Annotated in this window: 39 protein-coding genes and 1 pseudogene (1 of these 40 running past the window's edge); 15 read left to right on the forward strand and 25 right to left on the reverse strand. The window is 70.3% G+C overall.

What is annotated here, in order from left to right; translation table 11 throughout:
* The 3 genes and pseudogenes from ACZ41I_RS30980 to ACZ41I_RS30990 form a co-directional block, all read right to left on the reverse strand.
* A pseudogene (locus tag ACZ41I_RS30980) lies at nucleotides 1–200 on the reverse strand (poly-gamma-glutamate synthase PgsB); the annotation flags it as partial.
* Nucleotides 201–206: 6 nt separating this feature from the next.
* The gene (locus ACZ41I_RS30985; RefSeq protein WP_468515608.1) at nucleotides 207–2,570 is read right to left on the reverse strand and encodes a HAMP domain-containing protein; all 2,364 of its coding nucleotides are present in this window, start codon (nucleotides 2,568–2,570) and stop codon (nucleotides 207–209) included.
* 263 nt (nucleotides 2,571–2,833) lie between these two features.
* Entirely contained in the window at nucleotides 2,834–4,051 is a 1,218-nt protein-coding gene (locus ACZ41I_RS30990; protein WP_399772136.1) for a CapA family protein, read from the reverse strand.
* 20 nt (nucleotides 4,052–4,071) lie between these two features.
* Between ACZ41I_RS30990 and ACZ41I_RS30995 the strand changes: the two genes are divergently transcribed.
* Together ACZ41I_RS30995 and ACZ41I_RS31000 are read left to right on the forward strand one after the other, a co-directional pair.
* On the forward strand, nucleotides 4,072–5,046 hold the full coding sequence (locus ACZ41I_RS30995; RefSeq protein ID WP_468515609.1) for a hypothetical protein: 975 nt from the start codon (nucleotides 4,072–4,074) through the stop codon (nucleotides 5,044–5,046).
* Between the two features lie 38 nt (nucleotides 5,047–5,084).
* Entirely contained in the window at nucleotides 5,085–5,501 is a 417-nt protein-coding gene (locus ACZ41I_RS31000) for an NTP pyrophosphohydrolase (protein WP_399772141.1), read from the forward strand.
* A 33-nt stretch (nucleotides 5,502–5,534) separates the two neighbouring features.
* Here ACZ41I_RS31000 and ACZ41I_RS31005 read toward each other — a convergent pair whose 3' ends face one another.
* The 10 genes from ACZ41I_RS31005 to ngcE all read right to left on the reverse strand — a co-directional run bounded on the left by ACZ41I_RS31005 (nucleotide 5,535) and on the right by ngcE (nucleotide 19,056).
* Nucleotides 5,535–6,995, reverse strand: coding sequence for a glycosyltransferase family 39 protein (locus ACZ41I_RS31005; protein ID WP_468515610.1), 1,461 nt, complete (start codon nucleotides 6,993–6,995; stop codon nucleotides 5,535–5,537).
* Nucleotides 6,996–7,068: 73 nt separating this feature from the next.
* Nucleotides 7,069–8,577, reverse strand: coding sequence for an amino acid permease (locus tag ACZ41I_RS31010; RefSeq protein ID WP_468515611.1), 1,509 nt, complete (start codon nucleotides 8,575–8,577; stop codon nucleotides 7,069–7,071).
* Nucleotides 8,578–8,732: 155 nt separating this feature from the next.
* Nucleotides 8,733–10,661 (reverse strand): 1-deoxy-D-xylulose-5-phosphate synthase, encoded by a 1,929-nt coding sequence (gene dxs / locus ACZ41I_RS31015; protein WP_468324350.1) that lies wholly within the window; start codon nucleotides 10,659–10,661, stop codon nucleotides 8,733–8,735.
* A 130-nt stretch (nucleotides 10,662–10,791) separates the two neighbouring features.
* Nucleotides 10,792–12,084 carry a sugar ABC transporter permease gene (locus ACZ41I_RS31020; RefSeq protein WP_399772150.1) on the reverse strand — a complete coding sequence of 431 codons (1,293 nt, stop codon included), beginning with the start codon at nucleotides 12,082–12,084 and terminating at the stop codon, nucleotides 10,792–10,794.
* Complete coding sequence (locus ACZ41I_RS31025; RefSeq protein WP_363214676.1) at nucleotides 12,081–12,872, reverse strand: ATP-binding cassette domain-containing protein; 792 nt, start codon at nucleotides 12,870–12,872, stop codon at nucleotides 12,081–12,083. The genes ACZ41I_RS31020 and ACZ41I_RS31025 overlap by 4 nt, the downstream gene beginning before the upstream one ends.
* A gap of 181 nt (nucleotides 12,873–13,053) precedes the next feature.
* Nucleotides 13,054–14,154, reverse strand: a complete 1,101-nt coding sequence (locus ACZ41I_RS31030) for a substrate-binding domain-containing protein (protein WP_399772580.1) — start codon at nucleotides 14,152–14,154, stop codon at nucleotides 13,054–13,056.
* Nucleotides 14,155–14,287: 133 nt separating this feature from the next.
* On the reverse strand, nucleotides 14,288–15,499 hold the full coding sequence (locus ACZ41I_RS31035) for an ROK family transcriptional regulator (RefSeq protein ID WP_363214677.1): 1,212 nt from the start codon (nucleotides 15,497–15,499) through the stop codon (nucleotides 14,288–14,290).
* A 225-nt stretch (nucleotides 15,500–15,724) separates the two neighbouring features.
* Nucleotides 15,725–16,648: a carbohydrate ABC transporter permease gene (locus tag ACZ41I_RS31040; RefSeq protein WP_468515612.1), complete on the reverse strand. Its 924-nt coding sequence runs from the start codon at nucleotides 16,646–16,648 to the stop codon at nucleotides 15,725–15,727.
* A 5-nt stretch (nucleotides 16,649–16,653) separates the two neighbouring features.
* Nucleotides 16,654–17,580 carry a carbohydrate ABC transporter permease gene (locus ACZ41I_RS31045; RefSeq protein WP_468515613.1) on the reverse strand — a complete coding sequence of 309 codons (927 nt, stop codon included), beginning with the start codon at nucleotides 17,578–17,580 and terminating at the stop codon, nucleotides 16,654–16,656.
* A gap of 30 nt (nucleotides 17,581–17,610) precedes the next feature.
* Entirely contained in the window at nucleotides 17,611–19,056 is a 1,446-nt protein-coding gene (gene ngcE / locus ACZ41I_RS31050; RefSeq protein WP_363214680.1) for an N-acetylglucosamine/diacetylchitobiose ABC transporter substrate-binding protein, read from the reverse strand.
* A gap of 368 nt (nucleotides 19,057–19,424) precedes the next feature.
* Here ngcE and ACZ41I_RS31055 point away from each other — a divergent pair, with 368 nt between their 5' ends.
* On the forward strand, nucleotides 19,425–23,228 hold the full coding sequence (locus ACZ41I_RS31055) for a GH92 family glycosyl hydrolase (protein ID WP_468515614.1): 3,804 nt from the start codon (nucleotides 19,425–19,427) through the stop codon (nucleotides 23,226–23,228).
* A gap of 59 nt (nucleotides 23,229–23,287) precedes the next feature.
* On the opposite strand, the gene ACZ41I_RS31060 is transcribed toward ACZ41I_RS31055, so the two are convergent.
* Nucleotides 23,288–26,578 (reverse strand): GH92 family glycosyl hydrolase, encoded by a 3,291-nt coding sequence (locus tag ACZ41I_RS31060; protein WP_468515615.1) that lies wholly within the window; start codon nucleotides 26,576–26,578, stop codon nucleotides 23,288–23,290.
* 457 nt (nucleotides 26,579–27,035) lie between these two features.
* Between ACZ41I_RS31060 and ACZ41I_RS31065 the strand changes: the two genes are divergently transcribed.
* A complete protein-coding gene (locus ACZ41I_RS31065; RefSeq protein ID WP_468515616.1) occupies nucleotides 27,036–29,756 on the forward strand; it encodes a SpoIIE family protein phosphatase in 2,721 nt (906 codons plus the stop codon).
* 203 nt (nucleotides 29,757–29,959) lie between these two features.
* On the opposite strand, the gene ACZ41I_RS31070 is transcribed toward ACZ41I_RS31065, so the two are convergent.
* Nucleotides 29,960–32,755: an aconitate hydratase gene (locus ACZ41I_RS31070; RefSeq protein ID WP_399772166.1), complete on the reverse strand. Its 2,796-nt coding sequence runs from the start codon at nucleotides 32,753–32,755 to the stop codon at nucleotides 29,960–29,962.
* Nucleotides 32,756–33,034: 279 nt separating this feature from the next.
* Here ACZ41I_RS31070 and ACZ41I_RS31075 point away from each other — a divergent pair, with 279 nt between their 5' ends.
* Entirely contained in the window at nucleotides 33,035–33,691 is a 657-nt protein-coding gene (locus tag ACZ41I_RS31075; protein ID WP_399772168.1) for a class I SAM-dependent methyltransferase, read from the forward strand.
* Nucleotides 33,692–33,747: 56 nt separating this feature from the next.
* On the opposite strand, the gene ACZ41I_RS31080 is transcribed toward ACZ41I_RS31075, so the two are convergent.
* Nucleotides 33,748–34,443 carry a hypothetical protein gene (locus ACZ41I_RS31080; protein WP_468324326.1) on the reverse strand — a complete coding sequence of 232 codons (696 nt, stop codon included), beginning with the start codon at nucleotides 34,441–34,443 and terminating at the stop codon, nucleotides 33,748–33,750.
* Nucleotides 34,444–34,649: 206 nt separating this feature from the next.
* Between ACZ41I_RS31080 and ACZ41I_RS31085 the strand changes: the two genes are divergently transcribed.
* The 6 genes from ACZ41I_RS31085 (at nucleotide 34,650) to sbnA (ending at nucleotide 45,570) form a co-directional block, all read left to right on the forward strand.
* Complete coding sequence (locus ACZ41I_RS31085) at nucleotides 34,650–36,179, forward strand: helix-turn-helix domain-containing protein (RefSeq protein ID WP_363214688.1); 1,530 nt, start codon at nucleotides 34,650–34,652, stop codon at nucleotides 36,177–36,179.
* 267 nt (nucleotides 36,180–36,446) lie between these two features.
* Nucleotides 36,447–39,035, forward strand: a complete 2,589-nt coding sequence (locus ACZ41I_RS31090; RefSeq protein WP_468515617.1) for a Pls/PosA family non-ribosomal peptide synthetase — start codon at nucleotides 36,447–36,449, stop codon at nucleotides 39,033–39,035.
* A gap of 13 nt (nucleotides 39,036–39,048) precedes the next feature.
* Nucleotides 39,049–42,312, forward strand: coding sequence for a non-ribosomal peptide synthetase (locus ACZ41I_RS31095; protein ID WP_468515618.1), 3,264 nt, complete (start codon nucleotides 39,049–39,051; stop codon nucleotides 42,310–42,312).
* A 113-nt stretch (nucleotides 42,313–42,425) separates the two neighbouring features.
* Nucleotides 42,426–43,430 (forward strand): TauD/TfdA family dioxygenase, encoded by a 1,005-nt coding sequence (locus ACZ41I_RS31100; RefSeq protein ID WP_399772179.1) that lies wholly within the window; start codon nucleotides 42,426–42,428, stop codon nucleotides 43,428–43,430.
* Nucleotides 43,427–44,497, forward strand: coding sequence for a 2,3-diaminopropionate biosynthesis protein SbnB (gene sbnB, locus ACZ41I_RS31105; RefSeq protein WP_468515619.1), 1,071 nt, complete (start codon nucleotides 43,427–43,429; stop codon nucleotides 44,495–44,497). Before ACZ41I_RS31100 ends, sbnB begins: the two co-directional genes overlap by 4 nt.
* Nucleotides 44,498–44,532: 35 nt before the next feature.
* On the forward strand, nucleotides 44,533–45,570 hold the full coding sequence (sbnA, locus tag ACZ41I_RS31110; RefSeq protein ID WP_363214694.1) for a 2,3-diaminopropionate biosynthesis protein SbnA: 1,038 nt from the start codon (nucleotides 44,533–44,535) through the stop codon (nucleotides 45,568–45,570).
* A 34-nt stretch (nucleotides 45,571–45,604) separates the two neighbouring features.
* Here the strand turns inward: sbnA and ACZ41I_RS31115 are convergent, their stop codons facing one another.
* The 4 genes from ACZ41I_RS31115 to ACZ41I_RS31130 form a co-directional block, all read right to left on the reverse strand.
* Nucleotides 45,605–47,116 (reverse strand): glycoside hydrolase family 3 protein, encoded by a 1,512-nt coding sequence (locus ACZ41I_RS31115; RefSeq protein ID WP_468515620.1) that lies wholly within the window; start codon nucleotides 47,114–47,116, stop codon nucleotides 45,605–45,607.
* 8 nt (nucleotides 47,117–47,124) lie between these two features.
* Entirely contained in the window at nucleotides 47,125–47,955 is an 831-nt protein-coding gene (locus ACZ41I_RS31120) for a carbohydrate ABC transporter permease (protein WP_399772189.1), read from the reverse strand.
* Entirely contained in the window at nucleotides 47,952–48,950 is a 999-nt protein-coding gene (locus tag ACZ41I_RS31125; protein WP_363214697.1) for a carbohydrate ABC transporter permease, read from the reverse strand. Before ACZ41I_RS31125 ends, ACZ41I_RS31120 begins: the two co-directional genes overlap by 4 nt.
* A 99-nt stretch (nucleotides 48,951–49,049) precedes the next feature.
* Nucleotides 49,050–50,330, reverse strand: coding sequence for an extracellular solute-binding protein (locus ACZ41I_RS31130; protein ID WP_468515621.1), 1,281 nt, complete (start codon nucleotides 50,328–50,330; stop codon nucleotides 49,050–49,052).
* A gap of 263 nt (nucleotides 50,331–50,593) precedes the next feature.
* On the opposite strand from ACZ41I_RS31130, the gene ACZ41I_RS31135 reads away from it, so the two are divergent.
* Nucleotides 50,594–51,385, forward strand: coding sequence for a GntR family transcriptional regulator (locus ACZ41I_RS31135; protein WP_363214699.1), 792 nt, complete (start codon nucleotides 50,594–50,596; stop codon nucleotides 51,383–51,385).
* A 67-nt stretch (nucleotides 51,386–51,452) separates the two neighbouring features.
* On the opposite strand, the gene ACZ41I_RS31140 is transcribed toward ACZ41I_RS31135, so the two are convergent.
* Nucleotides 51,453–51,887, reverse strand: coding sequence for a DUF6299 family protein (locus ACZ41I_RS31140; protein ID WP_468515622.1), 435 nt, complete (start codon nucleotides 51,885–51,887; stop codon nucleotides 51,453–51,455).
* Between the two features lie 232 nt (nucleotides 51,888–52,119).
* On the opposite strand from ACZ41I_RS31140, the gene ACZ41I_RS31145 reads away from it, so the two are divergent.
* Nucleotides 52,120–52,320 (forward strand): DUF5999 family protein, encoded by a 201-nt coding sequence (locus ACZ41I_RS31145; protein WP_363214701.1) that lies wholly within the window; start codon nucleotides 52,120–52,122, stop codon nucleotides 52,318–52,320.
* 52 nt (nucleotides 52,321–52,372) lie between these two features.
* Here the strand turns inward: ACZ41I_RS31145 and ACZ41I_RS31150 are convergent, their stop codons facing one another.
* On the reverse strand, nucleotides 52,373–52,771 hold the full coding sequence (locus ACZ41I_RS31150; protein ID WP_363214702.1) for a RidA family protein: 399 nt from the start codon (nucleotides 52,769–52,771) through the stop codon (nucleotides 52,373–52,375).
* Nucleotides 52,768–53,961 carry an acyl-CoA dehydrogenase family protein gene (locus ACZ41I_RS31155; protein WP_468515623.1) on the reverse strand — a complete coding sequence of 398 codons (1,194 nt, stop codon included), beginning with the start codon at nucleotides 53,959–53,961 and terminating at the stop codon, nucleotides 52,768–52,770. Before ACZ41I_RS31155 ends, ACZ41I_RS31150 begins: the two co-directional genes overlap by 4 nt.
* 189 nt (nucleotides 53,962–54,150) lie before the next feature.
* On the opposite strand from ACZ41I_RS31155, the gene ACZ41I_RS31160 reads away from it, so the two are divergent.
* Both ACZ41I_RS31160 and ACZ41I_RS31165 read left to right on the forward strand, forming a co-directional pair.
* Nucleotides 54,151–55,743: an AMP-binding protein gene (locus ACZ41I_RS31160; RefSeq protein WP_468515624.1), complete on the forward strand. Its 1,593-nt coding sequence runs from the start codon at nucleotides 54,151–54,153 to the stop codon at nucleotides 55,741–55,743.
* Nucleotides 55,744–55,758: 15 nt separating this feature from the next.
* The gene (locus ACZ41I_RS31165) at nucleotides 55,759–56,571 is read left to right on the forward strand and encodes a PaaX family transcriptional regulator (protein ID WP_399772206.1); all 813 of its coding nucleotides are present in this window, start codon (nucleotides 55,759–55,761) and stop codon (nucleotides 56,569–56,571) included.
* 13 nt (nucleotides 56,572–56,584) lie between these two features.
* On the opposite strand, the gene ACZ41I_RS31170 is transcribed toward ACZ41I_RS31165, so the two are convergent.
* Entirely contained in the window at nucleotides 56,585–56,983 is a 399-nt protein-coding gene (locus ACZ41I_RS31170) for a hypothetical protein (RefSeq protein WP_468515625.1), read from the reverse strand.
* Between the two features lie 135 nt (nucleotides 56,984–57,118).
* Nucleotides 57,119–57,671: the end of a bifunctional salicylyl-CoA 5-hydroxylase/oxidoreductase gene (locus ACZ41I_RS31175; protein WP_468515626.1), read on the reverse strand. 1,712 nt of this gene lie beyond the right edge of the window; 553 of the gene's 2,265 nt are visible here — the last part of the coding sequence; its start codon lies off the right edge, out of view; the stop codon is at nucleotides 57,119–57,121.

A 57,671-nucleotide genomic window follows, 5' to 3' on the forward strand; every position in this document is an offset into this window, starting at 1 on the left:
GTCTTGGCGACGGTGACCAGGTCGCCGCCGCGCAGCGCGCCCGCACACAGCCGGGTGATGGAGGACTTGCCGCGGATGCCGTTGACCAGCACCCGGGTGGGGATGTTCTCCAGGTTGGCGAAGTGCCGCCGCTGCTCCACGACGCCCGCGGCGAGCAGAATCGCGCAGCAGACCAGCAGCACGGTGTAGAGGAAGAGCACGGGTGATCAGTTCCTTGTGTACTGCTGGGGCGGGTACGGCTGCGGCGGGTACGGCTCGGGCGCGGGGTGCCGGGGCGGGTCCTGGCGCGGGCCGTGCTGCTCGGGCAGGTCCTGGCGCGGCGCGGACTGCTGCCGGGCGGACGGCGGGGGCGGGGTGTGGCGGGGCTGCTGCCGGCGCTGGTCCTGCAGTTGCTGCCGGATGAGCTCCAGGGAGCGGGTGACGGCGCCGACCTCGTCGTGGTGCTGCGGGAAGAGCACGGTCTTGCGGTCGCCCCCGGCCAGCGCCTCGGCCCGGTCGGCCAGGCTGCGCAGCGGACGGGCCACCACGATGTGCAGCCAGCCCAGGCAGGCGACGGCCGCGGCGGCACCGAGCAGGCCGGCGAGGACGGTGCGGTTCTGGGCGTCGTACTGCGGGATGGCGAGCCGGTCGACGGGCTGCCAGCTGACCACGCTCCAGTGCAGCGACTCGGCCGTGCCGCTGCCGGAGAACGGCGCGGCGGCCGCGATCCGCACCCCGTGCTCGCGGTAGAGCACGCCGTTCGGCTGGGGCTTCTTGCCCAGCCGCTGGGCGCTGGCCGCGACGAGGTCCTTCAGGTGGTCGTCGGGCAGCGACTGGAAGGCGAGGAAGCCGGTGTTACCGGCGATGATCTTGTGCTGGTCGTCCACGAGCCGGACCACGCCGAGGCCGGGCCGGGTCAGCAGGGCGTTGAAGAACTCCACCCGGAACTCGCCGATCAGCTGGGCTCCGCCCCGGCCGGGTATCTCGGCGGCGGCGACGACCACGGGCTCCTTGCCGCCGCGGCCCAGCAGCCGGACGGGCTTGCCGGAGACCCGGTCGGACTGGTCCACCTTGGGGGTCTTTCCCTCGCGGGCCTGGATGGCGCCGTGGGAGTCGACGACGTAGAGGGAGCGGTAGCGCCGGTTCTCGTTGTAGGTGTGCTCCAGCACCGTCTCCATGGCCTCGGGTGAGGTCTTGTCGCCGATCAGCGAGGCGACCGACTGCAGGTCGGCGTCGCCCTCGTTGACCGCGCGGCGCACCCGGTCACTGAGCGTGTCGGTGCGTTCGCGCTGGTCGTTGACGAGCTGCCGGGGGACGTCGGCCGTGTTGTCCGCGCGGTTGAACAGCAGCATCAGCGGTGCCGACCAGGCCAGCAGCAGCACCGCACAGACAGCGAGGAAGGCGCGGGTGTCCACCCGGCGCAGCCCGCGCTGGCTCTCGGCCGGGCCGGTGGCCTCGGCGCTCTCGCCGAGCAGCTGGCGGCGCAGCCGTTCCAGGGCGCCTCCGATGCGGTGCGCCTCGCCGTAGCCGGGGACCGTGACCGGCCGGGTCAGATCGCCGCGGGTGAGCCGGCGGGACTCCAGGAACAGCCGGATGAGCGGGCGCTGCACGGTGCCCAGCAGCACCGCCACGGCCAGGGCGCCGACGACGAGCAGCGCGCCGGCCGCCAGCACTCCGAACACCGGGGAGCCGGCCGGGGCGGACTCCTCGGTCACCTTGACCATGGCGACCACGGACAGGCCGAGCCCGCTGGCGGTGGTTCTCTCGCCGGGCTCGGCCGCGGCGAGGGTGGCGTATCCGGCGACGGACCGGTCGCCGAGCAGCTTGCCGCCGAGCAGGCTGCCGCTGACGCCCTGGTAGCCGCCGCTGCCGGGTTCCTTGCTGCTGCGCGGGTCCTGCTGTGCCCGTCGGGCCGCCGCCTGGGCGAAGTCCTTCAGCTGCTTGCGGGAGTCCGTGAGGTCCTTGCGGTCGATGCTGTTGCGGGCCGACTCGGGGTCGGCGATGCCGTCGCTGCTGAGGATCGCGCCGCCGGCGTCCACCACGGCGATGGAGCGGAACTGACCGAGGCTGATGCCGGGGAACTTCAGGTTCCTGGAGGCCACCAGCAGCAGCTGCGGCCTGCCCGGCCAGGTCAGCAGGCCGAAGGAGAGCAGGCGCACCTCGCCGTTCTTCAGCCGGACCATGCGTGGGGCCAGTCCGTCGTCGCCGCTGAGGCTGGAGAGGTCCACGTCGGTCAGCGGCACCGTCTCGCCGCGGGCCGCGACCAGCTTGCCGGTGCGGATCTCGACGACGGCGGTGCCCATCCACTTCTGGTAGGTGCTGCCGAGCTTGTCGAGGACGGCGTCGCCGGAGACCGGCTGCCCGGCGCTGAACAGCGCGGCGGAGCGGGTGACGTCGGTGACGGACTCGTCGATGGAGGCGCGCAGCGCGATGGCGCCGTCCTCGGCGAAGTGCTGCTGGGACGTCAGCACCGCCTTCGGCACTCCGGCGTCGTCGACGCGGCCCAGCACCAGTGCCGTGATCGCGGCGAGCGTCAGCAGGAGTGCCGAAAGGACCGCGATCGGCGGGCGGATGCCTCCGATCAGCGACATGTCGGCTCGGCGGCGGGCTCGGTGCTGCCGCGCCGGGGGCGATGACGCCACAGAACGTCCTCTCAGGAAATACGGTCCGGGCGCGTGGATGGTAAGACCGCGCCCGGAAAGCTCAGACATGTAAGTGGTGGGTTAAGTTGCAGTAAGTCGCACGTGATCTAGGCAACATCACGCAACCCACAACCAAGAACGGACAAGAAAGGACAAATGAGGCTCCCATGCGGTGGCGGTTCAGGCCGTGCGCACATCCCGTCCGGCCCCCGCTAGGGCAGCGGCGTCAGCGGCTTCAGGCCGTCCTTGGCGGCGCCACGGTTGAGCAGGGTGCCCTCGGTGCGCTCGAAGGCCAGCCGCAGCCGCGCCTTCTGGCTGTCCGTCAGGCCGTGGTCGTCGCGGAGCGCGGCCGGCACGTCCAGCAGGCGGTAGTCCCGCGCCTCGTCGTCGGAGTAGTCGGCGGTGCCGCCGTCCCGGACGTTCTCGGCGTCCGGCGGAATCGTCAGCAGCGTCGGCTCGAAGCGCGGCTGGACGTCCCAGTGACCCTTGTCCCGCTCGGTGAACGTGAACCAGGCGATCACGCCCTCCTCGGTCAGCCCCGTCGGCACCTCGTGCCGGGCGATCTGGTTGCCCAGGCCGTAGCTGATCCAGGTGCCGTCGACCTTCTCCATCGGCTCGACGACGTGCGCGTGGTGGCCGATGACCAGGTTGATGCCGGTGTGCCGGGCGATCTGCCGGGCGAAGGAGAGCTGCCCGGCGGACGGTTCCGGATGATGCTCGTGGCCCCAGTGCAGGGACAGGATCACCACCTCGGCACCGGCCTTGCGGGCGCGCCGCTCGGCGGCCTTGATCCGGCCCAGGTCCTGCTCGTTGGCCAGCCACGGCTTGCCCTTCGGCAGCGTGTGCGGCTCGTTGAAGCCGTAGGCGAAGGATATCTGCGCGACCTTGACGCCCTTGACGTCCATGATCAGCGGGGTGTTCGCCTCCTTCGCGGTGCGGGCGGAGCCGGTGTGCTTCAGACCGGCGGCGTCCAGCGCGTCCAGGGTGCGCTTCACGCCCTCGTAGCCGTGGTCGAGGGTGTGGTTGGAGGCGGTGGAGCAGGTGTCGTAACCGATGTCCTTGATCGTCTTCGCCTGCTGCGGCGGCACCTGGAAGTCCGGGAAGCCCTCGAAGGGGCCCTTCGCCGGGCCCATCACCGGCTCGAAGTGGCAGATCGCCAGGTCCGCCTTGCTGATCAGCGGCTTGATGCCGGCCATCATCGGCCCGAAGTCCAGGCCGTCCACCCCCTTGCCGGTGCGCTTGGCGTCCTTGCGTGCCTGGTCGACCAGCTCGGGGTGCATCAGGATGTCCCCGGCGGCGGCGACGGTGAAGGAGCGCCCGCCGCCCTGGGCACCGGCGTCGTCCGAGAGGAGACCGCAGCCGGAGGCGGCCGCGAGGAGGGAGAGCGGGGTCAGCAGGGACAGCAGGGTCCGGCTACGGCGTCTGTTCACCAAGATATCTTGATACAACCATGAGAGCCCATCGCTCACGCGTCATAACGATCGCAACACTTCTGCTCGTCATCGCCGGTCTCGCCGGCGGTCTCACCGCCCTGCTCCGCACCACGGGCGGCGGCGCCGGCCAGTCCGACCGGCCCGCCACCAAGGGCGCCGAGCAGATCGACCTGGCGCGCGAGGTGGCGGACTACACCAGCCGCTTCGGCCCCGACCGGGGCTATCTGCATCCCGGCAAGGCCGACCGCGAGGACATCGCCGCGGCGCTCGGCCTGTTGCTCGACGGCCATCGCGACCAAGCGGAACAGCGTCTTTCGCAAAGGGACTTCACGGTGCGCACGGTCTTCGACCGGCCCTCCGGGCACCGGTACACCGAGGTGGCCGACCGCACCGACTCCGCCGTGACACCGCGCGGCTGGGGCCGGGTCTACCTCGATCTGGACCACCGCCCGAGCTGGTCGGCCCAGGTTCCGCACCCGGGCTTCGATCTGGGCACCGAGCAGCTGGGCGTCCGGGTGCTGCGCGGCTCACCCGGCGGGATCCTGGTCATCGCAGGTGCACATCGCAAAGCGGGAGTCGGTAATTCGGCGGACGTGGCGCACCGCCAGGACACCGTCTTCCACGCCATCTGCGCGGAGCTGGCCCGCCGCGGGATGCCCGGGATCCAGCTGCACGGCTTCGCCGCCTCCGCCGCGCCCGGCTACGACGTGATCGCCTCCACCGGCGCCGGGTCGGCGGGCCGACAGGAGGGCCGCGACCTGGCCGACGCCCTGCGCGGGCACGGCTTCCAGGTGTGCCGGGCCTGGGTGCGGTCCTGTCCGCTGGAGGGCCGCACGAACATGCAGGGCCGGGTGGCAGACGACGACCATGTGCCGTTCCTGCACGTCGAGTTCTCCCCCGAGATACGCGCGGGCGGACGGCCCGCCGAGCGGGCCGCCGCCGCGGTCGCCGAGATCACACGCCGGTGGGCCGGTAAACCCGTGACACACTGAGCCTCCCACGCATGCGACAGAGCAAGGCTGTTAGCGACATGGCAGACATCTCGGGCACGACGAACGAGACGGACGAGGCCGGCGGGCCCCTGCCCCTGCTCATCGTCGACGGTGCGAACGTCGTCGGATCGGTGCCCGACGGCTGGTGGCGCGACCGTCGCGGGGCCGCCGAGCGCCTGCGCGACCGTCTGGTCCCCTTCGCGCGGTCCGGCGTGGCCGGACTGCCCGGCCCGCTGGAGCTGGTCCTGGTGGTCGAGGGCGCGGCCCGGGGCGTGGCCCCGGTGCCCGGGGTGCGCATCGAGGAGGCGTCCGGCAGCGGGGACGACCGCATCGTGGACCTCGCGGCGGCGGCCGGCGACCGCCCGTGCCTGGTCGTCACGGCCGACCGCGAGCTGCGCCGCCGCGTCCGCGAACACGGCGCCGAGGTCACCGGCCCCCGCACACTCCTGAACTGAACCTGCCAGGCGCGGACCCCGGTCCGGCTCTTCTCACTGGCCCGGTACCCGGGCGTACAGCACCGCTCCGTCCACGGTGCCCGTCTTCTCGTAGCGGGCGGCCAGCAGGCGGCGTAGGGGTGGTATCCGGTCGGGGGCGTACGGCTTGCCGCGGGAGTCGTCGACGACCAGGGGCGGGGCGTAGGCGTCCAGTTCCCGACGGAAGACCGGCCAGGCACCCGCCACGGCGTACTTCTCGCCGACCTCGGACCCGTCCCGGCCGCCGCTGTAGTTGGTGAGCAGACCGGCGGTCAGATAGCGGGTGGCGGGAGTGCGGCCGGCCAGCCAGTACGTCTCCGGGTGCATGCCCCAGACCAGGACCCGGTCGGCGGGGGTGGTGCGCTGTTCGAGGGCGGCCGCGAGCCGCTGGGCGTGGGCGAGTTCCGGGCGCGGAGCGAGCAGGCCCCAGGCGAGGAAGAGGGCACAGGCACCGGCCGAGGTGCGGACGGCGGCCACGCCCCGTTCCGCGGGCAGGCCGTGCAGCGCCGCGGTGGCCAACAGGGCGATCGGCGGGGTGAGTTGCAGGTAGTAGTGGCCGAAGAAGTGGAAGCCGGCGGTCACCGCGACCGCCGAGCCGGCCAGCCAGAGCCACAGGTCCACCGCTTCGGTACGGGCGCTGCGCAGGGCCCGTACGACCGGCGGGAGCAGCCCCGCCGAGGCCACGGCGAGGAGCGCGGTGTTGGCCAGGGCGCGCGCCAGGACATGGAGTTCGGAGCCGGTGAAGGAGACGTAGGCGGCGGAGCCGGTCACCGTCCAGAACAGGAACCGGGCCGGGTCCGTCAGCAGGGCCGCGCCCAGCACCGGCAGCGCGCAGCCGGCCGCGAGCCGCAGCACGCCCGCGCGCGGGGCGCCCCGGCGGTCGAGCAGCCAGGCCACCGGCAGCAGCACCGCGCCGCCGGTCTGCTTGGTGAGGAACGCGGCGGCGACGGCGGCCCCGGCCGCGCCCCAGCGCCCGCGGTCGGCGCACCACAGGGCGGCGGCCGTGCCGGGCAGTATGAACACCTCGAAGCCGGCGGCCTGCGCGTCCTCGGGGTTGAGCCCGACCGAGACCAGCAGATACAGCACCCCAGCGGTCCGGCCCGCGCGGTCGCCCCAGCGGCGCCGGGCGAGCGAGGCCAGGGCCGCGGCGGTGAGCAGCTGGGCGAGGACCGCCAGCACCCGCAGCGGAGTCAGGGAGCCGGAGCCGCAGACCGCGAACGCCGCCTCGTACAGCCAGGGCAGCAGCGGCGGCTTGCGGTCCACGACGGTGTCGTACAGCTGCCCGCCCTGGGCCAGCAGCCGCGCCTGTACGGCGAGGTAGCCCTCGTCCGGGTTCCACAGCGGCCGGACGAAGGACGGCAGCCGGGTGACGCAGGCCAGCGTGGCGAGGAGGGGCAGCAGCCGCGTCCAGTACGCCGCCCGGGTGACGGTCCTCGTGCCTGCGGTCCGTGCGCGGGCGAGCGGGGCGGCGAGCATGGGCAGCACGCTATCCGGCCCCGCCGTCCTGGCCGAAGCGGGACATACGGGGCCGGTGGGGCGAAGGAAACGGTTACGGAGTACGGCCCGCGGCCTGCTGGGCATCCTTGTCCCGCAGGGCCAGCCTGCTGTGGGTGCGGCCGTAGAGGAAGTAGACGACGAAGCCGATCACCATCCAGATGGCGAACCGGATCCAGGTCTCGGCGGGCAGGTTGAGCATCAGCCACAGGGTGGCGCACACGGACAGGACGGGGACGAAGGGGACCCACGGGGTGCGGAAGGCGCGCGGCAGGTCGGGGCGGGTCCGGCGCAGGATGATCACGCTGATCGCGACGACGACGAACGCGAAGAGCGTTCCGATGTTCACCAGTTCGGCCAGCTCGCTCAGGCTGGTGAAGCCGGCGACGATCGCGATGACCACGCCGAGCAGGATGGTCGGCCGGTGCGGGGTCTTGAAGCGCGGGTGGACCCGCGAGAAGAAGCGCGGCAGCAGTCCGTCCCTGCTCATCGCGAAGAACACCCGGGTCTGGCCGAGGAGGAGGATCATGCAGACCGTGGTCAGGCCCACCGCCGCGCCGAAGCTGATCACGCCCGCGTACCAGGGGTGTCCGATGGCCTTGAAGGCGTCGGCGAGCGGGGCGTCCACGGACAGCTTGGTGTACTTCTGCATACCGGTGACGACGATGGAGACGGCGACGTAGAGCACGGTGCAGATGAACAGGGAGCCGAGGATGCCGCGCGGCATGTCCCGCTGCGGGTTGCGGGTCTCCTCGGCGGCCGTGGCCACGATGTCGAAGCCGATGAAGGCGAAGAACACGACCGAGGCGGCCGTGAAGATGCCCATCACGCCGAAGTTGGCGGGTGCCCAGCCGAACATCAGCTGGATGAGCGGTGCTTTGAGGTTGCCGCCGGCCGGCACCGGCTGGGCCGGCGGGATGAACGGCGTGTAGTTGGCGCCCTTGATGAAGAAGGCACCGGCGATGATCACGATGAGGACGACGGCCACCTTGATGGCGACGACGAGCGAGGTGATCCGGGCCGACAGCTTCATGCCGAGGACGAGGATGCCGGTGAGCACCAGCACCAGGGCGGCGGCGAGGATGTCGAAGCCGAAACCGGCGGCGTTGTCCCGGCCGGCGAGATAGTCGGGCAGATGCCAGCCGGCGTTGTCCAGCAGCGAGCGGATGTAGCCCGACCAGCCGACCGCCACCACCGCCGTGCCGAGCGCGAACTCCAGAACCAGGTCCCAGCCGATGATCCAGGCGGGCAGCTCGCCCAGGGAGGAGTAGCTGAACGTGTACGCCGAGCCGGCCACGGGGACCGTGGAGGCGAACTCGGCGTAGCAGAGGGCGGCGAGCGCGCAGACCACGCCGGCTGCCACGAAGGCCAGGGACACCGCCGGACCGGCGTTGTTCTTGGCGACCTGTCCGGTGAGGACGAAGATGCCGGTGCCGATGATGACGCCGACGCCGAAGACGGTCAGATCGAGCGCGGAGAGGGACTTCTTGAGCGAATGCTCGGGTTCCTCGGTGTCCTGGATGGACTGCTCGACGTTCTTCGTCCTGAACAGCGTGCTGCTCACGTAGTGCCTCCCACGCTCGGGGGCCGCCTCGCCATGGCCCGACATGATCGAGAGGGTCGGGGTGCGTATGCCCCGGCACAGGCAGGTTCACGCAAACGGGCCGGTTCCGCCACCGCAAGGAATGGCGTCACCGGCCCGTGGGGGCGCGTCGCGGGTCAGTCGCGGGCGGGCTCCACCGAGTCCACCTCGGCGGCCGTACGGTCGAACCGGCCGTCCAGCTTGGCGACCAGTCCGGTGACCTGGCGGGCGATGTCCGGGGCGGTCAGGCCGATCTCGGCGAGGACCTCGCCGCGGGAGGCGTGGTCGAGGAAGCGCGGCGGGATGCCGAAGTCGCGCAGCGGCACGTCCACGCCGGCGTCGCGCAGGGCCTGGGCGACCGCGGAGCCGACACCGCCGACGCGGCTGTTGTCCTCGACGGTGACGACGACCCGGTGCCGCTCGGCCAGCGGGGCCATGGCCTCGTCGACGGGCTTGACCCAGCGCGGGTCGACGACGGTGGTGGAGATGCCCTGCTTGTCCAGCAGGGCGGCGATCTCCAGGCACATCGGCGCGAGCGCGCCCACGGAGACCAGCAGCACGTCCGGCCGGTCGGTGCCGGGCTCGCGCAGGACGTCCATCCCGCCGACGCGGCCCACGGCGGGTACGGCGGGGCCGACGGCGCCCTTGGAGAAGCGGACCACGGTCGGCGCGTCCGTCACCTCGACGGCCTCCCGCAGTTGCGCCCGCACCTGCTCGGCGTCACGCGGCGCGGCGAGCCTCAGGCCCGGTACGACCTGGAGGATCGACATGTCCCACATGCCGTTGTGCGAGGCGCCGTCGGTGCCGGTGACGCCGGCCCGGTCCAGCACGAAGGTGACCCCGCACTTGTGCAGGGCCACGTCCATGAGGACCTGGTCGAAGGCGCGGTTGAGGAAGGTGGCGTACACGGCGAAGACGGGGTGCACCCCGGCGTACGCGAGTCCGGCGGCCGACACGGCGGCGTGCTGCTCGGCGATCCCGACGTCGTACACCCGTTCGGGGAACTGCTTGGCGAACTTGTCCAGGCCGACGGGCTGGAGCATGGCCGCGGTGATGGCGACGATGTCCTCGCGCTCCTCACCCAGCCTGACCATCTCGTCGCCGAAGACGGAGGTCCAGTCGGCGCCGGAGGAGGCGATCGGCAGACCGGTGTCCGGATGGATCTTGCCGACGGCGTGGAAGCGGTCGGCCTCGTCCTGCAGGGCCGGCTGGTAGCCGCGCCCCTTCTCGGTGAGGCAGTGCACGATGACCGGGCCACCGAACCGCTTGGCCCGCGCCAGCGCGGACTCCAGCGCCTCGATGTCGTGCCCGTCGATCGGACCGACGTACTTCAGGCCCAGGTCCTCGAACATGCCCTGCGGGGCGATGAAGTCCTTCAGGCCCTTCTTGGCGCCGTGCAGCGTCTCGTAGAGCGGCCGGCCGACGACCGGGGTCTTCTCCAGCACCTCCTTGGTGCGGGCGAGGAACCGCTCGTACCCGTCGGTCGTGCGCAGGGTGGCCAGGTGGTTGGCGAGGCCGCCGATGGTCGGGGCGTACGACCGCTCGTTGTCGTTGACGACGATGACCAGGGGCCGGTCCTTGGCGTCGGCGATGTTGTTGAGGGCCTCCCAGGCCATGCCGCCCGTGAGGGCACCGTCACCGATCACGGCCACGACATGGCTGTCCCGCTTCTTCAGCTGGTTGGCCTTGGCGATGCCGTCGGCCCAGCCGAGCACCGTGGAGGCGTGGCTGTTCTCGATGACGTCGTGCTCGGACTCGGCCTGCGACGGGTAGCCCGACAGGCCGCCCTTCATCTTCAGCTTCGAGAAGTCCTGCCGGCCGGTGAGCAGCTTGTGCACATAGGACTGGTGGCCGGTGTCCCACAGGACCTTGTCCTTCGGGGACTCGAAGACCCGGTGGAGGGCGATGGTCAGCTCCACCACACCGAGGTTGGGGCCCAGGTGCCCGCCGGTCTTGGAGACCTCCTGGACAAGGAAGGTCCGGATCTCCTCCGCCAGCTGGTCCAGCTCCTCCAGGCTGAGCCGGTCCAGATCGCGCGGTCCCCTGATGCGGGTCAGCAGCGGCACCCGTGCCTCCTTTGCAGTAGAGCTGATCGAGCTTTCGCCGGGCTCGCCCGAGTCTAATGTTCATGCTTTGCACGACACGACAGCGCCCGGCACCTTTCGGGTGCCGGGCGCTGTCGTCCGTCCGGGCGCGCTATGCGCGACCAGCGGTCTTCTGCGTCTTGCGGGTCACCGCGTCGATGACCACTGTGGCGAGCAGAACACCACCGGTGATCATGTACTGCACCGGGGAGGCGATGCCCTGCAGGGCGAGGCCGTACTGGATCGAGACGATGACCAGGACGCCGAGGAGCGCGTTCCACGTGCGGCCCCGGCCGCCGAAGAGGGACGTACCGCCGATCACGGCCGCCGCGATCGCGTTCATCAGCAGGTCACCGCCGCCGGCGCCCTGGTTGGCGGACGCGATCTTGGAGGCGATGAACAGGCCGCCGATGGCCGCGAAGGTACCGGAGATGGCGAACACCGAGATCCGGACCATGTCCACGTTGATACCGGCACGGCGGGAGGCCTCGACGCTGCCGCCGAGCGCGAAGATCTTGCGGCCGTACCCGGTGCGGCGCAGCACGAAGTCCGTGAGGAACAGCACCGCGATGAAGATCACCACGGCCAGCGGCAGGCCCTTGTACTGGTTGTAGACGGCCGCGGCGGCGAAGGCGACGATCCCCAGCAGCACGGTGCGCAGGATGGTTTCGCTCAGCGGGCGGGACGGCACGCCGGCGGCCTCGCGCCGCTTGTTGCCGAAGAAGGAGCTGAGGAAGAACAGCACCGTCACCGCGATGGCGAGCCCGTAGGCGGCGGCCACGTCGGAGAAGTAGTAGCTGGTCAGCTTGGCGACGAGGCCGTTGTCGTTCAGGTTGATCGTGCCGTTGTCGCCCAGGATCTTGAGCATGAGGCCGTTCCAGAACAGCAGACCGGCCAGCGTGACCGCGAAGGCGGGGACGCCGATCTTCGCGAAGAAGAAGCCCTGCACCGCACCCGCGACCGTTCCGGTGAGGACGGACAGCACGAGGGCCAGGATCTCGTTCATGCCGTGGGTGACGTTGAGCACCGCGAAGGTGGCACCCGCGACACCGGAGAGCGAACCGACCGACAGGTCGATCTCGCCGAGCAGCAGGACGAACACGATACCGACGGCGATCATGCCCGTGCCGACCATGGCGACGGAGATGTCGGAGAGGTTGCCGGCGGTGAGGAAGTTGGAGTTCAGGCTCTGGAAGATGATCCAGATGACCGCCAGGCCGATGACGACCGGGAGGGAGCCGAGGTCACCGGCCTTCATCTTCCGCTTGAACTCGGTGATGTAGCCCGCGAAGCCCTGTTCGCGCACCAGCAGGCGGGGGTCGACCGCGACGTCGGAGCCGCGTGCCGCCTCGGGGTTCTCCACCACGTGGTCCTCGGGGGGCGTGGAGGTCTTGTCGATGCTCACTTCTTGATCTCCCCATTGGAGCGCGCCGCACGACGGGTCACGGCGTTGTCCGTGGCGCCGGTGATGGCGGAGATGATCTCTTCCTGCGAGGTCGACTTGACCTCGAAGACGCCGTTGTTGCGACCCAGACGCAGGACGGCCACCTTGTCGGCGACGGCCTTCACATCGGCCATGTTGTGGCTGATGAGGATCACGGCGTGACCACGCTCCCGCAGCCGTTCCACCAGGTCGAGGACCTGCGCGGTCTGCTCGACGCCGAGGGCGGCGGTGGGCTCGTCGAGGATGACCAGCTTGGGCTCGCCGAGCATGGAGCGCGCGATGGCCACGGTCTGGCGCTGGCCGCCGGAGAGCGAGGCGATCGGGATGCGGACGCTCGGGATGCGGATCGACAGCGTGGTGAGCAGCTCGCGGGAGCGGCGCTCCATCTCCACCTCGTCCAGGACACCGCGGCGGCGGATCTCCCGGCCCAGATAGAGGTTGCCGACCACGTCGATGTTGTCGCACAGCGCGAGGTCCTGGTAGACCGTCGCGATGCCGAGGCCCTGGGCGTCGTGCGGCTTGCTGATCTGGACGGCCTTGCCTTCCCATTCGATGACGCCCTCATCGATGGGGTGAACGCCGGCGATCGTCTTGACCAGCGTGGACTTTCCGGCACCGTTGTCGCCGACCAGGGCGACCACCTCACCGGCGTGGACCTCAAGCTCTACGTCGGTGAGCGCCTGAACGGCACCGAACCGCTTGGAGACCCCGCGCAACGCCAGCACGGGCGTAGCGGACACGTGAACCATCTCCTTCGCCGCCTGACCCGGCGGGAGGTTGTGCAGAAGTTTTTGGGGGGTGTTCCGTCCGGCGCCCCGCAACGAGCTTGCGGGGCTGTCTGATGCGCGGGGCGCCGGCGGAGCTGTGGAGGCCTTTCCCGCTGAGGGAATTCAAGAAGGAATTCCCTCGGGTGGGAAGGCGTGCGGCTGATTACTTCAGGCCGAGCTTGTCGCAGGCCGCCTTGTACTGCCCGGTGCAGATGTCGGCGACCGTGTAGACGCCGTCCTTGACGACGGTGTCCTTGATGTTGTCCTTGGTCAGCGCGGTGACCGGCACCAGGACCGAGGGGACCTGCTTGGTGGTCGGGCTGTCGACCTTGTCCTTGGCGACGGAGCCGAGGGACTTGCCCTGGGCGAGGTCCACGGCCATCTCGGCGGCCGCGGCGGCCTCGGGAGCGTACGGCTTGTAGACGCTCATGTACTGCTCACCGGCGACGATGCGCTGGACACCCGCGAGCTCCGCGTCCTGGCCGGTGACCGGGATGTTGGAGATGCCGGCGGCCTTGAGGGCGGTGATGATACCGCCGGCCATGCCGTCGTTGGCGGAGTAGACGCCGATGATGTTCTTCTTGCCCAGAGCGGAGATGGCGCCCTCCATGTTGGAGTTGGCGTTCTCCGGCTTCCACTCCTTGGTGTCGTACTCCTTGCCGACGTTCACCTTGCCGTCGAGCACCTCGTGGGCGCCCTTCTTGAACTGCGCGGCGTTCGGGTCGGTGGAGGAACCGTTCATCATGACGATCTTGCCGGACTTGGCCTTGGAGCCGAGGGCCTTGAGGAGGGCCTCGCCCTGGGTCTTGCCGACCGTCTCGTTGTCGAACGAGGTGTACGCGTCGATCGGACCCTGCGCCAGGCGGTCGTAGGCGACGACCGGGATGCCGGCGTCCTTGGCCTTCTGCACCGAGTTCTTGATGGCCGCAGCGTCCACCGCGTCGACGATCAGCACGTCCACCTTGTTGGTGACCATGGAGTCGACCTGCTGGTTCTGCGTGGTGGCGTCCTGCTTGGCGTTGGCGTAGATGACCTCGCCCTTGCCGTTGGTCAGCTCCTTGACCTTCTTCTCGATCAAGGGCCGGTCGAACTTCTCGTAACGGGCGGTCTGGTTCTCCGGCAGGAGCAGGCCGACCTTGATGGAGTCGCCCTTCTTGGGGCCGGAGGACTTGCCGGAGCCGCCACCGGACTCCTTGGCGCTGCCACAGGCGGCGAGAGAGACGGCCATGGCACCAGCAGCAACGGCGAAGGCCGCACGACGCATACGCGTGTTCACTTCAGAAACCTCCCTGACGAGGCCGCGTCGTTGCGGCCGAGGTGGCTGGAAGTCAACTCGGCCACACGTGCGACGTCAAGAAGTAAATCCTTAACGAGATGGCAACGGTGCCATCCGTTCTCTAAGTGAAGGCGGGGGCGGCGGTGGGCAGCCCACCGGCGACAGACCCGTCCAAGAGCGTCGAATCGCCCATCTCGCTGAGGGCGAGGGCGAGCGCTCCGAGCACCTCGGCGCGACCGCCAAGTGCCCCTGGGAGAACGGACAGTTGACGCGCCGCGCTGGGGATGGCGTAGCGGCCGACGGACTCCCTGATCGGCCCGAGCACGAGCTCGCCGGCCTCGGCGAGATCACCGCCGAGGACCACCCGGCTCGGGTTCAGAAGGTTGCAGAGATTGGCCACTCCACTGCCGATGTGGCGGCCGACGTCGGCGATCACCCGACGACAGCCCGGGTCACCGTCCCTGGCCAGCCGTACGACGCCTTCCATGGTCAGGTCGGGACCGTGACTGGGCTGGAGCAGCGGCAGCACATAGCGTGCGGCCGCGAAGGTCTCCAGGCAGCCGCGGTTTCCGCAACGGCAGACCGGGCCGGATTCGTCGAGTGTAATATGTCCGATTTCTCCGGCTGTTCCGCCCGGGCCGCGGTAGATCTTCCCGTCGATCACCAGACCGGCGCCGACACCGCTCGCGACCTTGATGTACGCAAGGTCGCGGACGCCCTTCCCGCTGCCCCAGACCAGCTCGCCGAGGGCGCCGAGGTTGGCGTCGTTGTCCACGTGCACGGGCACGCCGAGCCGCTCGCGCAGCTCCTCGGCGGGTTTGGTGCCGCCCCAGCCCGGCAGGATGGCGGTGGACCCCAGCGTGCCCGACTCCACGTCGATCGGACCCGGCACGCCGAGCCCCACGCCGGCCACCTTGGACCGGTTCACGCCCGTCGCCGCGATCAGGCGGCTGACCAGCTCCTCCGCCCGGTCGAAGCCCTGCGCGGCGGAGGCGTCGACGTCCAGCGGCTCGGCCTCCTCGGCCAGCACCTGATGGGCGAGGTTGCCGATCGCCACGCGCAGATGGGTGTGCCCGAAATCGACACCGATCACGATCCCCGCGTCCCCGCTCAGACTGACGCTGCGCGCCCTGCGCCCGCCCGCAGAGGTGGGCGTGACCTCGACGGTTCCGCCGTCCTTCAGCTCCCGCACGATGTTGGAGACGGTCGCGGCGGACAGGCCGGTCGTCCGCGCGATCTCCGCCTGCGTGAGGGACCCGGCCAAGCGCACGGCCCGTACGACCCGCTCCAGGTTGGCTCGGTGCAGCGACGACTGCGACCCTGGAGTCTCCACGACGACCTCCTGAGCGCGGGGCCGCTTCGGCGAGGCCCCGCGTATGTCCAACTAGTGAACTCTAAGCTGAGCCGTTCGGGGTTGCTTACGTCAAGAGGTTGAACCGTTTCCGGGTACCCGAAATCGGCACGTACCCCGCCGAAAAGGACGCGCACGCCGCTCCCGGCGAGGGGAACGGCGTGCGTACGGGCGGACGCGGGGCGTCACCCCGCCGGGGTCTGGGCGCTACTTCAGCGCCCCCGCGGTCAGACCCTGGACGACCTGGCGCTGGAAGATGATGTACGCCCCGAGCACCGGCAGCATGGCCATCACCAGGCCGGCGAAGAGACCCGACCAGTCACCCTTGTAGCCCTGGCTGACGGCCAGCTGGACCAGGCCCTGGGTGAGGACCCGTTTGTCGGGGTCGGTGTTGAGGACCGTGGGCAGCATGTACTGGTTCCACTGGCCCAGGAAGTTGAAGATCCCCACGCTGATCAGGCCCGGCTTGGCCATGGGCAGCATGATCTGGAAGAACGTACGCGTGTGCGAAGCGCCGTCCACGAAGGCCGCCTCCGCCACCGAGGTGGGCAGGGTGCGGAAGAAGGCCGTGAGGAAGAAGACCGTGAACGGCAGCGAGTACGCGATGTACACCAGGATCAAGCCGTGGATGGTGTTCAGCAGCCCCATGTTGTTCACGACGTAGAACAGCGGGACCAGCGCGAGCATGATCGGGAAGCTCATGCCGCCGACGAACAGGTAGTAGATGAAGCGGTTGCCCGGGAAGTCGAAGCGGGCGAGCACATAGGCCGCCATGGAGCCGAGCACCAGGGTGCCGACGAGCGAGCCGCCGACCACCAGGACGGTATTGAGGAAGTAGTCGCTCATGTTGGCCTGGGTCCAGGCCCGCGACCAGTTGTCGAAGTGCAGCTTGTCCGGCAGCGACCAGGGCGAGCCGAAGATCGAGCTGTCGTCCTTGAAGGACGTCATCACCGCCCACAGCAGCGGCATGACCACCATGATCGCCCAGATGACCAGCACGCCGTGGGAGAAGACATTGAGGACACCGCCTTCCTTCCGGCGCCGCGCGGGCTTCGGGGCCGGTGCGTCGACCTTGGAGACGGTGGCGCCGGACTCGGCCGGCAGCGGGGCGGGGGTCTCGGTCGTCTTCATCGCTTCTAGAACTCCAGCCGCTCGCGACGGCCCAGCCGCATCACGATCGCCGCGAAGGCGAGCGTGACGACGAGCAGGGCGACGCCGATGGTGGTGGCGTAGGCGGCCTGACCGTCCCGGAACGCCTTCTGGTACACGTACAGGACCATCACCGTGGTCGAGTAGTCGGGCCCGCCCGGTCCGGTCGTCATGATCTGTACGACCGCGAACGACTCGGCGCCGAGCGCGAGGATGCCCATGTAGACCCAGCCGGACTGCACGGTGTCCCACAGCAGCGGCAGGGTGACGCGGAAGAAGGTGGTGAAGCGGCTCGCGCCGTCCAGCAGGGCCGCCTCGTACAGCTCGGCCGGGATGGAGGCCATGCCCGCCGAGAACAGGACCACGAAGAAGCCGACCGTGGACCACACCAGCACCGCCATCACGCACCACAGCGCGAGGCCCGGGTCGCCCAGCCACAGGGGCTGGACGTGATAGAGGCCGAGGCCGCGCAGGAGTGAGTTGATCGCGCCGCTGTCCGGGTTGTACGCGAACTGGAACAGCAGTGCGACGATCGCGATGGAGAGCACCTGCGGGAAGAAGTACACGATCTTGTAGAAGGAGGAGCCCCGGACCCCCGAGATCACGGGGCCGCCCCTTCTGCGGCGTCCGCCCACATTGATCATGAAGGCGAAGAACAGCGCCAGACCGATCGTCACCAGCGGAAGCACCAGGGCGAACAGCAGACTGTGCTGCAGCGACTTCCAGAAGATGTCGTCGTCGAGCATCCTCTTGTAGTTGTCGAAGCCGACCATCTTGAATTCGGGGCTCAGGCCGGTCCAGTCCGTGAACGAGTAATAGATGGACTGGATGAACGGCCACACCACGAAGAGCGCGTACAGTCCCAGGGGCAGAACCAGAAAGCCCACGATGAACCGGTACTTGCCGTGCTGCATCGCCACTCCGGTGCGTTGAGAGGGTGCTGGTTACTGGTGCTTGTAGTGCTTGATGGAGGTGTCCTTGGCCGCCTCGTCGGCGAATCCCTGGATCTTCTTGATGGCCTCGGCCGGGCTGAGCCGGCCGGCCATCATCTCGCCGAGACCGGCGACACCGATCTTCTCCTTCTGCAGCTGCACGTACCAGTCCTGCAGCCGCGGATTCACCACGTTGGATCCGGCCAGCTTCAGCGCCGCCACGCCCGACTTCAGTCCGGGGGTGAGGGTGATGCCGGTGGTGCCGCCGTTGTACGCGGTCAGCGACTTCACCTTGGCGGTGAAGTTCTTCGAGGACGCCTCGGAGAGCATGATGCGCAGCTGCTCCATGCCGCCCTCGGCGTTCGCGGCCTTGTCCGGCACGATGAAGGGCTCGCCACCGGAGGCCCAGATGGTGCCGAACGGCATCTTGTCGGAGCTGTCGATGCCGGAGGGTGCCGAGACCGCGAGGTCGAAGTCGGCCGGGATGACGCTGGCCGACTCGTTCTCCACCCAGGAGCCGTTCGGGATGAACAGCGCCTTGCCCTTGGCCCAGGCCGTCTGCGACTGGATGTGGTCGAGGCCCGGTGTGCCCTGGAGGATGTAACCCTTCTTGAACAGCTCGTAGTACGCCTCGAAGCAGGCCTTGACGGCCGGGTGCTTCCAGGCGTTCGGCTCCAGGTTGTCGATGGCGTCGAGCACCTCGCGCCCGCCGACCTTGCCGATCATCGGGTAGAGCGAGAAGGGGAGGTAGTACGGGTACTTGCCCGCGTACGTCCAGCCCGCCATGCCCTTCTTCTTGGCCTTCTCGCAGACCTTGAGCATCTCGTCCCAGGTCTGCGGGTACTTCTCGTCGAGCGAGTCCAGGGCCTTCTGCGAGTACCAGACGCCGTACACCGTGTAGGCGTAGTAGAGGATCCACACCGGCTTGCCGTCGAACTGGCCCATCTCCACGATGCCGGGGCGCAGTGTGTCGCGGACCTTCTTGTTCGGGTCGTCGTACGACGGCGCGTCCAGCAGCGGGGTGAGGTCGGCCAGCTGGTTCTTGCCGACGAGCACGCCCATGTCCATCTGCTCGGCGCCGGAGTTGTCGATGAGGTCCGGCGGGTTGCCCTGGTTGAAGCGGGGCTGCAGGGTGGACTGGATCTTCTGGGTGGCGGAGAACTTCACCGTGGCCTTGGGGAAGTCCTTCTCATAGATCTTCACCGCGTCCTCGGCGTACTCCTTGCCGAAGCCGCCGTCGAAGAGGACGAATTCCATCTTGGCGGTCTCGTTGACCCCGAGCGGGTTCTTGGCGGTCTTCTTGCCCGCCTTGTCCTTCTTCTGCCCGCCCCCGCCGCTGCTCGCACAGGCCGACAGCAGGCCCATGCCCGGGGCCGCGACCAGGCCGAGCGCCGCGGACCGCTTGATCAGATCACGCCGGCCGACACCTTCGGCACCGTGGTTCGAGGTGGATCCCATGCTCAAGTCCTCGCCTTCTCCAGGACTCAGGCGGTGAACCGGATCCTCCCCGGCACCGCGGTCGGGTAGTGCTGGGTCGTGCGTAGTGCTGGGTCGTGCAGGGTCGTGCGGGAAACGCCGACAGGTATAGTCCACTTTCGGTCGGCTGAGCAAGATCGAATGCAGGGTTCGCGATCGGTCTTTTCCGAGTTGAGACCTCGCGGAAATATGAGCGACCTGTGCGCGACCCGGCGAAAAAGTCGCGACATAAGTCCCTGAATGCCACACCCAACGCCCTTGACATCACGGGCCACTTGACGCCCTACTGGTTCCTGCGCCCGGCAGTTGACAACGTTGTCCAGAGGGGGGCGCAGGAGGGGAATCCGTAGATGCAGCGGAGAACTCGGCACAGATGGGATCCGGCGGTCGTCCTCACGGCCGCCTTTGTCATGGCCGTCGGCGCACAGGGCGCGGCGGTCGCCCTCCCTGCGCAGGGGGCCGCCGCCGGCCAGGAGTTCGCATCCTCGTTCGAGACGGGCGATCCGGCACCGGACTGGTTGAACACCGTGGACACCGGGCCGGACGGCACCCGGCGCGCCTCGGGCGTCGACGGCGGCTACAGCACCGGAATTCCCGGCAATGTCACCGACCATGTCACCGATGTCCGGGCGAGCGGCGAGAACACGGGCGCCGGCGAGGTGAAGGAGAACCTGGTCGACAGCGAGCCCGGCACCAAGTGGCTGACCTTCGAGCCCACCGGCTGGGTCGAGTTCGACCTGGACAAGCCCATCAAGCTGGTGACCTACGCGCTGACCTCGGCCAACGACTACGCCGAGCGCGACCCCAAGGACTGGGCGCTGCTCGGCTCCACCGACGGCAAGGACTGGAAGACCCTCGACACCCGCTCGGGCGAAAGCTTCTCCGAGCGCTTCCAGACCAAGTCCTACGACCTGGCCGAACCCGCCGAGTACCAGCACTTCCGCCTGGAGGTCACCCAGAACGACGGTGCCCCGGACATCCTGCAGCTCGCCGACGTCCAGTTCTCCACCGGCGGCGGGGGCGACCCGGTGCCGCAGGACATGCTGACCCTGGTCGACAAGGGCCCGACCGGCTCGCCGACGGCCAAGGCGCGGGCCGGCTTCACCGGAAGGAGGGCGCTGCGCTACGCCGGGCGGCACACCGCGGAAGGCCGGGCGTACTCGTACAACAAGGTCTTCGACGTGAACGTGAAGGTCGCCGGCGACACCCAGCTGTCGTACCGCATCTTCCCGTCGATGGCCGACGGCGACCGGGACTACGACGCCACGAACGTCTCCCTCGACCTGGCCTTCACGGACGGCACCCATCTGAGCGACCTCGGCGCGCTGGACCAGCACGGGTTCCCGCTGTCCCCGCGCGGGCAGGGCACGTCGAAGGTGCTGTACGTCAACCAGTGGAACAACGTGGTCTCCCGGATCGGCTCCGTGGCGGCCGGCAGGACGGTCGACCGGATCCTGGTCGGGTACGACTCCCCCGCCGGGCCGGCGAAGTTCCGCGGCTGGATCGACGACGTGGCGCTGAAGCCCGTACCGCCCGACAAGCCGAAGGCCCATCTGTCGGACTACGCGCTCACCACGCGCGGCACCAACTCCAGCGGCAGCTTCTCGCGCGGCAACGACTTCCCCGCCACCGCGCTGCCGCATGGCTTCAACTTCTGGACGCCGGTGACCAACGCGTCCTCGCTGAGCTGGCTGTACGAATACGCACGTGCGAACAACGACGACAATCTGCCGACGATCCAGGCGTTCAGCGCGAGCCATGAGCCGAGTCCGTGGATGGGCGACCGGCAGACCTTCCAGGTGATGCCGTCGGCCGCCGCCGGCACCCCCGACACCGGCCGGACGGCACGCGAGCTGCCGTTCCGCCACGAGAACGAGACCGCGCGGCCCTACTACTACGGAGTGCGTTTCGAAAACGGTCTCAGGGCCGAGATGACCCCGACCGACCATGCGGCGGTGCTGCGCTTCACCTACCCCGGCGACGACACGAGCGTGCTGTTCGACAACGTCACCGAGCAGGCGGGTCTCACCCTCGACAAGGAGCACGGGACCGTCACCGGTTACTCCGACGTGAAGTCGGGACTGTCGACCGGCGCCACCCGGCTGTTCGTGTACGGCACGTTCGACAAGCCGGTGACCGACGGCGGATCGAGCGGGGTGAAGGGCTACCTGCGGTTCGACGCCGGCGCCGACCGCACCGTCACGCTGCGCCTGGCGACCTCGCTGATCGGCGTCGACCAGGCGAAGGACAATCTGCGCCAGGAGGTCCCGGACGGCACCTCCTTCGACACGGTCAGGGCGCGGGCGCAGCGCACCTGGGACAAGCTGCTCGGCAAGGTCGAGGTGGAGGGCGCGACCCCGGACCAGCTGACCACGCTGTACTCCAGCATGTACCGGCTGTACCTGTACCCGAACTCCGGCTTCGAGAAGACCGGGGACACCTACCGGTACGCCTCCCCCTTCTCCCCGATGCAGAGCCAGGACACCCCGACCCACACCGGCGCGAAGATCGTCGACGGGAAGGTGTACGTCAACAACGGTTTCTGGGACACCTACCGCACCACATGGCCGGCGTACTCCCTGCTGACCCCCTCCCGGGCGGGCGAGATGGCCGACGGGTTCGTGCAGCAGTACAAGGACGGCGGATGGACGTCGCGTTGGTCCTCCCCCGGCTACGCCGACCTGATGACCGGCACCTCCTCCGACGTGGCGTTCGCGGACGCGTATGTGAAAGGCGTGAAGTTCGACGCGAAGGCGGCCTACGACGCGGCCCTGAAGAACGCGACCGTCGTCCCGCCGATGTCGGGCGTGGGCCGCAAGGGCATGAGCACCTCACCGTTCCTCGGTTACACCAGCACCGCCACCACCGAGGGCCTGTCCTGGGCGATGGAGGGCTATGTCAACGACTTCGGCATCGCGAAGATGGGCGAGGCCCTGTACCGGAAGACCGGCGAGAAGCACTACAAGGAGGAGTCCGCGTACTTCCTCAACCGCGCCCGGGACTATGTGAACCTGTTCGACACCAAGGCGGGCTTCTTCCAGGGCCGCGACACGAAGGGCGACTGGCGGCTGGACTCCTCGAAGTACGACCCGCGCGTGTGGGGCTACGACTACACGGAGACCAACGGCTGGGGCTATGCCTTCACCGCCCCGCAGGACAGCCGCGGCCTGGCCAACCTGTACGGCGGCCGGCAGGGCCTCGCGGAGAAGCTGGACGAGTACTTCACCACCCCGGAGACGGCCTCCCCGAACTTCGTCGGCTCCTACGGCGGGGTGATCCACGAGATGACCGAGGCACGGGACGTGCGGATGGGCATGCTCGGACAGTCCAACCAGGTCGCACACCATGTGCCCTACATGTACGACGCGGCCGGCGAGCCCTGGAAGACACAGGCGGCGGTCCGCGAGATCCTCTCCCGGCTCTACTCCGGCAGCGAGATCGGGCAGGGTTACCACGGCGACGAGGACAACGGCGAGCAGTCCGGCTGGTATCTGTTCTCGGCGCTCGGCTTCTACCCCCTGGTGATGGGCAGCGGCGAGTACTCCATCGGCTCCCCGCTGTTCACGAAGGTCACCGTGCACCTCGAAATCGGCCGTGACCTGGTCGTCAAAGCACCACGGAACAGCCTGAGGAACGTCTACATCCAGGGTGTGACGTTCAACGGCCGCCCCTGGACGTCCACCTCGCTCCCCCACTCGCTGCTGTCCCAGGGCGGGGAGCTGGAGTTCTCCATGGGCGCGAGGCCGTCGACGTGGGGCACGGGCAAGAACGCCGCCCCGGTCTCCGTCACCCAGGACGACCAGGTGCCGGTGCCCCGGGCGGACGTCCTCAAGGGGGACGGAGCGCTCTTCGACAACACGTCGGCGACGGACGCGACGGTCACCTCGGTGGACCTGCCGGTCGACGAAGCCGTGCGGCCCGTCCAGTACACGCTGACCTCGTCGGCCGACCACACCAGGGCGCCGACGGGCTGGACCCTCCAGGGTTCCTCGGACGGCGCCACCTGGCAGACCCTGGACCACCGGTCCGGCGAGAGCTTCACCTGGGACCACCAGACCCGGGCGTTCACCATCGCCGCGCCGGGCACGTACACCAGGTACCGGCTCGTCCTGGACGGCGCCTCGACACTGGCGGAGGTGGAGCTGCTGGCCTGACGGACACGGCGCAGCGGCCGTCCCTCCGGCGAGGGGCGGCCGCTCTCTCCTTCCGTGGCCTAGTGCGTGGCCAGGGTGAACACGTGCAGGTCACCGTTGTGCGGGAGCCGGACGCTCCGGACGGCCTTGCCTTCGGGGGCCGTGAACGGCTTGGTGGCGAAGACGTAGGTGGTCACCGGGTCCTTCCCGGCGCCCGCGACATTGCGGTACGCGGTCTTGGCGACGACCCGGTTGTCGTACTGGACCGTGCCGCCTCCGCCGCCGACGGTCCAGTCGGTGAAGGACAGGTCGACGGTGTCGGTGGTGCCGTCGGTGTAGGTGACGGTCGCCCTGGCCTGCTGGTTGCCGTTGACCGCGCTGCCAATGAAGGACAACTGCGCGGCCGGAGCGGGCAGTTCGACCGTCCGGCCGGCTCCGGTGGCGTTGTCCGGGCGGCCGTCGGGCGAGGCGGGCCAGCTGAAGGTGAGACCCTCGACGGTGCCCTGCCCGCCCGGGGTCAGGCCGGCCGCCGCGAGGGCCTGGCGGGAGTAGCTCCACCCGCCGCCGTCGTAGTCGGCCTCGTCGTGGTCACCCGTGTCGTCGGAGACACCGGTGCTGTCGTAGGCGGCGAGCAGGGTGCCGGGGGCGGCCACGGTGAGCGAGACCGGCTGCTCGTACGAGGTGCCGCCCGAGGTCACCGTGACCTTGACGTCGGCGAAGCCCTGGGCGGTGTCCCTGGCCGCACTGAGGGTGATCTCCCGGGCGCCGTCGGAGACCGTGCCCTCGGCGGGCGTGGCGGTGACGCCGGCCGGGGTGTCCACCCGGAAGCGCACCTCGGGGCCGGTGCCGCCGTTCAGCGACAGCGCCCGGATGCCGATCTTCGTGCTGTCACCGGGTGCGAGCGTGGCGGCGGTGGGGCCGACGCCGATCTGGTACGGCTGCTCGCCCTCGCGGAAGGACGGGGGCGGGCTGTCCGCGCCCCAGGTGCGGTCGGGGGCGGCGGACAGGGTGTAGTCGAGCCGGCCGCCGTCGCGGACGAAGGACGCCGGCAGCCAAGGGCGGTCGCTGGTACGGCCGTTGACCTTGAGGGAGTGGATGTACGGTGCGCCGGCCGCCGCGCCGGTCGCATGGAGGGAGATGTCGTTGCCCCGGGGCCGGCTGATCTCCACGCGCTCGAACAGCGGTGAGGCGAGGACCAGTTCGGCGCGGGAGGGCACCTGCGGGTACATGCCGAGGGCCGAGAAGACGTACCAGGACGACATCGCGCCGAGGTCGTCGTTGCCGGGGATGCCGCCGGGCCCGGTCGACCACAGCTGCCGCATCGCGGCGCGTACGGTCTCCTGCGTCTTGTAGGGGGCGCCCGCGTAGTCGTACAGGTAGGGGACGTTGATCGACGGCTCGTTGTCCAGCTCGGACCTGGTGCCGCCGTGGCCGGTGAAGGCCCAGCCGCCGTTTTCGTCGTGGAAGAAGTCGTCGAGCCGGGCGAGCGCCTTGTCCCGGCCGCCCAGCGCGGCGAACAGGCCTGCCGGATCGTGCGGGACCATCCAGGTGTACTGGGCTGCCGTGCCCTCCACGAAGCCGTTGCCGGTGTCCGGGGTGAAACCGGTGACCCAGCTGCCGTCGGCCCTGCGGTTGGCGATGTAGCCGCCGCTCGGGTCGGCGGCGACATTGAAGTTGTTCTGCCACCACTGGGCGCGGCGGGCGAAGGCGGCGGCTGTGCCCTTCTCCCCCGCGGCGGCCGCGAGTTGGGAGACCGAGAAGTCGGCCGTGGACATCTCCAGGGTCTCGGCGGCGCCGCCCCAGGCGTTGGAGACGCTCGGCATGTAGTGCAGCTTCAGATACTTGTCCAGTGAGGGCCGCTGGCCGGCGGACAGCACCGGCTTGCCCGCCGGGGACAGGTCCTGTTCGGTCGGCACGGTGGCCGCCTCGACCAGCGAGTCCAGCGCGCCGTGCAGATCGAAGTCCGTGCCGCCGAAGGCACGGATGCCGGCCAGTGCGGTCGGCGAGGGGTCGCCGTTCATGACATGGGTACCGCTCGCGCCGTGCAGCCAGCGGTCCCAGGTGCCGCCGTTCTGCCGGGCCAGCTCGTACAGCGACTGGGCGATGTCGGAGCCGGTGCGCGGGTCGAGCAGGGTGAGCAGCTGCAGCTGGTCGCGGTAGACGTCCCAGCCGGAGAAGGTGCCGTACTGGGAATGCTGCCGGCTGCCGGCGCCCTCCTGCCCACCGCTGACCGCATGCACGCGCCCGTCGGCCCCCCGGTACCTGCCGTCGGCGTCGCTGATGACGTTCGGGTGGAGCAGCGCGTGGTACAGCGCGGTGTAGAAGGTGGTGCGGTCGGCGTCCGTGCCGCCGCCGACGCGGACGGCGCCGAGCCGCTCGCGCCAGGTCCGGCGGGCGGCGCTCTCGACCGCTTCGAAGGAGCGGCCCGGCGGGTTCTCGGCGGCGAGGTTGGCCTCGGCGGCCGCCTTGCTGACGTAGGAGATGCCGACCTTGACGTGCACAGGACCGGTGCCGGGCGCGAACTCGACGTAGCCGCCGGCGCCCTTGCCGGCGACGGGCCGCCCGCCGTGCGAGAAGCCGCCGGTGCCGCCGGACGCCTCCAGCGATCCGGGGTTCAGCCTGTCGTCCTGCCAGGTGCCGGCGCTTTTGAAGGCGCGGTCGAAGCGGGCGGTGAAGTAGAGGGTGTAGTAGGCGCGTTGGCCTTCGGGGTCGAGGTAACCGCAGAAGTTTCCGGAGGTGACGGACCCGGAGACGGTGCGGTGCTCCGGGTCGATCGCGACGGACGAATCCTGCGATCCCACTTCGGAGTTGGCGGTGCGCACCAGCAGTGAGGCGGGTGTGCCGGTCGGGAAGGTGAAGCGGGCGGAGCCGGTGCGGGCGGTGGCGGTGAGGTCGGCGGTGACGCCGGAGGCCAGGCCCACCCTGTAGTGACCGGGTTCGGCGGTCTCGTCCGCGTGGGTGAAGTCGGAGGCGTAGACGGCGTCCTCGGTGTCGCTCGCCGGGGATGAGGTGACCTCGCCGGCGTAGGGGAAGAAGGGGATGTCGCCGCTGCCTCCCGCACAGCCGGTGCCGGACATGTGGGTGAGGCTGAAGCCCCGGATGCGGGTGGTGTCGTACTGGTAGCCGCCGGGAGCGGCCGTCCTCGTGGCGTCGCCCCTGGTGTTCTCGGGGCTCCAGGAGAGCATGCCGAAGGGCACGACGGCGCCCGGGAAGACGTCGCCGCCGTTGCTGGTGCCGATCAGCGGATCGACGTACCGGGTGGGGTCCTTGACGAGCTCGGGGTGTGCGGCGGGTTCCGCAAGCGCGGGAGTGGCGGCGGCGCCGGTCGCGAGCAGGGCGGCCAGCAGCAGGGACAGGGGTCTGAAACGCACGCGGCCCTTCCTCCTTCATGGACGGGTCGCGCACCACAGGTCGCACAAGCCGCAGGGACAGTAACGTGCGCCACCGCTACCACGGAAGACCGCGTGCGCGCCGGACGGCGCGCGCCGGGATCACCCGATCGGCCCATCCCAAGTGGGTTGACATCGTTGTCGGTTCAGGCGGTAGAGTCATGTACAGACCATCCGACAACGTTGTCGCGCGCCCAGCCGACACCACAAGCCAGCACCACCCGGGCGGGCACCAACCCCCCTCACCCGCCCGGCTCGCGGACCCGGTGCGCACGGCCACCGGGTCCGCCCGAGTCACCCCCGCCCGGCAGACGTGGCGCGGTACCCCCGGGATTTCTGCGACGTGAGCGCACCTCTGTGACCTGCGAGGCGACGAAATGTGGCGTCCATCTCATGGACCGGCGTAGTCAACGGGTGCGACCGGTGCTAGAAATGCCACATGTCGGACCCTTTCGACCGATTCGGGCGTATGGCATGGCGCTCCAAGGTCCGCCGGAGCCCGCGCAGCGTTGCCGGACAGGTCTTCCTTCTCCAGATCGCGCTGGTGGTACTGCTCGTGGTCTGCGGCGTCCTCGCTCTCGTCATGCAGTCCACGCGCGACACCAGCACGGAGGCCAGGCGCCGTTCCATAGCCGTGGCGCAGACCTTCGCGCACTCTCCCGGGATCCTCCAGGCGCTGCGTGCCCCGGATCCCTCGAAGGTGCTCCAGCCGCTCACGGAGGCGGGACGCAAGTCGGCGGGCGTCGACTTCATCGTGGTGATGAACACCAAGGGCATCCGCTACACCCATCCCCTGCCGAGCAAGATCGGTCACCGGTTCGTGGGCCGGATCGGTCCCTCGCTGGCCGGGAAGGTCTACACGGAGAGCGTCCACGGCCCGCTGGGCCATGAGGTGCAGGCCACCGTTCCCATCGACGACGCCCATGGCAGGGTCACTGCCCTGGTCTCCGCCGGGCTGAAGGTGAAGCGCGTGACCAGCGCGGTGGACCGGCAGCTGCCGATCATCCTGGCCGCCGGGGCCGGCGCGCTCGTGGTCACCACCGGTGGCACGGCGCTGGTGGGCAGGCGGCTGCGGCGGCAGACGCACAGCCTGGCACCGGACGAGATGACCCGTATGTACGAGCACCACGACACGGTGCTGCACTCGGTGCGGGAGGGTGTGCTCATCGTCGATGCCGACCGGCGGATCCTGCTCGCCAACGACGAGGCGCGGCGGCTGCTGGAGCTGCCCGCCGACGTCGAGGGGCGTACGGTGCGGGAGCTGCCGGGGCTCGACCCCGCGATGACGGAGCTGCTGGTCTCCGGGCGGGAGGCCGGCGACGAGGTGCACTTCGCCGGAGGCCGGCTGCTGGCGGTCAACCAGCGGCCCACCGACCGCGCGGGGTGCCCCGAGGGCACCGTGGTGACGCTGCGCGACTCCACGGAGCTGCAGGCGGTGTCGGGCCGGGCGGAGGTCGCCCGGGAGCGCCTGGAGCTGCTGTACGACGCGGGACTGGGCATCGGGACCACCCTTGACGTGGTCCGCACGGCCGACGAGCTGGCGCGGGTCGCCGTCCCCCGCTTCGCCGACTTCGTCACCGTGGACGTGGCCGACGCCGTGCTGCACGGCGAGGAGCCGGGCCGGACGGCGACGGACATGCGACGGGTGGCTGTGAGCGGCATCCGGGACGACCATCCGCTCTACGAGAAGGGCCGGCTGATCGACTTTCTGCCCTCCACCCCGCAGGCGCGCGGCTACGACGCGGGCCGCTCGGAGCTGGTGACCGACCTGTCGGCCGCGCAGGACTGGCAGGCCCAGGATCCGGAGCGCGCCCGGCAGATCGTGGAATTCGGCATCCACTCGCTGGTCACCGCCCCGATCCAGGCCCGCGGTGTCGTGCTGGGCATGGTGAACTTCTGGCGGTCCAAGCGGGAGCCCTTCGACGAGGAGGAGCTGTCGCTGGCGGAGGAGCTGGTGGCCCGCGCTGCGGTGAGCATCGACAACGCCCGCCGGTACAGCCGTGAGCATGCCCTCGCGGTCACCCTGCAGCGCAGTCTGCTGCCTCGCACGCTGCCCGAGCAGAGCGCCTTGGAGGTGGGCTACCGCTATCTGCCCGCCCAGTCGGGTGTGAGCGGTGACTGGTTCGACGTGATCCCGCTGCCGGGCAGCCGGGTGGCGCTGGCGGTGGGCGATGTGGTCGGGCATGGGCTGCACGCGGCCGCCACGATGGGGCGGCTGCGGACCGCGGTGCACAACTTCTCCACGCTCGACCTGCCGCCCGACGAGCTGCTCAGCCATCTGGACGACCTGGTCGGCCGCATCGACCAGCACGAGGCCTGCCCGGAGACGTCCGGGGAGATCGTGGGCGCCACCTGCCTGTATGCGATCTACGACCCGGTGACGCGCCGCTGTGTCATGGCTCGTGCGGGGCATCTGGCGCCGGCGCTGGTCCACCCCGACGGCAGCGTCACTTTCCCGGAGGTGCCGGCCGGGCCGCCGCTGGGGCTGGGCGGCATGCCGTTCCAGACGGCCGAGCTGGATCTTCCCGAGGGCAGCCAGCTGGTGCTGTACACCGACGGCCTCATCGAGGACCGTACACGGGATCTGGACGTGGGCATGGAGCTGCTGCGCCGGGCGCTGGCGGGCCATCCGGACCGGACGCCGGAGGAGAGCTGTCAGGCGGTGCTGGAAGCGCTGCTGCCCGAGCGGCCGGTGGACGACGTGGCTCTGCTGATCGCGCGCACCCGGGCGCTGCCGGCCAGTCAGGTCGCCGACTGGGATGTGCCGCGCGACCCGGCGGCCGTGTCGGGTATGCGCGCCGCGGTCTCCGCGCAGCTCGATGCGTGGGGCCTGTCCGAGCTGGGCTTCGGTATGGAACTGGTGCTGAGCGAGCTGATCACCAACGCCATCCGGTACGGCTCCGATCCGATCCATGTGCGGCTGATCCATGACCGCCGCCTGATCTGCGAGGTGGCCGACGGCAGCAGTACCTCGCCGCACCTGCGGTACGCGGCGACGACCGACGAGGGCGGCCGGGGTCTGTTCCTGGTCTCGCAGCTGGCCGAGCGCTGGGGCACCCGCTACACGGACCAGGGCAAGGTGATCTGGGCGGAGCTGGCCGTGCCGGACGCGGGGACCCTGCCGGACCTGGGCGGGCTTCTCGTCGACGACATCGACTAGGGGGCGTGCGGACGGTCTCGGCATGGGCTCGCCGACGGCGGCTCCTCTGCCGTCCTCGGCCGACCGGATGAGGTGCCCGAGGACGCGGGCCGGCCTTGCGGCGGGGCGGGCCCCCGGGGGGTGCCGGCCCCTGGGACGGGCAACGGCGGAGGGCCGCACCCCCGGCAACCGGGGGTGCGGCCCTCACTGTCCTGCGCTGCCGCTTACTTGCGGATCAGGTTGCGCAGCACGTACTGCATGATGCCGCCGTTGCGGTAGTAGTCGGCCTCACCGGGGGTGTCGATGCGGACGACCGCGTCGAACTCGACACCGGTGTCGGTGGTGACCTTGACCGTGCGCGGCGTGGTGCCGTCGTTCAGCTCGGTGACGCCGGAGATGGAGAAGGTCTCCTCGCCGGTCAGACCGAGGGACTCGGCCGACTGGCCCTCCGGGAACTGGAGCGGGAGCACGCCCATGCCGATGAGGTTCGAGCGGTGGATGCGCTCGTACGACTCGGCGATGACGGCCTTGACGCCGAGGAGCGCGGTGCCCTTGGCGGCCCAGTCGCGGGACGAGCCGGAGCCGTACTCCTTGCCGGCCAGGACGACCAGCGGGATGCCGGCGGCCTGGTAGTTCTGGGAGGCGTCGTAGATGAAGGAGACCGGGCCGCCGTCCTGCGTGAAGTCGCGGGTGTAGCCGCCCTCGGTGCCCGGCGCGATCTGGTTGCGCAGGCGGATGTTGGCGAACGTACCGCGGATCATGACCTCGTGGTTGCCGCGGCGCGAGCCGTAGCTGTTGAAGTCGCGGCGCTCGACGCCGTGCTCCGTGAGGTACTGGCCGGCGGGGGTGTCGGCCTTGATGGCACCGGCCGGGGAGATGTGGTCGGTGGTGACCGAGTCGCCGAGCTTGGCGAGGACGCGGGCGCCGGCGATGTCCTCGACCGGGGCCGGCTCCATGCCCATGCCCTCGAAGTACGGGGGCTTGCGGACGTAGGTGGACTGCGGGTCCCACTCGAAGGTGTTGCCGGTCGGGACCGGGAGGGACTGCCACTGGGCGTCGCCCGCGAAGACGTCCTGGTACGACTTCGAGAACATGTCCTCGCCGATGGCGCTGGCGACGACCTCGTTGACCTCGGCCTCGGAGGGCCAGATGTCCTTCAGGTAGACCGGGTTGCCGTCCTGGTCGGTGCCCAGGGCGTCACGGGTGATGTCCACCTTCATGGAGCCCGCGATGGCGTACGCGACGACCAGCGGCGGGGACGCCAGGTAGTTCATCTTGACGTCGGGGTTGATACGGCCCTCGAAGTTCCGGTTGCCGGAGAGGACCGAGGTGACGGCGAGGTCGTGGTCGTTGACAGCCTTGGAGACCTCCTCCGGCAGCGGGCCGGAGTTGCCGATGCAGGTGGTGCAGCCGTAGCCGACGAGGTTGAAGCCCAGCTTGTCCAGGTACGGGGTGAGGCCGGCCTTCTCGAAGTAGTCGGTGACGACCTTCGAACCCGGGGCGAGGGTGGACTTGACCCACGGCTTGCGGGTCAGGCCCTTCTCGACCGCCTTCTTGGCGACGAGGGCGGCGCCGATCATGACGTACGGGTTGGAGGTGTTGGTGCAGGAGGTGATGGCCGCGACCGTCACCGCACCGTGGTCCAGCTCGTAGGTCGTGCCGTCGGGGGCGGTGACCTGGACCGGGTTGGACGGTACGGCGCCGGTGCCCTGGCCGTGCTGCGGGGCGCCCGCACCGTTCTCCTCGTGACCGTAGGCCGGGGCGTCGGAGGCCGGGAAGGACTCGGCGCTCGCCTCGTCGACCACGGAGTCGGCGGCGGCCGGCGTCTGCGCGACGGGAGCCTCGACGTAGTTGAGGACGTCCTTGGCGAACTGCTGGGCGGCCTCGGCCAGGACGATGCGGTCCTGCGGGCGCTTGGGGCCGGCGATGGAGGGGACGACCGTGGAGAGGTCCAGCTCCAGCTTCTCGGAGAAGTCCGGCTCGGCCTTCGGGTCCAGCCACAGGCCCTGCTGCTTGGCGTAGGCCTCGACGAGCGCGACCTGCTGGTCGGAGCGGCCGGTCAGGCGCAGGTAGTTCAGGGTCTCGTCGTCGATCGGGAAGATCGCGGCGGTGGAGCCGAACTCCGGGGACATGTTGCCGATGGTGGCGCGGTTGGCGAGCGAGGTGGCGGCGACGCCCTCGCCGTAGAACTCCACGAACTTGCCGACGACGCCGTGCTTGCGCAGCATCTCGGTGATGGTGAGCACGAGGTCGGTGGCCGTGGTGCCGGGCTGCAGCTCACCGGTGAGCTTGAAGCCGACGACGCGCGGGATGAGCATGGAGACCGGCTGGCCGAGCATGGCGGCCTCGGCCTCGATGCCGCCGACGCCCCAGCCGAGGACGCCGAGGCCGTTGACCATGGTGGTGTGCGAGTCGGTGCCGACCAGGGTGTCCGGGTAGGCCTTGCCGTCGCGGACCATCACGACACGGGCCAGGTGCTCGATGTTCACCTGGTGGACGATGCCGGTGCCGGGCGGGACGACCTTGAACTCGTCGAAGGCGGTCTGACCCCAGCGCAGGAACTGGTAGCGCTCCTTGTTGCGGCCGTACTCCAGCTCGACGTTCTGCTTGAAGGCGTCGTTGGTGCCGAACTTGTCGGCGATGACGGAGTGGTCGATGACCAGCTCGGCCGGCGCCAGCGGGTTGATCTTGGCGGGGTCGCCGCCGAGCTCCTTCACGGCCTCACGCATGGTCGCGAGGTCCACGACGCAGGGCACGCCGGTGAAGTCCTGCATGATCACGCGGGCCGGCGTGAACTGGATCTCCTGGCTGGGCTGGGCCTGGGAGTCCCAGTTGCCGAGGGCGCGGATGTGGTCGGCGGTGATGTTCGCGCCGTCCTCCGTGCGGAGCAGGTTCTCCAGCAGGACCTTGAGGCTGTACGGCAGGCGGGCCGAGCCCTCCACCTTGTCCAGCCGGAAGATCTCGTACGACTCGTCGCCCACCTGCAGCGTGCTGCGGGCGTCGAAGCTGTTCGCCGACACGACAGTCTCCTTCATTGATGTGCGCGTACCACCGTCAATCCTGCCGCCACGCCGGCTTGGCCGATCCGATAAGGTCAGGCTAAGTTAGGCAAGCCTTACTGGAGTGGCGGCTACGGTGCGCCTCGGCAGATATCTCGATGTCGAGATAACTCTAGTACATGGGCGCCGACTGGTCATGCCCAGCCCGGCCGTCCTGTCTCCGCGGAGGCGGCGAGGTCTCACTCGGCCTGGCCACGTTCGTGAGCGGGGCCGGTCCGTTCGGCGTGATGAACTCACGCCATGACGACACTGGCACCCCGGGTCCTCCGCGCACTTGAACAGTTCCACGCCGACCACCCCTGGGACCACAACGCCCACTACCACCAGTGGCTCCTGCGGCAGCTCCCCAGGCGCTTCGACAGCGCCCTGGACGTCGGATCCGGCAGCGGTGACCTGGCCAGGCTCTTGGCCACACGTGCCAGAACAGTGCAAGGAATCGACGCCGACCCGGCCATCGTCGCTCGCGCGCGGGAGCTCACCGCTCCGGATGCCCCCGTGACCTTCACCGTCGGCGATGCGCTCAGCGACATACCGGCCGGCTCCTACGACGTCATCACCTGCGTCGCCACCATCCACCATCTGCCGTTCAGTGACGCTCTCGCCCGCTTCCGTCAGCATCTGGCGCCCGGCGGAACCCTGGTCGTCGTCGGCCTCGCCCACGCACGGTCTCTCGGCGATCATCTACTCGGGGCCGCCGCCATTCCGTCGAACGTCGCCATGGCCTGGATCAAGAACAAGGGCCGCACGGCCCCGCGGCCGGCCTCCATGACCGCACCGACCCGGCCGGCGACCATGGGCTTCCCCGACATCGTTCGGGATGCCCGCCGCGTACTGCCCGGCGCACGGCTGCGCCGCCGACTGTTCTGGCGCTACACCCTGGTCTGGCACCAGCGCTGACCGGCCGCTCGTCCAACCCCGGGTCAGCGCCCGACGACCGGCCGGCCGGGCGGCGGCTACCAGCTGCGCTCGGCGGTCATCTTGGCGGGGGCCAAGACGGAGACGCGGCCGTGATCGCCGTAGACGGACTGCCGCCAGCGGGCGAAGACCCTGGCGGTGCGCTCCAGCTCGTCGTCCTCCCACACGCCGTAGTCGACCCACACGTCGGAGACCGTACGGCCGTCACTGCCGGCCGCGCGGACGCAGACCTTCTCCACATGGGCGGCGACGGCCGCGTCCGCCTTCGAGGCGCTCGCCTTCAGGTAGGCACGGAAGTCGCGAGTCATCGAGTACCACGGGTACCCGTCCGACGGCACCTGCCCGCCGTCCACCGTTTCGTCCTCCGTTTCGTCCGTGTCCTCCGTGCCGCCCTCGGACGGGCTCTGCGTCTCGCTGGTGAGGTCGGGCAGCTCCCGGTAGTCGTCGGATGTCTCGTCCGGCACCTCCTGGTCGTCGTCGGACGTCAGATCGGGCAGCCCCTGGTCGTCGCTCGTGGTGTCCGAAGGCTCCTGGCCGTCGGACGGGGCGTCCGTGATGTCGTCGCCCGTGTAGTCCGAAGGCTGCTCGGCGTCGCACAGCTCCCCGGCCACGGACGGCTGCGATGCAGGTCCGCCGCCGCCCGCCGCACCCGCGTGCTTGGCGCCGCAGGAGACGACCGTGCAGCAGCCGACGAGCAACGCGGCGAGAACGTACCGATATGTCCTGGTCTTCATGTGCATCCCCCTTCGGGCTCTCAGAGGGGCACGGGCGGGCCTGGGTTGCCTGGACGGTCGAACACCTGGGACATCGGCTGATTTGCCCGGATCTTTCCGGGTACCCACACGTCGTTGGGCGCCGCGCTATTGACAGACCGTCACCGGCATCACCCGAATGGACCCCCCAACGGGCGCCATCTCATATCTGAGATAACCTCAACCCCATGGCAGACGACTACCTCGTACGCATCGGCAAGCTCATCCGTGACGCCCGGCAACACCGAGGCTGGACACAGACGCAGCTGGCGGAGGCGCTCGGCACCAGCCAGAGCGCGGTCAACCGTATCGAGCGCGGGAACCAGAACATCAGCCTTGAGATGATCGCCCGAATCGGTGAAGCCCTGGACAGCGAGATCGTGTCGCTGGGATACGCGGGTCCGATGCATCTGCGCGTCGTCGGCGGCCGCCGGCTGTCCGGTGCCATCGACGTCAAGACCAGCAAGAACGCCTGTGTGGCACTGCTGTGCGCCTCGCTGCTCAACAAGGGGCGCACGGTGCTGCGCCGGGTCGCGCGGATCGAGGAGGTGTACCGCCTTCTGGAGGTGCTGAACTCCATTGGTGTGCGCACCCGCTGGATCAACGACGGCGTCGACCTGGAGCTGGTGCCGCCGGCCGAGCTGGAGATGGCGGCGATCGACGCGGACGCCGCCGTGCGCACCCGCTCCATCATCATGTTCCTCGGCCCGCTGCTGCACCGCATGGACCACTTCAAACTGCCGTACGCCGGCGGCTGCGACCTGGGCACGCGCACCATCGAGCCGCACATGATCGCGCTGCGCCGGTTCGGCCTCGACATCGCGGCCACCGAAGGGCAGTACCACGCGCGGGTCGACCGCACGGTCCGCCCCGACCGCCCGATCGTGCTGACCGAGCGCGGCGACACCGTGACCGAGAACGCGCTGCTGGCCGCCGCCCGGCACGACGGCGTGACGGTCATCCGCAACGCCTCCTCCAACTACATGGTCCAGGACCTGTGCTTCTTCCTGGAGGCCCTCGGCGTCAAGGTCGAGGGCATCGGCACCACCACGCTCACCGTGCACGGCGTGCCGAACATCGACGTCGACGTCGACTACTCCCCCTCCGAGGACCCGGTCGAGGCGATGAGCCTGCTGGCCGCCGCCGTGGTGACCGAGTCGGAGCTGACCGTGCGCCGGGTGCCGATCGAGTTCCTGGAGATCGAGCTGGCGGTGCTGGAGGAGATGGGTCTCGACCACGACCGCAGCCCCGAGTACTTCGCGGACAACGGCCGTACCCGCCTGGTGGACCTGACCGTCCGGCCCTCCAAGCTGGAGGCACCGATCGACAAGATCCACCCGATGCCGTTCCCGGGCCTGAACATCGACAACGTCCCGTTCTTCGCGGCCATCGCGGCGGTCGCGCAGGGCCAGACGCTCATCCACGACTGGGTCTACGACAACCGCGCGATCTACCTCACGGACCTCAACCGCCTCGGCGGCCGGCTGCAACTCCTCGACCCGCACCGGGTGCTGGTCGAGGGGCCGACCCGCTGGCGCGCGGCCGAGATGATGTGCCCGCCCGCCCTGCGCCCCGCCGTGGTCGTCCTGCTGGCGATGATGGCGGCCGAGGGCACCTCGGTCCTGCGCAATGTGTACGTCATCAACCGGGGTTACGAGGACCTCGCCGAGCGGCTGAACTCGATCGGCGCGCAGATCGAGATCTTCCGGGACATCTGAGCCCGCTCCCGGAATCGTTCACCGCACCCCTCGGTCCGTGCACCCGGACCGAGGGGTGCACGGCTTCGGGGACCGCCGTTCGGGTGATTCCCGGTGTGCCCCATTCGTGCGTGCCACCAAGGAATATGCGCCCCCCGAGCGTTCTCCGTGCGCGGGGCGATCGACCAGAAGTGGCAGCCTCCCGTCTGCCTGGCCACACTGAATCTGCCGGTTCGTGATCAGAAAAGAACCAGTCACTGGCGTTTCACACGTTCTCCGGGAGATGGCATGGTGGAGCAGTCCTCCGAGGTCCACATAGCGGAGACCGAGCGCAGATTCGCGGAGGCACTGGCCGACGTCACGGGCGCCGAGCGAGTTCCGGTCGACAGCCATTTCTTCACCGACCTCGGCGCCAATTCCCTGGTCATGGCCCAGTTCTGCGCACGTCTGCGGAAGACAGCGGATCTGCCGTCCCCGTCCATGAAGGACATCTACCGGTATCCGACCATCCGCAGCCTGACGGCGGCCCTCGAACAGGCCGCTCCCGCGGCGCCCGCCGGAGCGGCGAGCACCGGAGCGGTGAACGCCGAAGTGGCGACCGCCCCGGCCGCCCCGGCAACGAGGACCCACTCGGCGCGCAAGGCGCCGCTGGTTTTGACGGAGCGCGGAAAGCGGCTGTGCCATCTTCTCTGCGGCACCTTTCAGTTGGTGGTCTTCCTCGGATACTCCCTCGTTTCCGGGTTCGCCACCGCCGCGGGATACGAATGGATCGCCGCCGGTTCGGGCCTGGCCGACGTCTATCTGCGGTCACTTGTCTTCGGAGGCATCGGGTTCCTCGTCCTGTGCGCGTTCCCGGTCGCCGCGAAATGGCTTCTCGTCGGCCGCTGGAAACCGGGTGAGTTTCCCGTCTGGGGCCTGACGTATCTGCGTTTCTGGCTCGTCAAGGTACTGCTCCACGCGAACCCGATGATTTTCCTCGTCGGAACCCCGCCGTACGTGCTGTATCTCCGGGCGCTCGGCGCACGGATCGGCAAGGGCGTCACGATCCTGTCCCATTCCGTCCCGGTCTGCACCGACCTGCTGACCATCGGTGCGGGCACCGTGATCCGCAAGGACTCGTTCCTCCTCGGTTACCGGGCCCACGCAGGACGCATCCAGACCGGCCGGATCACGCTCGGCCGGGACGTGTACATCGGCGAGAAGACCGTCCTGGACATCGACACCGCGATGGGCGACGGCGCACAGCTCGGTCATGCCTCCGCCCTGCACCGCGGTCAGGTGGTCCCGGACGGTGAGCACTGGCACGGCTCGCCGGCGGAGCCCACGCAGACCGACTACCTGCGGGTCGCGCCGGCCAGGTGCGGGACCGCCCGCCGGGCCTGGTTCGGCCTCGGGACGCTGCTGCAGCTGTTCCTCGTCGCCATACCGCTGACCGTCGGCGGGGTGTACATGCTGTTCACCGAGGTACCGGCGATCGGCAGCCGTCTCGATCCGCAGCTGGCCCCGCTGAAACGGTCGGAGCTGGTCCCGGACGCGCTGGAACTCTCGCTCGTGCTGTTCTTCGGCTTCGTGGTGCTGGGCCTGGTCGCCCTGTGCACCGTGCCGCGGCTGCTGGCTCTGGCCGTCAAGCCGGGCCGGGTCTATCCGCTGTACGGATTCCACTACGCGGTGCACCGGGCGACGGCTCGCATGACGAACATCAAGTTCTTCGCCTGGCTGTTCGGCGACAGCTCCTACATCGTCCACTATCTCCGGGGAATCGGGTACGACCTGTCGCGGGTCGAGCAGACCGGGTCGAACTTCGGCACCGAAGTGCAGCACGAGACCCCGTTCCTCGTCTCGGTGGGCAGCGGAACGATGGTGGCCGACGGACTGTCCGTCCTCAACGCCGACTACTCCAGTACGTCCTTCCGGCTGGCCCCCGCGTCGATCGGGCCCCGTAACTTCCTCGGCAACAACATCGCCTATCCCGCGGGCGGCAGAACGGGCGCCAACTGTCTGCTGGCGACGAAGGTGATGGTGCCCCTCGACGGCGAGATCCGGGAGAACGTGGGGCTCCTCGGCTCGCCCTGCTTCGAGATACCCCGGTCGGTGGAACGTGACGCGCGGTTCGACGACCTTCGCACCGGCGACGCACTGCACCGCAGTCTCGCCGGCAAGAACCGCTACAACCTCCGCTCGATGGCCGTCATGCTGGGCGCGCGGTGGCTGCACACCTTCGCCCTGACGCTGTTCGGGCTCGCGTCCGTGGATCTGTACGGAGTGCTCGGACATGTGGTGATCGCCGGGTATCTGGCCCTCACGCTCGCGTTCAGCACCCTCTACTTCGTCCTGGTGGAGCGGTGCATCCCGAGGTTCCGTGCGCTGCGGCCCCGGTTGTGCTCCATCTACGACCCGTACTTCTGGTGGCACGAGCGCCTGTGGAAGGTGCCGGACCACTACCTCAACATCTTCAACGGCACGCCCTTCAAGGCCCTGGTCTGGCGGCTGCTGGGCGTCCGCATCGGCCGCAGGGTGTTCGACGACGGCTGCTACCTGACCGAACGCACCCTCACCACCATCGGCGACGAGTGCACCCTCAACGCCGGCAGCAAGATCCAGTGCCACTCGCAGGAGGACGGCACCTTCAAGTCCGACCGCTCCACGCTCGGCGCCGGCTGCACGCTGGGCGTCGGCGCCCATGTGCACTACGGCGTGACCATGGGCGACGGTGCGGTGCTGGCACCCGATTCCTTCCTCATGAAGGGCGAGGAAGTCCCGCCGGACGCCCGGTGGGGTGGCAATCCGGCCGTGGACATGCCGGAGGCCGGCAGCCGGCCGCACGGCACCGGCCGGGCCACGTCGACAGCCAACGCCCCTGCGGCGACCGCGAGTTGAGGAAGGACGTGCGATGGGAACGCGCGTGCAGACGGACCGGTCGGACCGGGAGTTCTGGAGTCGTGTACTGACCGCAGGCGGTGCCACCGCCGTGCCCCGCTGGGCACGGGAGCGGGTTGCCGGAACGGCCGAGCAGGAGGCGGCCGTCCCGGACGACCTGGCGGACGCGGTGCGCGCCCTGGTACGGCGGTCGGGCGTGCCGATCAGCGCGCTGCTGCTGGCGGCGCACGCCAAGGTGCTGGCCGCGCTGTCCGGCGAGCAGGAGGTGGTGACGGGGTACACCGCCGGAGTGCACGGCGAGCCGCTGCCGTGTCGTCTGACCGTCTCCCCCGGGTCCTGGCGGGACCTGGTGACGGCCACCGAGCACACCGAGGCGGAGCTCCTGGCGGCCCGTGAGTTCCCGGTGGCCCAGCTGCGCCGGGAACTGGGGCTGACGGAGCCCTCGTACGAGGTCGTGTTCGGGCCGATGGGCGACGACGAGGCGCACGGCGACGACGGTGTGCTGCACGTGCGCTGGTCCGACCGGGGCGGACGGCTGATGCTGCGCCTGAGGTACCGCACGGACGTGTTGGACGCCACGGCCGCGGCGCGGATCGGCGGCTACCATCTCACGGCGCTGCGGTCGATGGCGGCGGACGTGCACGCCGACCACACACGGCAGAGCCTGCTGTCGGCGGACGAGGTGCATGAGCAGCTGGAAGGCCTGGCCGGTCCCCGCCGGCCGCTGCCGGACGCGCGCGCACACGAACTCTTCGAGGAACGGGTACGGGCCCATCCGCAGGCGGTGGCGGCCGTGCACGGCGGGCGGGAGTGGACGTACGGCGAACTCAACCGGCGCGCCAACAGGCTGGCACGCGCGCTCAGGGCGAGGGGGCTCGGCGCGGAGGACGTGGTCGCCGTCGTCACCGAACGCAACCTCGACTGGCTGGCGGCGACGCTGGCGGTGTTCAAGGCGGGCGGCACCTACCTGCCGGTCGAACCGCACTTCCCGGCCGGCCGGATCACGGCAACGTTGTCGCGGGCGGGGTGCCGGCTGGTCCTGACCGAACCGGGCAGCACCCACACCCTCGACCAGGCGCTGGCCGCCCTGCCCGGATGCGAGAAGCTGCTGATCGACGCGGCGTACGCGGAACCGCACGAGGACGGCGATCTCGGCCTCCCGATCGACGCCGGCCGGCTGGCGTACATCTACTTCACCTCCGGCTCCACCGGCGAGCCGAAGGGGGCGATGTGCGAGCACGCCGGCATGCTCAACCATCTCCACGCCAAGATCGACGACCTGGGCATCGGTGAGGGAAGCGTCGTGGCGCAGACGGCGCCGCAGTGCTTCGACATCTCCCTGTGGCAGCTGATCTCGGCGCTGCTGGTCGGCGGCCGGACGCTGCTGGTCGAGCAGGACGTGATCACGGACGTGGAGCGGTTCGTCGACACCCTGGAGCGCGGCCGGGTCGGCGTGGTGCAGGTGGTGCCCTCCTACCTGGAGGCCGTGGTCTCGTACCTGGAGCGGCACCCCCGCACGCTGCCGGACCTGCGGTGTGTGTCGGTGACCGGAGAGGCGCTGAAACGGGAGCTGGTGCAGCGCTGGTTCGCGGTCCAGCCGGGGATCAGGCTGCTCAACGCCTACGGTCTGACGGAGACGTCGGACGACACCAACCACGAGGTCCTGGACGCCGTACCGGAACGGGTGCTGCTGGGGCGTGCGGTGGGCAATGTGCGCGTCTACGTCGTGGACGAGCATCTGTCACTGGTGCCGCTGGGCGCCCCGGGCCTGATCGCGTTCTCCGGTGTCTGCGTGGGCCGGGGGTACGTCAACGATCCCGAGCGGACCCGTGAGGCGTACCGGGCGGACCCGTACCGGCCCGGTGAGCGGCTCTACCTGGGCGGTGACTGGGGGCGCTGGCACCCCGGCGGCAAGCTGGAGTTCCTCGGCCGGCGGGACAACCAGGTCAAGATCCGGGGTTTCCGCATCGAGATCGGCGAGATCGAGAACTGTCTGCTGCGGGTGGACGGTGTACGGGACGGCGCGGTGGTCGTCGCCGAGCGGGCCGGCGGGAGCAAGCAGCTGATCGCCTTCTACACCGGCGCGCAGCAGCAGCCGGAGGTGCTGCGCGAGGCACTCGGCGCGGCGCTGCCCGCCTATATGGTCCCCTCGGCCTTCCACTGGCGGGACGGCCTTCCGCTGACCGCCAACGGCAAGACCGACCGCAAGGCCCTGACCGAGCTTGCAGAACGGACGGCGCCGGCCCCCGAAGCGGACGCAGGGGGGCAGGATGTACTCAGCCCGGCCGAGCGGAGACTGGCGGCGGTCTGGGCCGAGCTGCTGGGGGTGCCCGAGCGGCAGATCGGCCGGACGGACCACTTCTTCGACTCCGGGGGCACCTCCCTGACCGCGGTCAAGCTCAGCATCGCGCTCGACCGCGCGGTGTCCCTGAAGGACATCACCCGGCACCCCGTGCTCGCCGACCTGGCCGCTCTCCTGGACGGCACGGCCCGGCAGCGCCCGGAGCTGCTGCAGCCGCTGACGACAGCGCGCGGTACGCCGGAGTGCGCCCTGGTGTGCTTCCCCTACGCGGGCGGCAACGCGGTCAACTTCCAGCCGATGGCGAGCGCGTTGGCGGGCAGCGGCATCGCGGTCCTCGCGGTCGAGCTGCCCGGTCACCACCTGGCCGCGCACCCCGAGCCGTTCGCGTCGATCGAGCAGGTGGCCGAGCAGGTCGCCGCCGAGATCACGGCGCGCGGCCTGACCCGGGTCATGCTGTGGGGCCACTCCTCCGGCACCGCGCCGGCCGTCGAGACGGCCAGGAGGCTGCAGGAGCGCGGTGTCCGGGTGACGCGGGTGTTCCTCGGTGCGCACCTGCTCGGCACCGCCGCCGACCGGAACGCCGCCATCGCCGAACTGGCGGGCCGCAGCGACGCCGAGGTCGCGGCGCAGCTGACCGCGGACGGCGGCTACGCCGAACTCGCGGAACTGAACGAGCAGCACGCCCGGCACATCGGTGCCGCCTACCGGCACGACTGTGTGTCCGCGCACACGTATTTCCGCGCCGTCCTGGAAAGCCCGCCGCCGGTGCGGCTGACCGCTCCCGTCCTGGCGGTGGTCGCCGCCGACGACCCGTACACGAAGGGTTACGCCCAGCACCACCGCGACTGGCTGCTCCTGGCCGAACACGTCGATCTGTACGAACTGGCCGACGGCGGCCACTACTTCCTCCGTACCCGTCCGGCCGAGGCGGCGCAGGCCGTCCTGAGTGCCGTCGTCCCCCTCGCCTCCTCCTGAACCCGCGGGACCGAACCCCGTCGGACCCGAACCCGCCGGACTGATCCCGCCGGACCGATCCCGCCGGACCGATCCGGTCGGACCTCCAGGCGGTCGACCGAAAGGAAACCGAGATGCCGTCCTCATCCCTGGCATCCGCCCTCGATGCGGAGCTGCGGCCGGACCGGCCCGCGCTGCTGCGCGTCGACGTCCCGGGCGATGCCCCGAGCTGGGCAGCCGAGCACCGCGAGGCGCTGCGCGCGCAGGTCACCGAGCACGGGGCGCTGGTCGTCCGCGGCCTCGGGCTGCGGGACACGGACACCGTCGGCGCCGTCTTCGCGTCCCTGGCCGGTGACCTCATCACGGAGCGGGAGGCGTTCGCCCCCCGTGACGCCCACGGTCCGGGGCTGTACTCCTCGACCCCCTGGCCGGACAACCAGCCGATGTGCATGCACCACGAGCTCAGTTACCGGCTTCAGGTGCCCGGCCTGCTGCTGTTCGCGTGCCTGACCGCCCCCGAGCAGGGCGGGGCGACCGCGGTGGCCGACGCCGAACAGGTCCTCGCGGCGCTGCCCACCGGGCTGACCGAACGGTTCGAGCGTGCGGGCTGGCTGCTGACCCGCTCCTACAACGAGGAGATCGGGGCGTCGCTCGCGGAGTCGTTCGGCACCACCGACCGCGCCGAGATCGAACGCTACTGCCGGGCCAACGCCATCGACTTCACCTGGCTGGCCGACGGGTCGCTGCACACCGAGCAGCGCCGCCCCGCCGTCGTACGGCACCCGGTCACGGGCCGGCGCTGCTGGTTCAACCAGATCGCCTTCCTCAACGAGTGGACGCTGGCCCCCGAGGTGCGCGAGTACCTGGTGGACGTGTACGGCCCGGACGGCCTGCCGTTCAACACCCGCTACGGCGACGGCAGTCCGATCGGCGAGGACGTCGTCCAGCTGCTCAACAGCACCTACGAGGCGCACACCCGGCGCGAGCCCTGGCAGGCCGGTGATCTGCTGCTCGTGGACAACATCCGCACGGCGCACAGCCGAGAGCCCTTCGCCGGAGAGCGGCAGATCCTGGTCGGCATGGGCGAGCCCCTTCACCTGGCCGACCGCGGGCCGGGCCGGGAGGCGAGCGAGCGATGACCGACGTACTGTCGAGCACTGCCCAGCGGCCCTCTCCCGGCCGGCCTTCGGTGCCGTCCTTCGCGGTGATCTCCGGTGAGCAGGTGCAGGACGCGCTGAGCGGGCGCGAGAAACAGCTCGTGGAGCTGGTGGAGACCGCCTACCGGCTGCACGGTGCCGGGGACTCGGTGAACCCGCCGTCGTACTTCCTGCGGTTCCCCGACCGGCCCACCGCGCGGATCATCGCGCTGCCGGCCTCCATCGGCGGGCCGGTCCGGGTGGACGGCCTGAAGTGGATCTCCAGCTTTCCGGAGAACGTGAGCGCCGGGCTGCCACGGGCCTCGGCGGTGCTCATCCTCAACGACCACGACACGGGTTACCCGTTCGCCTGTCTGGAGAGCTCGATCATCAGCGCCACCCGGACGGCGGCGTCCGCGGCGCTGGCGGCCGACTGGCTCAGCCGCGGCCGGCCCCGCCCCACCCGGGTCGGCTTCTTCGGCACCGGTCTGATCGCCCGCTACATCCACACCTTCCTGGACGGCACCGGCTGGGAGTTCGAGACGGTGGGCGTGCACGACGTGTCCCGCGGCAGCGCCGACGGCTTCCGCGGCTACCTGCAGCGGGCCGGCACCGGGGCGCGGATCACCGTCCACGACCGCGCCGAGGACCTCGTCCGCGGCAGCGACCTTCTGGTCTTCGCCACCATCGCGGGCGAGCCGCATGTCACCGACCCGGCCTGGTTCACCCACAACCCGCTGGTCCTGCACGTGTCCCTGCGTGACCTCGCCCCCGAGGTCCTGCTCGGCTCGGCCAACTTCGTGGACGACGTCGAGCACTGCCTGAAGGCCGACACGTCCCCCCACCTGGTCGAACAGCGGACCGGTAACCGGGACTTCCTGAACGGAACCCTCAACGACGTGATGCTCGGACGGGCCGCACCGCCGACCGACCGGCCGGTGATCTTCTCGCCCTTCGGGCTCGGCGTCCTCGACCTCGTCGTCGGCAAGTACGTCTACGACGAGGTGGCCCGGGCGGGACAGCTCCGCCTCATCGACGACTTCTTCCACGACCTGCGCCGATACGGCTGAGGCCGCTGTTTCGGCCTGGCACCAGGAGGCCCGCCGTGCCTGTCATATCCGCTCCCTACGCCTTCAACGAGGGTCATCTCTTCGTCGACCTGAAGTCGATCTGCGGATACCCCCTCTATCTGAAGTGCGAGGGTTTCAACTTCGCCGGCTCCATCAAACTGAAGGCCGCGAACGAGATGGTGGAGAGCGCCGAGCGTGACGGACTCCTGAGGCCGGATTCCATCCTCGTCGAGTCCTCGTCCGGGAACCTCGGCGTCGCGCTCAGCATGATCGCCGCCAGCAAGGGCTACCGGTTTCTGTGTGTGACGGACTCCCGGTGCAACCTGTCGACCAGACTGCTGATGGAGGCGCTCGGCAGCGACGTGCACATCGTGTCCGACAAGGACGCCAACGGGGGCTTCCTGGGCATGCGCATCGAGTACGTCCGTGCGCTGTGCGCGTCCGACGACCGGTATGTCTGGCTCAGCCAGTACACCAACGCGGGCAACTGGCTGGCGCACTACCGCACCACCGCGCCGGAGATCGCCTCCCAGTTCCCGGAACTGGACGTCCTCTTCCTCGGGGCGGGCACCACCGGAACCCTGATGGGCTGCGCCCGCTGGTTCAGGCAGTGGCACCGGCCGGTGCGGATCGTCGCCGTGGACGCCGTGGGCTCGGTGGCGTTCGGCGGCGAACCCGGCCGCCGGATGATCCCGGGCCTCGGGATGAGCATGCGCCCGCCGCTGCTCGACGAGTCCTTCGTGGACGAGGTGCTCCGCGTCGAGGAGACCGACACCATCCGTATGTGTCACCGCATGGCCAGACGCGGCTTCCTGTTCGGCGGCTCCACCGGGACGGTGGTCAGCGGCGCGACGGACTGGCTGGCCCGGCACGACACCCGCGGCCTCACCGCGGTGGCCGTCGCGCCGGACCTCGGCGAGCGCTACCTCGACACCGTCTACCAGAGCAACTGGCTGCAGGACCTGTACGGCGACCAGGTCCTCGACGGCGAACTGGGCACCGACGAGGTGCGCAGCGCGCCCCGGGAGCCCAAGTCCGCGTCCCGGGCGACGGGCCGCCGGCGCAGACCCTAGGCGCTGTCCGGCGGAGCCCGTCAAAGACGCGGGGTCAGCCCGCGACGACGGCCTCCGCCGCCGCGACTCCGCACACCCGGGCGGCGCCGTGGGTGGCGATGTGCAGGGCGCCGCGCGGGGCGGCCTGCGGCAGGCCCATCTCCACGACGACGGTGTCGGGGCGGGCGGCGAGCAGGGTGTCGAGGGCGGAGCGCATCCAGCCGTGCCGGTGTTCGTCGCGGACCACGGCGACGATCCGCCGGCCGTCGGCGGCGGCGACGACCTGCGAGGCGGCACCGTCACCGGTGAAGGATCCGGAGGCGGTGCCGGGCAGCAGCCGTGCCAGCTCGGCGGCCACGCCCCACGGGGTCTGGTCGCCGACGGCGATGTTGGGTACGGGGTCGAACCGGGCGACGTACACGGGCTCGGTGACCGGTGCGGGGGCACCGCTCCGGGTCACGGTCAGGGCGCGGCGGGCGGCGACCAGGCCGATCCCGGGGTCGGGTGCGGCCTCGGCCGCGGCGCCGCGGGCCGTGACGGTCCATGCGGCGAGGTCACGCACCCGGGCGGCCGCGTCCGCGAGCCGTTCCTCGGCCAGTTCGCCGGAGCGTACGGCGGCCACGAGCGCGTCCCGCAGCTTCAGCACGGTGCCCTCGTCGCACAGCCCGCCGCCGACACAGATGGCGTCGGCACCGGCCGCGATCGCGAGGACCACCCCCCGTTCCAGGCCGTAGGCGCCGGAAATCGCCCGCATCTCCATGCCGTCGGTGACGATCAGACCCCGGTAGCCGAGTTCCTCGCGCAGCAGCTCGGTGAGGACGCGGCGGGAGAGGGTGCCAGGGCGGTCGGGGTCGAGGGCGGGCACCAGGATGTGGGCGCTCATGACGGCGCGGGTGCCGGCGGCGATGGCGGCGCGGAACGGGGGCAGTTCGCGGGCGTAGAGGGTGTCGGTGTCGACGTCGATGCGCGGTAGGGCGTGGTGGGAGTCGACGTTGGTGTCACCGTGGCCCGGGAAGTGCTTGGTGCAGGCGGCGACGCCGGTGGACTGCAGGCCCTCGACCCAGGCGGCGGTGTGCCGGGCGACGAGGTCGGTGCTCGTGCCGAAGGAGCGCACCCCGATGACGGGGTTGTCGGGGTTGGCGTTGACGTCGGCGGAGGGCGCCCAGTCGAAGGTGACACCGCAGCCGGCCAGCCGCCGGCCCAGCTCGCGGGCGACGGACCGGGTGAGGGCGGGGTCGTCGACGGCGCCGAGAGCGTGGTTGCCGGGAAAGGCGGAGCCGGTGCGTACGTCGAGACGGGTGACGTCGCCGCTCTCCTCGTCGATGGCGACCAGCAGGTCGTCGCGTTCGGCCCGCAACTGGGCGGTGAGCGCGGTGACCTGGTCCTCGCTGACGATGTTGCGGCCGAACAGGGCGACGGAGGCGAGGCCCTCACCGAGGCGGCGGCGCACCCAGTCCGGCGCGGTGGTGCCGTCGAACCCCGGCTGCAGCACGGCGAGGGCGTCGCGGGTGAGGGTGTCACCCGCGGCGGAGCCGCTGTCGGATGCAGTGGTGGCGAGTGTGGTCATCGGCCGGGTCATCCCTTCACGGCGCCGTCGGTGAGACCGCTGACAGCCTTGCGTTGCAGGAAGATGAAGAGGATCAGGATGGGCAGCGCGAACAGGGACGAGGCGGCCATCGTGGCCCCCCAGTCGTCGCCGAAGGCGGTCTGGAACTGTGAAAGCCACAGCGGCAGCGTCTGCTTCTCGATGTCCTTGTTGAGGATCAGGACGAGCGGGAACTCGTTCCAGGCGGTGATGAACCCGAACAGCGAGGTCGCCATCAGACCGGGGGCCAGCAGCGGGAAGATGACCCGGATGAACGCCTGGGTGCGGGTGCAGCCGTCGACCATGGCCGCCTCCTCCAGGTCCTTGGGCACGGCGGCGACATAGCCGCGCAGCGTCAGGACGGTCAGCGGGAGCACCATCATCGTGTAGAAGACGGTGAGCGGGACCAGGCTGTCCAGCATGTCGTCGTCACGGACGATCATGTAGATGGCGATGATCATGACCTCCCAGGGGGCCATCTGCGCGAGCATGAACGTCACGATGAGCCCGCGCCGGCCCCTGAACCGCATCCGGGCGAGCGCGAAGGCCGCGACCAGGGCGATGACGAGCGAGAAGACGACCGACAGGACCGTGACGGTGACGGAGTTGGCGACCAGGGTCCAGAAGTGGTCGGCGTCGATCGCCTTCTTGAAGTGGCCGAGGGTGACGTGCGTCGGGAACCACACCGGGTCGTCGGCGATGATGTCGCCGGTCGGTTTGAAGGCCGTCGCGAACATCCAGTAGACGGGGAACACGAAGCCGGCGAAGAGGACGACGGCGGTCGCGTTGGGCCAGATACGGCCGAAGAGCGAGCGCTTCACAGCTCGTCCTCCTCTTGCTTGAGCACCATGCGCAGGTAGTACGAGGTGATGACGAGCAGGGCCAGGATGGTCAGGAAGGAGATCGCCGCGCCGACCCCGAAGTGCTGGTTGCCGACGCCTTCGACGTAGGCGTAGATCGGCAGGGTCTCGGTGAGGTGGTCGGGTCCGCCCGCGTTCATCGCGAAGAGCTGCGTGAACGACTTGAAGACCCAGATGACCTCCAGGAAGGTCGTGGCGTACAGGAACGGCCGCAGGAAGGGCAGGGTCACCGAGGTGAAGCTCTGCCAGGCGCCGGCGCCGTCCAGGGACGCGGCCTCGTACAGCTCCTTGGGGATCGTGGTGGTGGCGGCGTACAGGTTGATCGCCACGAACGGCACCGACTGCCACACGATCAGCAGGATGACCACGAAGAATGTGGAGAACTGGCTGCCCATCCAGTTGTGGTCGGCCATGGAGTGCCAGCCGAGCTTGTCCAGGACCCAGTTGACGACGCCGAAGCGCTGGGCGAACAGCCACTGGTAGACGGTGGTGGCGGCGACGTAGGGCATGGCCCAGGCGAGGACGAGGCCGATCATGAGCAGCAGCCGCATCTTCTTGCCGAGCCGGGCCAGCAGCAGGCCGATCAGGGTGCCGAGCCCCATGATGAGGACGACGTTGGCGGCGGTGAAGAAGACGGAGCGCTCGGCGACGTGCCAGAACTCCGGCTCGGACAGCACCTGCCGGTAGTTCTCGACGCCGTTCCACTCGGTGAGGTGCTGGATGAGCTGCCGCGGGTTGAGGTTCTGGAACGACAGCATGCCGTTCTTGACCAGGGGCCAGCCGAGCAGGACCACTGTGGCCAGCAGCGCGGGCAGCAGCAGGAGATAGGGGGCGGCGGCGCCGCGGCGGGCCGGGGACCGGGAGCCGCGGTCCTCACCTCTCGGCGGCCCGGCTGTCCGGGCCTTGCGGACAGCGGGCTGACCGGCCGTGTCCGTGCCTTCGGTCTGCACTGACATGAATTGCCATCTCTTCCGTGGCCGTACGAACTCCATGGCCGCGTGTGCGCACGGCACATGGAGCCGGGGGCGCCTGTCGCGGCGCCCCCGGCGGGGTCATCAGTTCTGCTGGGCCAGGCGCTTGTTGATCTCGGCCTCGACCTGCTTCGCGGCGTCCGCCGGGGACTTACCGGTCAGCACGGAGGTCATGTAGGACTTGATGGGGTTCGGGGTGTTCTCCACCGCGGCCCACTCCGGGATCAGCGGGGTGGTGCCGCCGCCCGCCGCGGCGGGCGCGGCGGCCTCGGCGGCGGCGTTGCCCTTGACGTTGGACTGCAGTGACGTCTTGTTCGGGACGATGCCGCTGAGCTTGGCCAGTTCGCCCTCGTACTGGTCGGACAGGGCGATCTTCAGGAACTCCTTGGCCAGCGACTGCTTCTTGCTGCCCTGGGCGACCGCGAAGTTGGAGCCGCCGAGGAAGACGCCCTCCGGCTTGTCGGCCGTGGCGCCGGGGATCGTGAAGTAGCCGAGGTCCTTCTCGATGGCCTTGTTGGCCTGGACGGCGGTGGCGGCTTCCCAGCCCATGCCGATGAACGCGCCGGACTTGCCCTTGGCGAAGACCTGGGCCTGCTGCGGAGTGGCCTCGTCCTTGTCCTTGGGAGCCTTGGAGTAGGAGGCGTACTTCTTGTAGATCTCCATGGCCGCGGCGACCTTCGGGTCGGCGAGGTTGGAGACGTACTTCTCGCCCTGCTTCTTCACCAGGTCGCCGCCCTGGCCGATGATCAGACCGTCGAGGAAGTACCAGTTCTGGCCCGGCAGGTAGAGCGGCTCGGCGTCGGTCTTCCTGCCGATGGCGTCCAGGTCCTTGAAGAACTCGTCGCGGGTCTTCGGGGTGTCCTTGATGCCGGCCTCGGCCCAGATCTTCTTGTTGTAGATGACGACGCGGTTGGCGAAGTACCAGGGGGCGGCGTACTGCTTGCCCTGGTAGACGGAGGACTGGGAGACCGACGGCGTCCAGTCGGCGCCGATCTCCTTCTTGAGGTCGCCGAGGTCGGCGAGACCGCCGGTGGCCGCGTAGGCGGGGGTCTGGGTGTTGCCGACCTCCAGGACGTCCGGCGGGTTGTCCTCGGAGAGGGCGGTGGTGATCTTCTGCTGGATCCCGTCCCACTTCTGGATCTCGAACTTCAGCTTCGCGCCGGTCTTCTTCTCGAACGCGGCCTGGACGTCCTGGCTCCACTGCGGCGGAGCGGAGCCGTCCATGGTCCAGACCGTCAGCGTCTGGCCCTTCCAGCTGTCCGGTCCCGCGTCCTTGCCGCTGTCCTTGCCGTCGTTTCCGCCACACGCCGCAACGGAGACCATCATGCCCGCGATCACGATCGCGGCAGCGAGCTTGCGCTTCACGCCACCCTCCTCAGGGATGCCACTAACCCCCCACGCCCTCGGCGGTGACCTGCGTACGACGCTGTTGCACGTAGGGCTCGGGACCTGGCCACTAATGGTGTAGACCAGTACGGTGGAGCTTGGCCTAGACCTTTCGGGGTGTCAAGGGTGGTCCGAGAAGCCGATTCGGCCGTTATGAGAACGTCACCCCGGGCGATTGGCCTAGACCATCAGGCAGTTGGTCGTTATAACGAGAGCCCACCCACACAGCCGGGAAGGCAGGCATGGCCACCGACGTAAGCGGCCGCACCGCGCGCGTACCGAAGTACTACCGGATCAAACAGCGGCTGCTCGCCATGGCCGAGGAACTCCAGCCCGGCTCCGCCATGCCGGCCGAGCGGCTGCTCGCCGTGCGGTTCGACACCTCACGGACCACCGTCCGGCAGGCGCTCACCGAACTCGTGGGCGAGGGCCGTCTGGACCGGATCCAGGGCAAGGGCACCTTCGTCGCCCAGCCCAAGCTGTACCGCACGCTCCAGCTCACCTCGCACACCGAGGACATGCGCGCGCAGGGGCTGACGCCCGCCTCGCAGGTGCTGGACATCGGGGAGATGCCGGCCGACGAGAGGCTCTCGGGCCTGCTCGGCATCGGGATCGGCGAACGGGTGCTGCGCATCGAGCGGCTGCGGCTGGCCGGCGGCGACCCCATGGCGATCGAGACGACTCACCTGTCGGCACGCCGCTTCCCCGGCCTGCGCGGATCCCTCGCCACGTACCCGTCCCTGTACACGGCGCTCGCGGAGGTGTACGGCGTCCGTCTCGCGGAGGCCGACGAGACCATCGAGACCTCGCTGTCGACCCCGCGCGAGGCGCTGTTGCTCGCCACCGACGTGGGCCTGCCGATGCTGTTGCTGTCCCGCCACTCACGGGACGCGGAGGGCAGACCGGTGGAATGGGTGCGCTCGGTGTACCGGGGCTCGCGCTACAAGTTCGTGGCCGCCCTCCACAGACCCGATCCCCCGACGGCCCCCCGCACACCGGCCCCATCGTCCGTGGAGGCCGGCAACCGCGCATGACACAGCCGGTGTCCGGGGCGGGGGTGCACGGGGGCAAGGGTGCCTGGCGGTGGCGTGCGGGCCTCGGTCAGGACCGGGTCAGTTTGATGTCCTTCTCCTGGACGGCGTGGAAGGACGGCAGCAACAGCAGGAGGCCTTCGGAGCGCAGTTCCGTCACGGTGACCTGCGCATGGGCCTTGCCCGCCTTGAGGGCGTCCGGCGCGACCCTGCCGGTGTTCTCCCACCGGTGCTCGGCGCCGTCGCACTGGGCGGCGCTGCCACCGATGCCGTACACGACCTTGCGCTTCTTGTCGCCCTGACTGATCGCGGAGCTCACGAAGGCGACGCCCTTGGCCCCGGTGCACCGGTAGGTGCCGGACAGGGTGACGGTGCCGTCCTCGGTGATGTGGCCGGTCTTGTCGACGGTCACGGTCTCGGACGTGTCGGCGGCGGCCGGGGCGACGGCGGCGCACAGCAGGGCCGCTGCGCCGAGTGCCGCGGCGAGGGCGGGGCGTGCCGGCATGGGATACCTCCCGGTGTTCGTGGACTCAGGGCTCCACTGGTACCGGGCGGCCGGGCCGCGAGGCGTGACCGTCACTCCTTCGGTGGCGCGTCATGGAACCGTCCGGGAGTTGTCCGCATGTTGTCACGCTTCACGGCGGCCGGTTCCGGTGCGTTCACAACGGGAGGACCGTCTGTGTATGCGGGCGGTGGCCGCACCCGCCGCCACCTCCCCGCCGATGTGGAGGTGCCCCATGTGCTCCTGTCCGTCCGCCCTCTCCGAGTGCCCCGCGTCCCGCACCGACACGCACCCGGTGGCCGCCCACCCCGAACAGGGCTGGACCCTGCTGTGCGACGGCTCCATCGTCTTCGACGACGGCGGAGAGCTGCACCCGGACGGCAGCGTGGTCGCGCCCCGCCGGTTCCCGGCCGCACGGCTCGCGGTGGCCGCCTGAACGGCCGGCGGGGCCTCCTGCCCGGTCCGGCAGAGGCCTCCGGCACCGGCTCCTACGGCAGTACGGCGAACCCGTCCAGCTCCACCAACGCCTGCTCGTCCCACAGCCGTACGACCTCCACGACGGCCATCGCGGGGTAGTCCCGGCCCGCCGCCTCCCGCCAGATGCGGCCCAGTTGCTGGGCCTGGGCGCGGTAGGCGGCCACATCCGTGGCGTAGACGGTGACGCGGGCGAGGTCGGCGGGGGTGCCGCCGGCGGCACGCAGGGCGGTGAGCAGGTTGGCGAGGGCGTGCTCGAACTGCTCGGGGAGCGTAGCGCCGGTGATCCTGCCGTCGGAGTCGAGGGCGGTCTGGCCGGCGAGGAACACCACGCGGGAGCCTGCCGCGACGACGGCGTGCGAGAAGCCCGTGGGCGGGGACAGCTCGGGCGGGTTGACGCGCTCGGTCGTCACCGGGCCTCCTCCTGCTCCTCGGCACACAGCTCCCCGAGATGGAGCTCCCCGACCCGGAGCTCCCCGGCATACAACTCCTTGGCGTACAACTCCTTGGCGATGATGCCCCGTTGGACCTCGCTCGCCCCCTCGTAGATGCGCGGGGCGCGCACCTCGCGGTAGAGGTGTTCGAGGAGGTGACCGCGGCGCAGGGCGCGGGCGCCGTGCAGCTGGACGGCGGTGTCGACCACGAACTGCGCGGTCTCGGTGGCGAGCAGCTTGGCCATCGCGGCGCGGCCGGGGACGTCGGCGGCGCCCTCGTCGTACGCGCTCGCCGCCGCGTACACCATCAGCCGGGCCGCCTCCGTGCGCAGCGCCATCTCGGCGACCTGGTGGGACACGGCCTGCAGGTCCATCAGCCTCCCGCCGAACGCCTCGCGTCGCCGGGTGTGCGCGAGGGTCGCGTCCAGTGCCGCCTGGGCCATGCCGACCGCGAACGCGCCGACACTCGGCCGGAAGAGATTGAGGGTGCCCATGGCGACGGCGAAGCCGCGGTCGGCCTCGCCGAGCACGTCGTCGGCGCCGACGGGCACGGCGTCGAAGTCCAGCGCGCCGATGGGGTGCGGCGAGAGCATCTCCAGCGCGCTGCCGGTGAGCCCGGGCCGGTCGGCCGGGACGAGGAACGCGGTGACACCGCGGGCTCCGGCGCCGGGTGTGGTACGGGCGAAGACGGTGTAGAAGTCGGCTTCGGGGGCGTTGGAGATCCAGCACTTGGCACCGGTGAGCCGCCAGCCGGCGCCGCCGTCGGGCTCGGCCGCGAGGGACAGCGCGGCGGCGTCCGAACCGGCCCCCGGCTCGCTCAGCGCGAACGCGGCGACCGCGCTGCCGTCGGCGACCTTCGGCAGCCAGCGCTCGCGCTGGGCGGTGCTGCCGTGGGCGTGCACCGGATGGGCGCCCAGGCCTTGCAGGGCGAGGGCGGTCTCGGCTTCGGTGCAGGCCTGGGCGAGGGACTCGCGCATCAGGCACAGGGCGAGCGCGCCGGAGGTGAACAGCCGTGCGAGCAGCCCGAGCCGGCCGAGTTCCGCGAGGAGCGGCCGGTTGACGTGTCCCGGTTCGCCCTTGCCGGCGAGCGGGCGCAGCCGTTCGCCGGCCAGGGCGCGCAGCTCGGTACACCAGGCGAGCTGCTCCGGTTCGAGCGAGAATGCGGGCACTTGGGGTCCTCCCTCCGGGGGCGGGCCGCCAGGACCGTACCCCGTCTCCCTTCCTCTCACTCCGGACGTTATCGCGCAAGGTTGACTGCCGTCACCAACACGATACGCTCGAATCGCGAGCCCACCAGGACGCCGGTGCCCACCACGACGCCCGTCTCGACGCCAGCCACGGCAAGGGGGCGAACCGCCATGCATCGCTCGGCCCACGTCGACACCTTCGCGCGCGACCACCTGCCGCCGCCGGACGAGTGGCCCGAGCTGCGGTTCGACCTGCCGGAGCTGCACTACCACGACCGGCTGAACTGCGCCGCCGAACTCCTGGACCACGCCGACACGGCCCGCCCGGTCTTCCACACCGCGGACGGTGCCAGCTGGACCTACGGCGACCTGCGCGGGCACGTCGACCGGATCGCGCACGTGCTCACCGGCGACCTGGGTGTCGTCCCCGGCAACCGGGTGCTGCTGCGCGGCCCCACCACGCCCTGGCTGGCCGCCTGCTGGCTCGCCGTGCTGAAGGCGGGCGCCGTAGCGGTCACCGTGCTGGACCGGCAGCGCCCGCACGAGCTGGCCACCCTGTGCGACATCGCCCTGGTGCGGCACGCGCTGTGCGACATCCGGTCGGTCGACGACCTGGCGAAGGCCGACATACCCGGGCTGCGGATCACGACGTACGGCGGTGACGGCCCCGACGACCTGCTCAACCGCCACGGGCCCGGCACGCCGTACCCGGCGGTCGACACCGCGGCCGACGACGTGGCGCTGATCGCGTTCACCTCGGGCACCACCGGTCGCCCGAAAGGGTGCATGCACTTCCACCGGGATGTGCTGGCGATCGCGGACACCTTCTCCAAGCATGTGCTGCGCCCCCGGGCGGACGACGTCTTCACCGGTTCTCCCCCGCTCGGTTTCACGTTCGGCCTGGGCGGGCTGGTGATCTTCCCGATGCGGGCCGGTGCCAGCTCCCTGCTCCTGGAGGAGGCGGGCCCGCGCCGGCTGCTGCCCGCGATCGCCGAGCACGGTGTCTCGGTCCTCTTCACCGCCCCGACCGCCTACCGCGCCATGCTGGAGCTGCTGGACGGGTACGACGTCACGTCGCTGCGGCGCTGTGTGTCGGCCGGCGAGAACCTGCCCGCGGCCACCTGGCGGGCCTGGCACGAGCGCACCGGCCTGCGGGTCATCAACGGCATCGGCGCGACCGAGCTGCTGCACATCTTCGTCTCAGCGGCGGACGAGCACATCCGGCCGGGCACCACGGGCGTTGCGGTGCCGGGCTGGCAGGCGCGGGTGCAGGACGCGCAGGGCACACCGGTGCCAGACGGCGAGCCCGGCCTGCTCGCCGTGCGCGGCCCGGTCGGCTGCCGCTATCTCGCCGACCCTCGGCAACGGGAGTACGTGCGCGGCGGCTGGAACCTCACCGGCGACACCTACGTCCGCGAGCCCGACGGCTACTTCCGCTATGTGGCCCGTGCCGACGACATGATCATCTCCGCCGGGTACAACATCGCCGGACCGGAGGTGGAGGACGCGCTGCTGCGGCACCCGGACGTGGTGGAGACCGCGGTCGTGGGCCGTCCGGACGAGGCCCGCGGGCAGGTGGTGGTGGCGTACACGGTGCTGCGCGAGGGGGCCGCGCGCGACCCGGAGGCCCTGCGCGCCTTCCTCAAGTCCGAGCTGGCCCCGTACAAGTGCCCACGCCGGTTCGTCTTCCTCGACGCCCTGCCCCGCACGGCCACCGGAAAGCTGCAGCGGTTCCGGCTGCGCACCGAAGGGGACCGGCAGTGATGCCGACGACCTAAAATGATCAACGTGTCCGACCAGCACGCCCCCCGGTCCCTCATCGTCACGCTCTACGGCGCGTACGGCCGCTTCATGCCCGGTCCGGTGCCCGTCGCCGAGCTGATCCGGCTGCTGGCCGCCGTCGGCGTGGACGCGCCCTCCGTCCGCTCCTCGGTGTCCCGGCTCAAACGGCGCGGCCTGCTGGTGCCGGCCCGCACACCGGCGGGCGCGGCCGGCTACGAACTCTCCCCGGCGGCCCGCCAGTTGCTGGAGGACGGCGACCGGCGCATCTACGCGACCACACCGGTGGCGGACGCCGGCTGGGTGCTCGCGGTGTTCTCCGTGCCCGAGTCGGAGCGCCAGAAGCGGCATGTGCTGCGCTCCCGGCTGGCGGGCCTGGGCTTCGGTACGGCGGCGCCCGGAGTGTGGATCGCCCCGGCCCGGCTCTACGAGGAGACCCGGCACACCCTGCGCCGGCTGCAGCTGGATCCGTACGTGGACTTCTTCCGCGGCGAGCACCTGGGGTTCGCGCCCACGGCCGAGGCGGTGGCCCGCTGGTGGGATCTCGCCGCGATCGCCAAGGAGCACGAACGCTTCCTGGACGCGCACGCCCCGGTCCTGCACGCCTGGGAGCGCCGTTCGGACACCCCGCCCGAGGAGGCCTACCGCGACTACCTCCTCGCCCTCGACTCCTGGCGCCACCTGCCCTACACCGACCCCGGCCTGCCCACCGGGCTGCTGCCCACGGGCTGGCCGGGCGTGCGCTCGGCGGAGGTCTTCCGGGGACTGCACACCCGGCTGCGGGACGCGGGGGCCGTGTTCGCGGGGCTGTGAGCGGCCGGGTGCCTCAGAAGCGGCGCAGCCGTATCGCGACGCCGTGTCCGACCGCGAGGTAGAGCACGCCGGGCAGACCGTAGTCGAGCAGGACGCGGAGGTTCTCCGTGTCCGTCGTGAAGATGTCCTGCGACCACCAGGCGAGCGAGTCGGCCACGTCCGCCACGAATCCCACGAAGACGTTCGCGTGGTTGGCCTGCAGCAGGTGGAGCAGGATCCACAGCCCCAGGAAGGCCGCCGCGACGTCGGCGATCGTGTGGATGACCAGCGCGGCGCGCCGGGTGCCCGAGCCGTCCCGGCTGCGCTGCCGGGCGGGGGCGGCGGGCGGCGCCACGGGGGCCGCGTACCGGGGGTCCGGAGCCTGGCCGTATCCATGTCCGGGCTGCTCGGGCAGCGGCCTGGTGTCAGTCATCGCAGTCTCGATCCCTGTGGGTCCGTCGAATGGCTCGAAAGAACCTAGACAGGTGTCGATAACAGGTCGGTTCAGGAACGGTGCGGATGACGTGGAAGGCGTGTGACCGACCCCGCACGCCCCTCCCCCGGATCTTCAGGTGAGCGACAACCGGGGCTTCGGGGCGTCCGTGCGGCCGGTCTGCGGGCGTCTGCTGCCCGCCCGGTAGGGCGCGGGCCAGACGGCTCCGGGACCGTCGTAGCCCTGCTCGGCCGCCGCGTGCAGGGTCCAGTGCGGATCGTACAGGTGCGGACGGCCCAGTGCGCACAGGTCCGTACGCCCGGCCAGGATGAGCGAGTTGACGTCGTCCCAGGACGAGATCGCGCCGACCGCGATCACCGGGACACCCGCCGAGTTCCGGATCCGGTCGGCGAACGGCGTCTGGTACGACCGCCCGAACTCCGGCCGCTCCTCGGCCACCACCTGCCCGGTGGACACGTCGATCGCGTCGGCGCCGTGCGCGGCGAAGGCGCGGGCGATCTCCACGGCGTCCTCGGCCGTCGTGCCGCCCTCGGCCCAGTCGGTGGCCGAGATACGGACCGTCATGGGCCGCTCCGCCGGCCACACCGCGCGTACGGCGTCGAAGACCTCCAGCGGGAACCTCAGCCGCCGCTGGGGCGAGCCGCCGTAGGCGTCGGTGCGGTGGTTG

Source organism: Streptomyces sp. NPDC030799 (assembly GCF_055572255.1).

Excerpts from the sequence above, each read along its gene's own strand:
- ACZ41I_RS30985 (WP_468515608.1), bottom strand. The coding sequence starts at position 2,570 with ATGTCGCTGATCGGAGGCATCCGCCCGCCGATCGCGGTCCTTTCGGCA.
- ACZ41I_RS30995 (WP_468515609.1), top strand. The coding sequence starts at position 4,072 with ATGAGAGCCCATCGCTCACGCGTCATAACGATCGCAACACTTCTGCTC.
- ACZ41I_RS31000 (WP_399772141.1), top strand. The coding sequence starts at position 5,085 with ATGGCAGACATCTCGGGCACGACGAACGAGACGGACGAGGCCGGCGGG.
- ACZ41I_RS31005 (WP_468515610.1), bottom strand. The coding sequence starts at position 6,995 with ATGCTCGCCGCCCCGCTCGCCCGCGCACGGACCGCAGGCACGAGGACC.
- ACZ41I_RS31025 (WP_363214676.1), bottom strand. The coding sequence starts at position 12,872 with ATGGTTCACGTGTCCGCTACGCCCGTGCTGGCGTTGCGCGGGGTCTCC.
- ACZ41I_RS31030 (WP_399772580.1), bottom strand. The coding sequence starts at position 14,154 with ATGCGTCGTGCGGCCTTCGCCGTTGCTGCTGGTGCCATGGCCGTCTCT.
- ACZ41I_RS31040 (WP_468515612.1), bottom strand. The coding sequence starts at position 16,648 with ATGAAGACGACCGAGACCCCCGCCCCGCTGCCGGCCGAGTCCGGCGCC.
- ACZ41I_RS31045 (WP_468515613.1), bottom strand. The coding sequence starts at position 17,580 with ATGCAGCACGGCAAGTACCGGTTCATCGTGGGCTTTCTGGTTCTGCCC.
- ngcE (WP_363214680.1), bottom strand. The coding sequence starts at position 19,056 with ATGGGATCCACCTCGAACCACGGTGCCGAAGGTGTCGGCCGGCGTGAT.
- ACZ41I_RS31055 (WP_468515614.1), top strand. The coding sequence starts at position 19,425 with ATGCAGCGGAGAACTCGGCACAGATGGGATCCGGCGGTCGTCCTCACG.
- ACZ41I_RS31065 (WP_468515616.1), top strand. The coding sequence starts at position 27,036 with ATGTCGGACCCTTTCGACCGATTCGGGCGTATGGCATGGCGCTCCAAG.
- ACZ41I_RS31075 (WP_399772168.1), top strand. The coding sequence starts at position 33,035 with ATGACGACACTGGCACCCCGGGTCCTCCGCGCACTTGAACAGTTCCAC.
- ACZ41I_RS31080 (WP_468324326.1), bottom strand. The coding sequence starts at position 34,443 with ATGAAGACCAGGACATATCGGTACGTTCTCGCCGCGTTGCTCGTCGGC.
- ACZ41I_RS31085 (WP_363214688.1), top strand. The coding sequence starts at position 34,650 with ATGGCAGACGACTACCTCGTACGCATCGGCAAGCTCATCCGTGACGCC.
- ACZ41I_RS31090 (WP_468515617.1), top strand. The coding sequence starts at position 36,447 with ATGGTGGAGCAGTCCTCCGAGGTCCACATAGCGGAGACCGAGCGCAGA.
- ACZ41I_RS31095 (WP_468515618.1), top strand. The coding sequence starts at position 39,049 with ATGGGAACGCGCGTGCAGACGGACCGGTCGGACCGGGAGTTCTGGAGT.
- ACZ41I_RS31100 (WP_399772179.1), top strand. The coding sequence starts at position 42,426 with ATGCCGTCCTCATCCCTGGCATCCGCCCTCGATGCGGAGCTGCGGCCG.
- sbnB (WP_468515619.1), top strand. The coding sequence starts at position 43,427 with ATGACCGACGTACTGTCGAGCACTGCCCAGCGGCCCTCTCCCGGCCGG.
- ACZ41I_RS31115 (WP_468515620.1), bottom strand. The coding sequence starts at position 47,116 with ATGACCACACTCGCCACCACTGCATCCGACAGCGGCTCCGCCGCGGGT.
- ACZ41I_RS31125 (WP_363214697.1), bottom strand. The coding sequence starts at position 48,950 with ATGTCAGTGCAGACCGAAGGCACGGACACGGCCGGTCAGCCCGCTGTC.
- ACZ41I_RS31135 (WP_363214699.1), top strand. The coding sequence starts at position 50,594 with ATGGCCACCGACGTAAGCGGCCGCACCGCGCGCGTACCGAAGTACTAC.
- ACZ41I_RS31140 (WP_468515622.1), bottom strand. The coding sequence starts at position 51,887 with ATGCCGGCACGCCCCGCCCTCGCCGCGGCACTCGGCGCAGCGGCCCTG.
- ACZ41I_RS31145 (WP_363214701.1), top strand. The coding sequence starts at position 52,120 with ATGTGCTCCTGTCCGTCCGCCCTCTCCGAGTGCCCCGCGTCCCGCACC.
- ACZ41I_RS31160 (WP_468515624.1), top strand. The coding sequence starts at position 54,151 with ATGCATCGCTCGGCCCACGTCGACACCTTCGCGCGCGACCACCTGCCG.
- ACZ41I_RS31165 (WP_399772206.1), top strand. The coding sequence starts at position 55,759 with ATGATCAACGTGTCCGACCAGCACGCCCCCCGGTCCCTCATCGTCACG.
- ACZ41I_RS31170 (WP_468515625.1), bottom strand. The coding sequence starts at position 56,983 with ATGACTGACACCAGGCCGCTGCCCGAGCAGCCCGGACATGGATACGGC.